General features: G+C 71.1%; 54 protein-coding genes, 1 pseudogene and 1 riboswitch. Of the genes and pseudogenes, 25 read left to right on the top strand and 30 right to left on the bottom strand.

Translation table 11 applies throughout. The features are described 5' to 3' along the window. Positions 1-13: 13 nt before the first annotated feature. Both ACWDEW_RS43095 and ACWDEW_RS43090 read right to left on the bottom strand, forming a co-directional pair. A complete protein-coding gene (locus tag ACWDEW_RS43095) occupies positions 14-130 on the bottom strand; it encodes an SGM_5486 family transporter-associated protein (protein ID WP_086021959.1) in 117 nt (38 codons plus the stop codon). 48 nt (positions 131-178) lie between these two features. Beyond that, positions 179-1,504: a CynX/NimT family MFS transporter gene (locus tag ACWDEW_RS43090; RefSeq protein WP_450520946.1), complete on the bottom strand. Its 1,326-nt coding sequence runs from the start codon at positions 1,502-1,504 to the stop codon at positions 179-181. A 70-nt stretch (positions 1,505-1,574) separates the two neighbouring features. On the opposite strand from ACWDEW_RS43090, the gene ACWDEW_RS43085 reads away from it, so the two are divergent. Beyond that, the gene (locus ACWDEW_RS43085; protein WP_450520944.1) at positions 1,575-2,270 is read left to right on the top strand and encodes a FadR/GntR family transcriptional regulator; all 696 of its coding nucleotides are present in this window, start codon (positions 1,575-1,577) and stop codon (positions 2,268-2,270) included. On the opposite strand, the gene ACWDEW_RS43080 is transcribed toward ACWDEW_RS43085, so the two are convergent. The 3 genes from ACWDEW_RS43080 to fabG form a co-directional block, all read right to left on the bottom strand. Further along, positions 2,245-2,601 carry a hypothetical protein gene (locus tag ACWDEW_RS43080; RefSeq protein WP_450520943.1) on the bottom strand — a complete coding sequence of 119 codons (357 nt, stop codon included), beginning with the start codon at positions 2,599-2,601 and terminating at the stop codon, positions 2,245-2,247. The two genes, ACWDEW_RS43085 and ACWDEW_RS43080, sit on opposite strands and share 26 nt — an antisense overlap. 175 nt (positions 2,602-2,776) lie before the next feature. Beyond that, positions 2,777-3,544 (bottom strand): enoyl-ACP reductase FabI, encoded by a 768-nt coding sequence (fabI, locus tag ACWDEW_RS43075; protein WP_450520941.1) that lies wholly within the window; start codon positions 3,542-3,544, stop codon positions 2,777-2,779. A 5-nt stretch (positions 3,545-3,549) separates the two neighbouring features. Further along, positions 3,550-4,254, bottom strand: a complete 705-nt coding sequence (fabG, locus tag ACWDEW_RS43070; protein WP_450520939.1) for a 3-oxoacyl-[acyl-carrier-protein] reductase — start codon at positions 4,252-4,254, stop codon at positions 3,550-3,552. A gap of 241 nt (positions 4,255-4,495) precedes the next feature. Here fabG and ACWDEW_RS43065 point away from each other — a divergent pair, with 241 nt between their 5' ends. From ACWDEW_RS43065 to tyrS, 3 genes are read left to right on the top strand one after another with little or no spacing between them, the layout of a single operon-like run. Then, positions 4,496-6,019 (top strand): TldD/PmbA family protein, encoded by a 1,524-nt coding sequence (locus ACWDEW_RS43065; RefSeq protein ID WP_450520937.1) that lies wholly within the window; start codon positions 4,496-4,498, stop codon positions 6,017-6,019. Further along, positions 6,016-7,410: a metallopeptidase TldD-related protein gene (locus tag ACWDEW_RS43060; protein ID WP_450520935.1), complete on the top strand. Its 1,395-nt coding sequence runs from the start codon at positions 6,016-6,018 to the stop codon at positions 7,408-7,410. The genes ACWDEW_RS43065 and ACWDEW_RS43060 overlap by 4 nt, the downstream gene beginning before the upstream one ends. Positions 7,411-7,455: 45 nt before the next feature. Then, entirely contained in the window at positions 7,456-8,724 is a 1,269-nt protein-coding gene (tyrS, locus tag ACWDEW_RS43055) for a tyrosine--tRNA ligase (RefSeq protein WP_450520933.1), read from the top strand. A gap of 62 nt (positions 8,725-8,786) precedes the next feature. Here tyrS and ACWDEW_RS43050 read toward each other — a convergent pair whose 3' ends face one another. After that, positions 8,787-9,065 (bottom strand): GlsB/YeaQ/YmgE family stress response membrane protein, encoded by a 279-nt coding sequence (locus ACWDEW_RS43050; RefSeq protein ID WP_362978980.1) that lies wholly within the window; start codon positions 9,063-9,065, stop codon positions 8,787-8,789. Positions 9,066-9,311: 246 nt separating this feature from the next. Here ACWDEW_RS43050 and ACWDEW_RS43045 point away from each other — a divergent pair, with 246 nt between their 5' ends. Together ACWDEW_RS43045 and ACWDEW_RS43040 are read left to right on the top strand one after the other, a co-directional pair. Then, on the top strand, positions 9,312-9,698 hold the full coding sequence (locus ACWDEW_RS43045; RefSeq protein WP_450520931.1) for a DUF3099 domain-containing protein: 387 nt from the start codon (positions 9,312-9,314) through the stop codon (positions 9,696-9,698). Positions 9,699-9,933: 235 nt separating this feature from the next. Further along, complete coding sequence (locus tag ACWDEW_RS43040) at positions 9,934-10,152, top strand: hypothetical protein (protein WP_450520929.1); 219 nt, start codon at positions 9,934-9,936, stop codon at positions 10,150-10,152. A 61-nt stretch (positions 10,153-10,213) separates the two neighbouring features. Here ACWDEW_RS43040 and moaA read toward each other — a convergent pair whose 3' ends face one another. The 3 genes from moaA to ACWDEW_RS43025 form a co-directional block, all read right to left on the bottom strand. Continuing rightward, entirely contained in the window at positions 10,214-11,203 is a 990-nt protein-coding gene (gene moaA, locus ACWDEW_RS43035) for a GTP 3',8-cyclase MoaA (protein WP_450520980.1), read from the bottom strand. 157 nt (positions 11,204-11,360) lie between these two features. Then, the gene (locus tag ACWDEW_RS43030) at positions 11,361-12,980 is read right to left on the bottom strand and encodes a solute symporter family protein (RefSeq protein WP_450520927.1); all 1,620 of its coding nucleotides are present in this window, start codon (positions 12,978-12,980) and stop codon (positions 11,361-11,363) included. Continuing rightward, complete coding sequence (locus tag ACWDEW_RS43025) at positions 12,977-13,333, bottom strand: DUF485 domain-containing protein (protein WP_450520925.1); 357 nt, start codon at positions 13,331-13,333, stop codon at positions 12,977-12,979. The genes ACWDEW_RS43030 and ACWDEW_RS43025 overlap by 4 nt, the downstream gene beginning before the upstream one ends. 311 nt (positions 13,334-13,644) lie before the next feature. Here ACWDEW_RS43025 and ACWDEW_RS43020 point away from each other — a divergent pair, with 311 nt between their 5' ends. The 3 genes from ACWDEW_RS43020 (at position 13,645) to ACWDEW_RS43010 (ending at position 17,838) form a co-directional block, all read left to right on the top strand. Further along, the gene (locus tag ACWDEW_RS43020) at positions 13,645-15,177 is read left to right on the top strand and encodes a S8 family serine peptidase (RefSeq protein ID WP_450520923.1); all 1,533 of its coding nucleotides are present in this window, start codon (positions 13,645-13,647) and stop codon (positions 15,175-15,177) included. A 143-nt stretch (positions 15,178-15,320) separates the two neighbouring features. After that, entirely contained in the window at positions 15,321-16,727 is a 1,407-nt protein-coding gene (locus tag ACWDEW_RS43015) for a CoA transferase (RefSeq protein WP_450520921.1), read from the top strand. Positions 16,728-16,827: 100 nt separating this feature from the next. Beyond that, a complete protein-coding gene (locus ACWDEW_RS43010) occupies positions 16,828-17,838 on the top strand; it encodes a CopD family protein (protein ID WP_450520920.1) in 1,011 nt (336 codons plus the stop codon). Between the two features lie 47 nt (positions 17,839-17,885). Here ACWDEW_RS43010 and ACWDEW_RS43005 read toward each other — a convergent pair whose 3' ends face one another. From ACWDEW_RS43005 to ACWDEW_RS42970, 8 genes are all read right to left on the bottom strand, one after another. Then, positions 17,886-18,932, bottom strand: coding sequence for a zinc-dependent alcohol dehydrogenase family protein (locus ACWDEW_RS43005; protein WP_450520918.1), 1,047 nt, complete (start codon positions 18,930-18,932; stop codon positions 17,886-17,888). Between the two features lie 42 nt (positions 18,933-18,974). Continuing rightward, on the bottom strand, positions 18,975-19,640 hold the full coding sequence (locus tag ACWDEW_RS43000) for a lysoplasmalogenase (protein WP_450520916.1): 666 nt from the start codon (positions 19,638-19,640) through the stop codon (positions 18,975-18,977). Next, positions 19,637-20,503 (bottom strand): sterol desaturase family protein, encoded by an 867-nt coding sequence (locus ACWDEW_RS42995; RefSeq protein WP_450520914.1) that lies wholly within the window; start codon positions 20,501-20,503, stop codon positions 19,637-19,639. Before ACWDEW_RS42995 ends, ACWDEW_RS43000 begins: the two co-directional genes overlap by 4 nt. Before the next feature lie 126 nt (positions 20,504-20,629). Then, positions 20,630-21,352 (bottom strand): VIT1/CCC1 transporter family protein, encoded by a 723-nt coding sequence (locus ACWDEW_RS42990; RefSeq protein WP_450520912.1) that lies wholly within the window; start codon positions 21,350-21,352, stop codon positions 20,630-20,632. Positions 21,353-21,377: 25 nt separating this feature from the next. Beyond that, positions 21,378-22,634: an amidohydrolase family protein gene (locus ACWDEW_RS42985; RefSeq protein ID WP_450520910.1), complete on the bottom strand. Its 1,257-nt coding sequence runs from the start codon at positions 22,632-22,634 to the stop codon at positions 21,378-21,380. Beyond that, a complete protein-coding gene (locus ACWDEW_RS42980; protein ID WP_450520908.1) occupies positions 22,631-23,914 on the bottom strand; it encodes an amidohydrolase family protein in 1,284 nt (427 codons plus the stop codon). The genes ACWDEW_RS42985 and ACWDEW_RS42980 overlap by 4 nt, the downstream gene beginning before the upstream one ends. A 10-nt stretch (positions 23,915-23,924) precedes the next feature. Continuing rightward, entirely contained in the window at positions 23,925-24,809 is an 885-nt protein-coding gene (locus ACWDEW_RS42975) for an SDR family NAD(P)-dependent oxidoreductase (RefSeq protein WP_450520906.1), read from the bottom strand. Next, entirely contained in the window at positions 24,809-25,606 is a 798-nt protein-coding gene (locus ACWDEW_RS42970) for an acetoacetate decarboxylase family protein (protein WP_450520904.1), read from the bottom strand. Before ACWDEW_RS42970 ends, ACWDEW_RS42975 begins: the two co-directional genes overlap by 1 nt. Positions 25,607-25,778: 172 nt before the next feature. Between ACWDEW_RS42970 and ACWDEW_RS42965 the strand changes: the two genes are divergently transcribed. Then, positions 25,779-26,768, top strand: a complete 990-nt coding sequence (locus ACWDEW_RS42965) for a DEDDh family exonuclease (RefSeq protein ID WP_093631787.1) — start codon at positions 25,779-25,781, stop codon at positions 26,766-26,768. Between the two features lie 201 nt (positions 26,769-26,969). Here the strand turns inward: ACWDEW_RS42965 and ACWDEW_RS42960 are convergent, their stop codons facing one another. Both ACWDEW_RS42960 and ACWDEW_RS42955 read right to left on the bottom strand, forming a co-directional pair. Continuing rightward, the gene (locus tag ACWDEW_RS42960; protein ID WP_450520978.1) at positions 26,970-27,218 is read right to left on the bottom strand and encodes a hypothetical protein; all 249 of its coding nucleotides are present in this window, start codon (positions 27,216-27,218) and stop codon (positions 26,970-26,972) included. A 369-nt stretch (positions 27,219-27,587) separates the two neighbouring features. Then, positions 27,588-27,869 (bottom strand): annotated as a pseudogene (locus ACWDEW_RS42955) (histidine kinase); the annotation flags it as partial. A gap of 139 nt (positions 27,870-28,008) precedes the next feature. Here ACWDEW_RS42955 and ACWDEW_RS42950 point away from each other — a divergent pair. The 3 genes from ACWDEW_RS42950 (at position 28,009) to ACWDEW_RS42940 (ending at position 31,421) form a co-directional block, all read left to right on the top strand. Continuing rightward, positions 28,009-28,803: an SURF1 family cytochrome oxidase biogenesis protein gene (locus ACWDEW_RS42950; protein ID WP_450520902.1), complete on the top strand. Its 795-nt coding sequence runs from the start codon at positions 28,009-28,011 to the stop codon at positions 28,801-28,803. Between the two features lie 69 nt (positions 28,804-28,872). Then, positions 28,873-30,660 carry a glycoside hydrolase family 15 protein gene (locus tag ACWDEW_RS42945; RefSeq protein ID WP_450520900.1) on the top strand — a complete coding sequence of 596 codons (1,788 nt, stop codon included), beginning with the start codon at positions 28,873-28,875 and terminating at the stop codon, positions 30,658-30,660. Positions 30,661-30,665: 5 nt separating this feature from the next. Next, positions 30,666-31,421, top strand: a complete 756-nt coding sequence (locus ACWDEW_RS42940; protein ID WP_450520898.1) for an SDR family oxidoreductase — start codon at positions 30,666-30,668, stop codon at positions 31,419-31,421. A 62-nt stretch (positions 31,422-31,483) separates the two neighbouring features. Here the strand turns inward: ACWDEW_RS42940 and amaP are convergent, their stop codons facing one another. From amaP to ACWDEW_RS42915, 5 genes are read right to left on the bottom strand one after another with little or no spacing between them, the layout of a single operon-like run. After that, positions 31,484-32,062 (bottom strand): alkaline shock response membrane anchor protein AmaP, encoded by a 579-nt coding sequence (gene amaP / locus ACWDEW_RS42935; protein ID WP_450520977.1) that lies wholly within the window; start codon positions 32,060-32,062, stop codon positions 31,484-31,486. Between the two features lie 5 nt (positions 32,063-32,067). Next, positions 32,068-32,742, bottom strand: a complete 675-nt coding sequence (locus ACWDEW_RS42930; RefSeq protein ID WP_450520897.1) for a DUF6286 domain-containing protein — start codon at positions 32,740-32,742, stop codon at positions 32,068-32,070. Continuing rightward, a complete protein-coding gene (locus ACWDEW_RS42925; protein WP_450520895.1) occupies positions 32,739-33,131 on the bottom strand; it encodes a hypothetical protein in 393 nt (130 codons plus the stop codon). Before ACWDEW_RS42925 ends, ACWDEW_RS42930 begins: the two co-directional genes overlap by 4 nt. Beyond that, positions 33,128-33,313 (bottom strand): hypothetical protein, encoded by a 186-nt coding sequence (locus ACWDEW_RS42920; RefSeq protein WP_019060657.1) that lies wholly within the window; start codon positions 33,311-33,313, stop codon positions 33,128-33,130. Before ACWDEW_RS42920 ends, ACWDEW_RS42925 begins: the two co-directional genes overlap by 4 nt. Before the next feature lie 58 nt (positions 33,314-33,371). Beyond that, entirely contained in the window at positions 33,372-33,857 is a 486-nt protein-coding gene (locus ACWDEW_RS42915; protein WP_450520894.1) for an Asp23/Gls24 family envelope stress response protein, read from the bottom strand. Positions 33,858-33,944: 87 nt separating this feature from the next. On the opposite strand from ACWDEW_RS42915, the gene ACWDEW_RS42910 reads away from it, so the two are divergent. Beyond that, positions 33,945-34,697, top strand: a complete 753-nt coding sequence (locus tag ACWDEW_RS42910; RefSeq protein WP_450520892.1) for a nucleopolyhedrovirus P10 family protein — start codon at positions 33,945-33,947, stop codon at positions 34,695-34,697. A 48-nt stretch (positions 34,698-34,745) separates the two neighbouring features. Here the strand turns inward: ACWDEW_RS42910 and ACWDEW_RS42905 are convergent, their stop codons facing one another. The 3 genes from ACWDEW_RS42905 to ACWDEW_RS42895 form a co-directional block, all read right to left on the bottom strand. Beyond that, positions 34,746-35,558: an enoyl-CoA hydratase/isomerase family protein gene (locus ACWDEW_RS42905; RefSeq protein WP_450520890.1), complete on the bottom strand. Its 813-nt coding sequence runs from the start codon at positions 35,556-35,558 to the stop codon at positions 34,746-34,748. Between the two features lie 117 nt (positions 35,559-35,675). Continuing rightward, a complete protein-coding gene (locus ACWDEW_RS42900; RefSeq protein ID WP_019060653.1) occupies positions 35,676-35,894 on the bottom strand; it encodes a helix-turn-helix domain-containing protein in 219 nt (72 codons plus the stop codon). Positions 35,895-36,244: 350 nt separating this feature from the next. After that, on the bottom strand, positions 36,245-37,843 hold the full coding sequence (locus ACWDEW_RS42895; protein WP_450520888.1) for an ABC-F family ATP-binding cassette domain-containing protein: 1,599 nt from the start codon (positions 37,841-37,843) through the stop codon (positions 36,245-36,247). A gap of 364 nt (positions 37,844-38,207) precedes the next feature. Here ACWDEW_RS42895 and ypfJ point away from each other — a divergent pair, with 364 nt between their 5' ends. Both ypfJ and ACWDEW_RS42885 read left to right on the top strand, forming a co-directional pair. After that, positions 38,208-39,098 (top strand): KPN_02809 family neutral zinc metallopeptidase, encoded by an 891-nt coding sequence (ypfJ, locus tag ACWDEW_RS42890; RefSeq protein WP_450520886.1) that lies wholly within the window; start codon positions 38,208-38,210, stop codon positions 39,096-39,098. A 132-nt stretch (positions 39,099-39,230) separates the two neighbouring features. Continuing rightward, a complete protein-coding gene (locus ACWDEW_RS42885) occupies positions 39,231-39,656 on the top strand; it encodes a VOC family protein (protein ID WP_450520884.1) in 426 nt (141 codons plus the stop codon). A gap of 6 nt (positions 39,657-39,662) precedes the next feature. Here the strand turns inward: ACWDEW_RS42885 and ACWDEW_RS42880 are convergent, their stop codons facing one another. From ACWDEW_RS42880 to ACWDEW_RS42870, 3 genes are all read right to left on the bottom strand, one after another. Further along, a complete protein-coding gene (locus ACWDEW_RS42880; RefSeq protein ID WP_450520882.1) occupies positions 39,663-41,066 on the bottom strand; it encodes a hypothetical protein in 1,404 nt (467 codons plus the stop codon). A gap of 156 nt (positions 41,067-41,222) precedes the next feature. Then, positions 41,223-42,350, bottom strand: a complete 1,128-nt coding sequence (locus tag ACWDEW_RS42875) for an alpha/beta hydrolase family protein (protein WP_450520881.1) — start codon at positions 42,348-42,350, stop codon at positions 41,223-41,225. A 200-nt stretch (positions 42,351-42,550) separates the two neighbouring features. Beyond that, a complete protein-coding gene (locus ACWDEW_RS42870) occupies positions 42,551-43,282 on the bottom strand; it encodes a class II aldolase/adducin family protein (RefSeq protein ID WP_450520879.1) in 732 nt (243 codons plus the stop codon). 196 nt (positions 43,283-43,478) lie between these two features. On the opposite strand from ACWDEW_RS42870, the gene ACWDEW_RS42865 reads away from it, so the two are divergent. The 9 genes from ACWDEW_RS42865 to ACWDEW_RS42825 form a co-directional block, all read left to right on the top strand. After that, complete coding sequence (locus ACWDEW_RS42865) at positions 43,479-44,234, top strand: lysozyme (RefSeq protein ID WP_450520878.1); 756 nt, start codon at positions 43,479-43,481, stop codon at positions 44,232-44,234. 98 nt (positions 44,235-44,332) lie between these two features. Beyond that, on the top strand, positions 44,333-45,592 hold the full coding sequence (locus ACWDEW_RS42860) for an anion permease (RefSeq protein WP_450520876.1): 1,260 nt from the start codon (positions 44,333-44,335) through the stop codon (positions 45,590-45,592). Between the two features lie 33 nt (positions 45,593-45,625). Continuing rightward, complete coding sequence (locus tag ACWDEW_RS42855) at positions 45,626-45,847, top strand: hypothetical protein (RefSeq protein ID WP_450520874.1); 222 nt, start codon at positions 45,626-45,628, stop codon at positions 45,845-45,847. A 135-nt stretch (positions 45,848-45,982) separates the two neighbouring features. Further along, positions 45,983-46,122, top strand: a riboswitch (cobalamin riboswitch). Between the two features lie 101 nt (positions 46,123-46,223). Beyond that, complete coding sequence (locus tag ACWDEW_RS42850; RefSeq protein WP_450520872.1) at positions 46,224-47,165, top strand: cobalamin biosynthesis protein; 942 nt, start codon at positions 46,224-46,226, stop codon at positions 47,163-47,165. Then, positions 47,162-48,673, top strand: a complete 1,512-nt coding sequence (locus tag ACWDEW_RS42845) for a cobyric acid synthase (protein WP_450520870.1) — start codon at positions 47,162-47,164, stop codon at positions 48,671-48,673. Before ACWDEW_RS42850 ends, ACWDEW_RS42845 begins: the two co-directional genes overlap by 4 nt. After that, complete coding sequence (cobN, locus tag ACWDEW_RS42840) at positions 48,670-52,323, top strand: cobaltochelatase subunit CobN (RefSeq protein WP_450520868.1); 3,654 nt, start codon at positions 48,670-48,672, stop codon at positions 52,321-52,323. Before ACWDEW_RS42845 ends, cobN begins: the two co-directional genes overlap by 4 nt. Next, positions 52,320-54,329 carry a putative cobaltochelatase gene (locus ACWDEW_RS42835; protein ID WP_450520866.1) on the top strand — a complete coding sequence of 670 codons (2,010 nt, stop codon included), beginning with the start codon at positions 52,320-52,322 and terminating at the stop codon, positions 54,327-54,329. The genes cobN and ACWDEW_RS42835 overlap by 4 nt, the downstream gene beginning before the upstream one ends. Beyond that, on the top strand, positions 54,329-54,928 hold the full coding sequence (gene cobO, locus ACWDEW_RS42830) for a cob(I)yrinic acid a,c-diamide adenosyltransferase (protein WP_450520864.1): 600 nt from the start codon (positions 54,329-54,331) through the stop codon (positions 54,926-54,928). The genes ACWDEW_RS42835 and cobO overlap by 1 nt, the downstream gene beginning before the upstream one ends. Further along, on the top strand, positions 54,928-55,723 hold a 796-nt coding region (locus tag ACWDEW_RS42825; RefSeq protein ID WP_450520863.1), incomplete at its 3' end, for a cobyrinate a,c-diamide synthase. The genes cobO and ACWDEW_RS42825, both read left to right, overlap by 1 nt.

Below are 55,723 nucleotides of genomic sequence, written 5' to 3'. Positions count from 1 at the left end.
CGGGCGCGTGGGGTCACGGGGACGCGATCGTCGCGATGATGGCGATGACGATGAAGATGGCGAAGAACGAGCCGAAGACGAGCAGCATCTTCCGCTGGCCGTTCTGGGGGTTCGGGTCGAGCACTGGCATGTGCCCAGTCTCGCACCCCCCGTCCGCGCGGCGTCCGCCGGGGCGGGTTCAGCGGGCCGCCTCGTCCTCCACCGTGCGGTCGCGTCCCGCGAGGACGCCCATGGCCATCTGCGGGACCATCAGGCCGGCCATGAGGGCGATCGGCAGTCCCCAGCCGCCGCTGTGCTGGTAGAGCACGCCGACCAGGAGCGGCCCCGGGACGGAGATGAGATACCCGGCGCTCTGCGCGAAGGCGGACAGCTGGGCGACGCCCGCGCCGGTCCTGGCCCGCATGCCGACCATCGTCAGGGCCAGCGGGAAGGCGCAGTTGGCGACACCGAGCAGCAGGGCCCAGGCCCAGGCACCGGCGGCCGGCGCGAGGTACAGGCCCGCGTAGCCCGCCAGACCGCAGAGGCCGAGCACGACGACGATCGGCCCCTGGTGGGGCAGCCGAGTGGCCACGCGCGGGATGACGAAGGCCAGCGGCACGCCCATCGCCATCGTGACGGCCAGCAGCAGTCCGGCCGTGCCCGCGGAGACCCCGGCGTCCCGGAAGATCTGCGCCATCCAACCCATGGTGATGTAGGCGGCGGTGGCCTGGAGCCCGAAGAACACGGCGAGCGCCCAGGCGGTACGGCTGCGGGTGATCCGCAGTTCGGGCCGTGCCCGCCCGGTCTCCCGCTGTTCGGTCTCCCGCGCGCGGGAGGGCGGATCCGCGGGCGCCTCCCGGTGCCGTACGAGAGCGGTCCACGGGAGTACGGCGGCTGCGGCCAGCCCCGCCCATACGGCGAGGCCGGAGCGCCAACTACCGCCCAGGGACTCGGTCATGGGCACGGTGACCGCGGCCGCGGCGGCGGTGCCCAGGGCGAGGGCCATCGAGTACAGGCCGGTCATGGAGCCGACCCGGTCGGGGAACCAGCGCTTGACGATCACCGGCATCAGGACGTTGCTGACCGCGATGCCCATGAGCGCGAGCGCGCTGCCGGCCAGGAAGCCCGCCGTACCGCCGACGTAGGGCCGTATGAGCAGGCCCGCGGTGATGGCGAGCATGCCGGCGCAGACCACCGTGCCGGGGCCGAAGCGGCGGGCGAGGCGCGGGGCCATGACGCCGAAGGCGGCGAAGCACAGCGGGGGCACGGACGTGAGCAGTCCGGCCACGCTGCCGCTCATGCCGAGGCCGTCGCGGACGTCTTCGAGGAGGGCGCCCAGGCTGGTGATGGCGGGGCGGAGGTTCAGCGCGGCGAGCACGATGCCGACGACGACCAGACGCGTCGTCCACGCGCGCGTGGACGGTCCTGTGCTCGGTACCGCGGAGTCGCTCGCGGCCGGGCCGCCGATGTTCGTCGTCGTGGACTTCAGTGTCCGGGTTTCCTCGCTCGCCATGCCGACCATCATAGAATCATGGGATGATTGGTTGTCCATCCCCGGGTGGCCCTCTCCCGCCCCGCACATGCGAAGGTGTGCCATGCCTCTGAGCCACCCCCGTCGGTCGGCGCTGTCCGAGCAGGTCATCGCCGCGCTGCGGAACGAGATCACCTCGGGCGAGTGGCCGGTCGGCTCCCGGATCCCGACCGAGCCGGAGCTGGTCGAACAGCTCGGGGTCGCCCGCAACACGGTCCGCGAGGCCGTCCGCGCGCTCGCGCACAACGGTCTGCTGAACATCCGCCAGGGCTCCGGCACCTACGTCGTCGCGACCAGCGAGCTGGCCGGCGTGATGCACCGCCGCTTCGCGGACGCCGACCCCCGGCACATCGCCGAACTGCGTTCCACCCTGGAGTCGGCGGCGGCACAGCTGGCGGCCGAGCGGCGCACCGAGAAGGACCTCAAGCAGCTGGACGCCCTGCTCGTACGGCGTGAGGAGGCGTGGGCGTCGGGGGACGCGGAGGCCTTCGTGACGGCCGACGCGACCCTGCACATGGCCGTGGTGGCCGCCTCGCACAACGACGTCATGACGGCGATGTACGCCGACCTGGGCGAGGTGCTGCGGGACTGGCTGCGCGCGGACGTCGGCGAGGAGCTGACTCCGGAGTCGTACATGGACCACACGCGGCTCGTGGACGCGATCCGCGCGGGTGACGCGCAGGGGGCCGCGGCGGAGGCCGCGGGCTATCCGTTCCTGTGCCGCCCGGGGCGTCTCAGCGGGCCCGCTTCTGGTGGCTGACCCACACCGCGCGGACGTCCTCCCAGCAGCGGCCGGCCAGCCGTACGGTCTGCGCCGGACCCGCGTCGATCCCGGTGCCGTCGCTGTCGATGTCCCACCAGCGGTCGCACTCGATGTGCAGGGCGACGCGGTCGGTCTGGGGGTACGGATTGTGGCAGTACGCGATCACGTGCGAGCCGTGGACGGCGGTACGGCACGCGGCGCCGAACAGCTGGGGGGCGGCGGCCGGTTTCCGGGCCTCCACGCGCGCGTGGGGCATCGCCTCGTACGCCAGGGAGATGACGAGCGCGACGGCGGCGGTCACTGAGGCCAGGCTGCGGGACAGGCGCACAAGGGGAACCTCCTCGGTGGTGCTGGGGAGGAAATCGCGTGGTGAACGCGTAATCCAGAGTGCGCAGTTGTGGCCCTTCCCCGCCCGGTCTACAGGGCCGAACGGGTGACGCCCCGCTGCCCGCGCGGTGCGGAAAACGGGGCGTCGACGCCGTAGGAGAAGTCAGGCCGGGAGGTCAGGCGCCGATGGCGTGCAGGCCGCCGTCGACGTGGACGATCTCGCCGGTGGTCTTCGGGAACCAGTCGCTCAGCAGGGCGACGATGGCCTTGCCGGCCGGCTCCGGGTCGTTGAGGTCCCACTCCAGGGGGGAGCGGTTGTCCCACACGGAGGCCAGCTCGTCGAAGCCCGGGATGGACTTGGCGGCCATCGAGCCGAGCGGACCCGCGGAGACGAGGTTGCAGCGGATGTTCTGCTTGCCCAGGTCGCGGGCGAGGTAGCGGCTCGTGGCCTCCAGGGCGGCCTTGGCCGGGCCCATCCAGTCGTACTGCGGCCACGCGAAGGACGCGTCGAAGGTGAGGCCTACGACCGAGCCGCCGTTCTGCATCAGCGGCAGGCAGGCCATGGTCAGCGACTTCAGGGAGAACGCCGAGACGTGCATCGCCGTGGCGACCGACTCGAACGGCGTGTTCAGGAAGTTGCCGCCGAGCGCGTCCGCGGGCGCGAACCCGATGGAGTGCACGACACCGTCCAGGCCGCCCAGTTCCTCGCCCACGACGTCGGCGAGGCGCGCCAGGTGCTCGTCGTTGGTGACGTCCAGCTCGATGACCTTGGTGGGCTTGGGGAGCTTCTTGGCGATGCGCTCGGTCAGCGTGGGCCGCGGGAACGCGGTCAGGATGATCTCCGCGCCCTGCTCCTGGGCCTGCTTGGCGGCGTGGAAGGCGATGGAGGACTCCAGCAGCACACCGGAGATCAGGACACGCTTGCCCTCAAGAATTCCGCTCATGGTGATCAGTGACCCATTCCCAGTCCGCCGTCAACAGGGATGACGGCTCCAGTGATGTACGAGGCGTCGTCCGAGGCGAGGAACCGCACCGTCGCGGCGACCTCCTCGGGCTGCGCGTAACGGCCGAGCGGCACCTGCTTGACGATGTTCTCGCGCTGCTCGTCGCTGAGCGCCTTGGTCATGTCGGTGTCGACGAAACCGGGCGCGACGACGTTGAAGGTGATGTTGCGCGAACCCAGCTCACGGGCGAGGGAGCGCGCGAAGCCGACCAGGGCGGCCTTGGAGGCGGCGTAGTTGGCCTGGCCGGGTCCGCCCATGAGGCCGACGACCGACGAGATCAGGATGACGCGGCCCTTCTTGGCGCGCAGCATGGCGCGGTTGGCGCGCTTGACGACGCGGAAGGTGCCGGTGAGGTTGGTGTCGATGACCGAGGTGAAGTCCTCCTCGGACATGCGCATCAGGAGCTGGTCCTTGGTGACGCCCGCGTTGGCGATCAGGACCTCGACGGGGCCGTGCTCGGCCTCGATCTCCTTGTAGGCCTGCTCCACCTGCTCGGTGTCGGTGATGTCGCACTTCACCGCGAGGAAGCCGGCCGGCGGCTCTCCCGAGCGGTAGGTGATGGCGACCTTGTCGCCGGCGTCGGCGAACGCACGGGCGATGGCGAGGCCGATGCCCCGGTTGCCTCCGGTGACGAGAACCGAGCGGCTCAACGGATCACCCTTTCGATAGCGGTCCTGCGCGCCTGCCCGGTACACCCTGGTTGACAGACGGCCTTGCCGAAAACCTATCGGTCGGCCCGCGCCACGGGACAATCGGGCACCGACAGTGGCTTGGGGGACTCGCTGTCGGGTCTCTACAGAAAGAGCCGACTCCAAGCGGAAACGTGTGGTCCCCGCACCTGTCCGCGCGACATGATCGGACTCCACAGGCCACGACAGCAGGGAGACCTCCGTGCCTCATTCCATCGACGAAGCCTTCACGGCGCTTCCGCTACGCGCCCTGGCCGACGCCGCGCTGGCACGCGCGCGTGCGCTGGGGGCCGAGCACGCGGACTTCCGGTTCGAGCGGGTGCGCAGCGCGTCCTGGCGGCTGCGGGACGCGCGCCCGGCCGGTACGTCGGACACCACCGACCTCGGGTACGCGGTACGGGTCGTGCACGGCGGCACCTGGGGCTTCGCTTCGGGCGTGGACCTGAGCCTGGACGCCGCCGCCAAGGTCGCCTCCCAGGCGGTGGCGATGGCGAAGCTCTCCGCCCAGGTGATCAAGGCGGCCGGGTCGGACGAGCGCGTCGAGCTGGCCGCCGAGCCCGTGCACGAGGAGCGGACGTGGATCTCGTCGTACGAGATCGATCCGTTCACCGTGCCCGACGAGGAGAAGGCGGGACTGCTGGCGGACTGGAGCGCCCGGCTGCTCGCGGCGGACGGCGTCAACCACGTGGACGCGTCGCTGCTCACCGTGCACGAGAACAAGTTCTACGCCGACACCGCCGGGACCGTGACCACCCAGCAGCGCGTCCGGCTGCACCCGCAGCTGAACGCGGTGTCGGTCGACGAGTCGAGCGGCGAGTTCGACTCGATGCGCACGATCGCGCCGCCCGTGGGCCGTGGTTGGGAGTACTTGACGGGTACCGGCTGGGACTGGGACGAGGAGCTGGCGCGGATCCCCGAGCTGCTCGCGGAGAAGATGCGGGCGCCGAGCGTCGAGGCGGGCCTCTACGACCTCGTCGTAGACCCTTCGAACCTCTGGCTGACGATCCACGAGTCCATCGGCCACGCCACCGAACTGGACCGCGCGCTCGGCTACGAGGCCGCCTACGCCGGCACCTCCTTCGCCACCTTCGACAAGCTCGGCAAGCTCAAGTACGGCTCCGAGCGAATGAACGTCACCGGCGACCGCACCGCCGAACACGGCCTCGCGACCATCGGCTACGACGACGAGGGCGTCGAGGGCCAGTCCTGGGACCTCGTCAAGGACGGCACCCTGGTCGGCTACCAACTCGACCGCCGCATCGCCAAGTTGACCGGCTTCGACCGCTCCAACGGCTGCGCCTACGCCGACTCCCCCGGCCACGTCCCGGTGCAGCGCATGGCCAACGTGTCGTTGCAGCCGGACCCCGCCGGGCTGTCCACGGAGGACCTGATCGGCGGGGTCGACCGGGGGATCTACGTGGTCGGGGACCGGTCGTGGTCGATCGACATGCAGAGGTACAACTTCCAGTTCACCGGGCAGCGCTTCTTCAGGATCGAGAACGGGCGGATCACCGGGCAGCTGCGGGACGTCGCGTACCAGGCGACGACCACCGACTTCTGGGGGTCCATGGCGGCCGTCGGCGGTCCGCAGACGTACGTCCTGGGCGGCGCCTTCAACTGCGGCAAGGCCCAGCCGGGTCAGGTCGCGGCGGTCTCGCACGGCTGCCCGTCGGCCCTCTTCACGGGCGTCAACATCCTCAACACCACTCAGGAGGCCGGTCGATGAGTCCTCGTACGAACAAGCCGCACGAGATCGTCGAGCGCGCCCTCGAACTGTCCCGGGCCGACGGCTGTGTCGTCATCGCCGACGAGCAGTCGACGGCGAACCTCCGCTGGGCGGGCAACGCGCTGACCACGAACGGTGTCACGCGCGGACGCACACTCACAGTCATCGCGACCGTCGACGGCAAGGAGGGCACCGCCTCGGGGGTCGTGTCCCGGTCCGCCGTCACCCCGGAGGAGCTGGAGCCGCTCGTACGCGCCGCCGAGGCCGCCGCGCGCGGGGCCGAGCCCGCCGAGGACGCACAGCCGCTGGTCACGGGCGTGGCCGCCTCGCCCGACTTCACGGATGCGCCCGCGGAGACCTCGTCCTCCGTGTTCACCGACTTCGCCCCGGCGCTCGGCGAATCGTTCGCACGCGCGCGTGCGGGCGGTCGCGAGCTGTACGGCTTCGCCAACCACGAGCTGGTGACCAGCTACCTCGGTACGTCGACGGGCCTGCGCCTGCGCCACGACCAGCCCAACGGGACGCTGGAGCTGAACGCCAAGTCCCCGGACCGTACGCGCTCGGCCTGGGCCGGCCGCTCGACCCGGGACTTCAAGGACGTGGACCCGGCGGCGATGGACGCCGAGTTGGCCGTACGACTGGGCTGGGCGGAGCGGAAGATCGGGCTGCCCGCGGGCCGGTACGAGACGCTGCTGCCGCCGACCGCGGTCGCGGACCTGTTGATCTACCAGATGTGGTCGGCGTCGGGGCGGGACGCGGTCGAGGGCCGCACGGTGTTCTCCAAGCCGGGCGGCGGCACCCGCGTCGGCGAGAAGCTCACCGAGCTGCCGCTGACGCTGCGCAGCGACCCGAACGAACCGGGTCTGGAATCCGCCCCGTTCGTGCTCGCCCACACCTCCGGGGGCGACCAGTCGGTGTTCGACAACGGGCTGCCGCTGACGGCCACCGACTGGGTGCGCGAGGGCGAACTGCGGCACCTGCTGACCAGCCGGCACAGCGCGGGACTGACCGGGCTGCCGGTGGCACCGTCGATCGACAACCTCATCCTCAGCGGGGGCGAGGACCGGTCCCTGGAGGAGATGGTCGCGAGCACCGAGCGCGGGCTGCTGCTGACCTGCCTCTGGTACATCCGCGAGGTCGACCCGGCGACGCTGCTGCTCACCGGGCTCACCCGGGACGGCGTCTACCTCGTCGAGAACGGCGAGGTGGCGGGCGAGGTGAACAACTTCCGGTTCAACGAGTCGCCGGTGGACCTGCTGGGGCGGGCGACCGAGGCGGGGCGGACGGAAAAGACGCTGCCGAGGGAATGGAGCGACTGGTTCACTAGGGCTGCGATGCCCGCGCTGCGGGTGCCGGACTTCAATATGAGCTCTGTCAGTCAGGGCGTATAACCTCGTACCTGATTCACGAGACCATCCCAAGGAGATACGAGAACCGTGACGGACATCGTCGACGAACTGCAGTGGCGGGGGCTCATCGCCCTCTCCACTGACGAGGACGCATTGCGCAAGGCGTTCGCGGACGGTCCCGTCACGTTCTATTGCGGTTTCGACCCGACCGCGCCCAGCCTGCACCTCGGCAACCTCGTGCAGATCCTGACGATGCGCCGGATCCAGCAGGCGGGCAACCGTCCGCTGGGCCTGGTCGGCGGTGCCACGGGGCTGATCGGCGACCCCAAGCCGAACGCGGAGCGGACGCTCAACTCGCCGGACGTCGTGGCCCAGTGGGTCGAGCGGCTGCGCGCGCAGATCGCCCCGCTGCTGGACTTCGAGGGCCCGCATGCCGCGATCATGGTCAACAACCTGGACTGGACCCAGGGCCTGTCGGCCATCGAGTTCCTGCGGGACATCGGCAAGCACTTCCGGGTCAACAAGATGATCGCGAAGGAGGCCGTCTCCCGGCGGCTCAACTCCGACGCGGGCATCAGCTACACCGAGTTCAGCTACCAGATCCTCCAGGGCATGGACTTCCTGGAGCTGTACCGCAGGCACGGCTGCACGCTCCAGACCGGCGGCAGCGACCAGTGGGGCAACCTCACCTCGGGCACCGACCTGATCCACCGGGTCGACCCGGAGGCCGAGGTGCACGCGCTGGGCACCCCGCTGATCACCAAGGCCGACGGCACCAAGTTCGGCAAGACGGAGTCCGGCACGGTCTGGCTCGACCCCGAGATGACCACGCCGTACGCCTTCTACCAGTTCTGGCTGAACGCGGACGACCGGGACGTCTCCAAGTTCCTGCGCATCTTCAGCTTCAGGTCCCACGAGGAGATCGAGGAGCTGGAGCGGCAGACCGAGGAGCGCCCGCAGGCCCGTGCCGCGCAGCGCGCGCTGGCCGAGGAGCTGACGACGCTGGTGCACGGCGCCGAGCAGACGGCCGCGGTGACCGCCGCGTCCAAGGCCCTCTTCGGGCAGGGTGAGCTGGCGGAGCTCGACGAGAAGACGCTGGCCGCGTCCCTCTCCGAGCTGCCGCACGTCCAGGTCGCCGAACTCCGTCTCGTCGTCGACCTGTTCACCGAGGTCGGCCTGGTGGCGAGCAAGTCCGCCGCACGGCGGACCGTGAAGGAGGGCGGGGCCTACGTGAACAACGTGAAGGTCACCGCGGAGGATGCCGTGCCGGGCACGGAGGATCTCCTTCATGGGCGGTGGCTGGTGCTGCGGCGGGGGAAGAAGAATCTTGCCGCCGTTGAAGTGACCGGAGCGTAAGCGCCTGAGGGGCGCGGGGCTGTATCGGTAGTGCACCCGCGCCCCTTCGGGGCACGCTGCAGTCAGGCTCGTTGTTTGTTCTTGCCGATGGTCGCCATGTAGGCCATGTCGACCACAAAGACGATGATGATCGCGGCGATGAGCTGGAACGCGTGGCGGCTCCAGTCGATGCCCCTGGTCGCTTCGACGCCGAACGCCCGGGCGACGGCGTTGCCGACGATGGCGCCGAGAATGCCGCAGATGGTGGTCAGCCAGAGCGGACTGTGCTGCTTGCCCGGGATGATCGCCTTCGCGATCAGGCCCAGCACGAATCCCACGATGATCGCCCACAACCAGCCCATGGCTGCCTCCTTGTACGGCTCGACGTGAGCATTACGCCAAGTGTGGGCCCGGTCGCCGTACGCCGCATGTCGGGTACGGCCGTACGTGGTACGGCGCAGGTTCCCCGCCCGGGCCCGGGGTGCCCCGGTCTCGAAGGCTGCGCAGGCGCGGCGTAACGTGGGACGTATCGGGGCCCGGTTCCCGGATCGGGTGCGAACCGGGGTGCGGGCCGGGGAGAGTCCGATGCGGGCGGATGGTGGAATGTGATGCGGAAGCTGCACGGCGAAGGCAACGCCCAGGTGTTCCGGATCACCGGAGCCCGGACGGGACTCGCGGAGGATGTCCGCGGTCGGCAGCGCCGGTACGTCATCTCGATGTCGATCCGTACGGCGTCGGTGATCCTCGCCGTCTCGCTGTGGAACGTCGAACGGCACGTCGCGATCGTCGCGTTGGTGCTCGGTGTGCTCCTCCCCTATGTCGCCGTGGTGATCGCGAACGCCGGGCGGGAGAACGCGCCCGGCCTGCCGTCGACGTTCGTCACCGCGCCGCTGCGGCCGATGATCATGCCGCCGCGGTCGGACGAGGGGGTCGCGGAACCCGTCCCGGAAGAGGTCGTACCCGAGCCTGCGCCCGGCGTGCGGGGCGAACCGTAGGGCCGGTCGTGGCCATGGCGAACGTGTCATAAACGGAAGTCGGCTCCGCACCAAGCTCAAGAAAAGCTCAGATCAATCATGTTGTTCCGGTGCCGAGCGACCGGTTACCCGTGACATACTTCGTACGCGCTCCGCATCCCCCGTCGGAGCGACAGACCGACGCCGGGCAGCTCCCCCCGTGGCTGCTCGGCGTCGCCTTTTCAGCGCATCTGTGAGACGAATTCCGTGAGTTCCCGTGAGTGACGAGACACCCATCTGCTCCGCGAAGGGCTGCCGCGCCGACGCCGTGTGGGTCCTTGTGTGGAACAACCCGAAGGTCCACACGCCTGAGCGGCGCAAGACATGGCTCGCGTGCGAGGAGCATCGCGAGCATCTGTCCCAGTTCCTCGGTGTGCGGGGCTTCCTGAAGGACGTCGTCAAGTTCGAGGACTGGGAAGCGCCCGAGATCCCGTAGCGCCGTAGGACCGTGAGGCCCACCCGGGATTCCCTGGCGCGCATTCGCCTACGACCGCTGCTCAGCCGCCGATCGCCGACATCGGTCGGTCCGGCTGGAGGAACGACGGGTCGTCCAGGCCCGAGCCCGCCTTCTTGCCCCACATCGCCAGGCGCCAGATGCGGGCTATCTCCTCGTCCGGGGCGCCGGTGCGCAGGGCGGTGCGGAGGCTGGTCTCCTCGCGGGCGAACAGGCAGTTGCGTATCTGGCCGTCGGCGGTGAGGCGGGTGCGGTCGCAGGCTCCGCAGAACGGACGCGTGACCGAGGCGATGACGCCCACGCGGTGCGGGCCGCCGTCCACGATCCAGCGCTCGGCCGGGGCCGAGCCGCGCTCGTCCGTGCCTTCGGGGGTCAGCTCGAAGCGGGTGCGGAGGGAGGCGAGGATGTCGCCGGCGGTGACCATGCCCTCGCGCTTCCAGCCGTGCTGGGCGTCCAGGGGCATCTGCTCGATGAAGCGCAGTTCGTAGTCGTGTGCCACGGCCCAGGACAGCAGGTCCGGGGCCTCGTCGGCGTTGAGGCCCGGCATCAGCACCGAGTTGATCTTCACCGGGGTCAGGCCCGCGTCGTGGGCGGCTTCCAGGCCCGCGAGGACGTCCTTGAGTCGGTCGCGGCGGGTGAGGGCCTTGAAGACGTCTTGGCGCAGCGTGTCCAGGGAGACGTTGACCCGGTCCAGGCCCGCCTTCTTCAGGGCGGTCGCGGTGCGCTTGAGACCGATGCCATTGGTGGTGAGGGACATCTGGGGGCGGGACTCCAGGGCCGCGACCCGCTCGACGATGCCGACCAGACCGGGGCGCAGCAGGGGCTCGCCACCGGTGAAACGGACCTCCTCGATACCGAGGGAGGTGACCGCGATGTCTATCAGGCGGACGATCTCGTCGTCCGTGAGGAGGTCGGGCTTCGCCAGCCACTGCAGGCCCTCCTCCGGCATGCAGTACGTACACCGGAGGTTGCACCGGTCGGTCAGCGAAACCCTCAGGTCGGTGGCCACTCGGCCATAGGTGTCGATGAGCACGTGGGCCTCCTCCCTTGATGCGGATCGCATGTTGCCGACACCTGCGAGCCTACGCGACACCTCTGACAACGAGAGCGGCCCGATCCCACGAGGTACGACGAGGCCGCGTCGTAGGGATCTACGACGCGGCCGTCGGCGTAGGGCAACTCGGAGGGACTCAGTGGGCTCCGGTGCCGGTCAGGGACCGTACCTCCAGCTCCGCGTACTTGGCCGTGTCGGGCTCCTCCTTGGAGAGGATCGTGCCGAGCCAGCCCAGCAGGAAGCCGACCGGGATGGAGATGATGCCGGGGTTCTCCAGGGGGAACCAGTGGAAGTCGACGTCCGGGAACATCGAGGCGGGCTTCCCGGAGACGACCGGCGAGAACAGGACCAGGCCGACCGCGGTGACCAGGCCGCCGTAGATCGACCAGAGGGCTCCTGAGGTGGTGAAGCGCTTCCAGAAGAGGCTGTAGAGGATCGTCGGGAGGTTGGCGGAGGCGGCGACCGCGAAGGCGAGGGCGACCAGGCCGGCGACGTTCAGGTCGCGGGCGAGGGCGCCGAGGAGGATGGAGACGGCGCCGATGCCGACCGTGGCGTACCGGGCGGCGGCCATCTCCTGTTTCTCCGTCGCCTGTCCCCGCTTGATGACGTTGGCGTAGATGTCGTGGGCGAAGGAGGAGGACGAGGCCAGGGTGAGGCCGGCGACGACCGCGAGGATCGTGGCGAAGGCGACGGCCGAGATGCTGGCCAGGAGGATGGCGCCCCAGTTGGAGTCGACCCCGCCCAGATGGAGGGCCAGGAGGGGCGCCGCCGTGTTGCCCGCCTTGTTGGAGGCGATGATCTCGTCCGGTTTGATCAGTGCCGCGGCGCCGAAGCCGAGGGCCAGCGTCATCAGGTAGAAGGCGCCGATGAGGCCGATGGCCCAGTTGACCGACTTACGGGCGGCCTTGGCGGTGGGCACCGTGTAGAAGCGGATCAGGATGTGCGGCAGACCGGCGGTGCCGAGGACCAGGGCGATACCCAGGGAGATGAAGTCCAGCTTGGTGGTGCCGGTGGCGCCGTACTTGAGGCCGGGGTCCAGGAAGGCTGAGCCCTTGCCGCTGTTGTCGGCGGCCTTGCCGAGCAGGTCGGAGACGTTGAAGTTGAACTTCAGCAGCACCAGGAAGGTCAGCAGCAGGGCGCCGGCGATGAGCAGGCAGGCCTTGACCATCTGGACCCAGGTGGTGCCCTTCATTCCGCCGATGGTGACGTACACGATCATCAGGACGCCGACCAGGGCGACGATGCCGATCTTGCCCGCGTCGCTGGTGATGCCCAGAAGCAGGGAGACCAGGACGCCCGCGCCGGCCATCTGGGCCAGCAGGTAGAAGATCGACACCACGATGGTGGAGGTGCCGGCCGCCGTACGGACCGGGCGCTGGCGCATGCGGTAGGCGAGGACGTCGCCCATGGTGTAGCGGCCGGAGTTGCGCAGCGGTTCGGCCACCAGGAGCAGGGCGACCAGCCATGCGACCAAAAAGCCGATCGAGTACAGGAAACCGTCGTACCCGAAGAGGGCGATGGCGCCCGCGATGCCGAGGAAGGACGCGGCGGACATGTAGTCGCCGGAGACGGCCAGGCCGTTCTGGAAGGCGGTGAACTGCCGGCCGCCCGCGTAGAAGTCGGCGGCGTTCTTGGTCTGGCGGCCCGCCCATACAGTGATGACGAGTGTCGCGGCGACGAAGACCGCGAACAGGGTGATGATCAGCGGCCGGTGCTGGCTCGCCTCACCGGCGGCCAGGGTGATCGCGGGGCTCATGCGCCGCCCTCCATCCGGGACTTGATGGCCTCGCCCTTGGGGTCGAGCTTCGCGGCGGAGTACCGCGAGTACCACCAGGCGATGAGGAACGTGGTGACGAACTGGCCGATGCCCAGGACGAGGGCGACGTTGATGTTGCCGACGACCTTGGTGTCCATGAAGTCGTCCGCGTAGTTGCACAGCAGGACGTACAGGAGATACCAGGCGATGAAGGCGACGGTCAGCGGGAAGGCGAAGGAGCGGTGGGCGCGGCGCAGTTCGGCGAACTCCGCGCTCTCCTGGACCTGTTCGAACTCCTCAGTACTGGGGAGTTTGTGTTCGGCTTTCGAGGGCGGTGGTGTCTCGGTGGCCACGGTGTCTCCTCGCGTTGCGGACATGCTGGTTGCGACCTCACAGACCTACGGATCACGCCACCAGGAGTGATCGGGCGACTTCCCTGCGCGATATCGAGGGGTCCCCGATCCTGCTGGCGCTTCCTGCCCAAGGTCACGGCGCCACGCGTGGACCGGTTCAACTCCTTTGACTTCTTTCAGGACTCGCCTTTGGGAAGTCATTGCTGGCCAGCCCTCGCGGGAGATAACTTCAGCTGGCACCACTCGTCATGTACCTGCCCGAACGCCATCACGTCTCGGGCCATTTCGTTTCCGGATGATGTGGAGATCCCATGGCTCATCTGCGCCCCAGACACCGGCTCGCCCTCGCCGTGCCGGTCGTGCTGTCGCTGACCGCCTCGCTCGGTTTCCTCCCGTCGGCGGCTTCGGCGGTCCCGATCACGGAGACCACCGCGCAGACCGCCGACGCGCCCAACCTCTCGTACGTGGTCAACACTCGACTGGACCACCGGACGATCAACACGGTCAAGAAGGCGATCAATGCGGCCGGCGGCAGCATCGTGGAGACGTACGAGCAGATCGGCGTGATCGTCGTGCACTCGGCGAACCCCGACTTCGGGCTGATCATCCGCAAGGTGCCCGGGGTGCAGTCGGCCGGTGCCACGCGGACCGCGCCGCTGAGCCTCGCCTCGACGACGGACGAGGGCGCGGTGCAGTACCTGTCCAAGGAGCAGGCCGCGAAGACGGCGAAGGCCTCCGCCGTGGCCGGTGACAGCGAGCCCCTTGAGGCCGACCAGTGGGACCTGCCCGCGATCGGTGCCGACAAGGCCGCGAAGATCAACCCGGGCAGCAAGAGCGTGACGGTCGCCGTCATCGACGTCGGCGTCGACGACACCCACCCGGACATCGCCCCGAACTTCTCCCCCTCGCAGTCCGCGAACTGCGTGGGCGGCAAGGCGGACACGACGTACGGCTCCTGGCGTCCCGTGGACTCCGGCCATTACCACGGCACGCATGTCGCGGGCGAGATCGCCGCCGCCCGCAACGGCATCGGTGTGGCGGGGGTCGCGCCGGGCGTGAAGGTCGCCGGTATCACGGTCGCCGAGCCGGACTCCAGCCAGCTGTTCTACCCGGAGAGCGTGGTCTGCGCGTTCGTGTTCGCCGCGGACCACGGCGTGGAGATCACCAACAACAGCTACTACGTTGACCCTTGGCTGTACAACTGCATGGACGACCCCGATCAACGTGCCATCGTCGACGCGGTCAACAGGGCCCAGCTGTACGCCCAGAGCAAGGGCACGCTCAATGTCGCCGCGGCCGGCAACTCCAACGACGACCTCGACTCCCACGCCCTGGTCGACGACTCCAGCCCCGACGACTCCACCGCGACGACCCGTACGGTCGACCCGCACGAGTGCTTCGACGTGCCGACCCAGCTGCCGGGTGTCGTAACGGTGAGTTCGGTCGGCGTCACGAAGGCCAAGTCGTACTTCTCCAGCTACGGCAAGGGCGTGATCGACGTGGCGGCGCCGGGCGGGGACGCCCGACAGATCCCGGACACCCCGTCGAAGAACGGCCGCATCCTGTCCACGCTGCCGAACAACACGTACGGCTACCTCCAGGGCACGTCGATGGCGACCCCGCACGTCGCCGCCGTGGCCGCGCTGCTGAAGTCCACGCACCCGCACGCCTCTCCGGCCCAGCTGCAGGCGCTGCTGAAGGCCGAGGCGGACAACCCGGGCTGCCCGACCGACGTGTACGACACCAACGGCGACGGCATCGCGGACGCGACCTGCGTCGGCGGCAAGCGCGTCAACGGCTTCTACGGGTTCGGCATCGTCAACGCGCTGCGGGCGGTCAAGTAGCTCGTACATGTCCTCTCTGTTGATGTAGTTCATGCGGGCCGGGCGGGATCTCGATGATCTCCGCCCGGCCCGTTCATGTCTGTATCGCCATCTGCATCACCACCCCAGATATATTGATTGAATCAATACTGCATAGTGCAGTCATGACTGACATCAAGGTGCCATGGGCCGCGCTGGGTGGCGATCCCGCCCTGGTCCCGCGTATCTCGACCGTCGAGCGCCGAGGAGCACTCGAAGCGCGGCTTCCCGTACGGGAGTTGGCCCGGGCCTGCGTGGGGGCGTGCGCGCTGGCCGCCGCGGAGCTGGGGGCGCGGCGGGCCGGGCGCACGGAGGTGCCCGGGGTGCGGGTGGACGACGGGGCCGTCGCCACGGCGTTCGTCAGTGAGCGGCATCTGCTGATCGACGGGCGGGCGCCGGTCTCCTTCGCGCCGCTGTCGCGGTTCTGGCGGACGGCCGACGGCTGGGTCCGCACCCATGCGAACTATCCGCACCACCGGGCGCGACTGCTGGGCGCGTTGCGGCTGCCGGGTGACGCCTCCGCAAAGGACGTGGCCGACATGCTCGCCGAACGGTCCGCGTCGGAGGTGGAGGAGACCGTGTACGGCGCCGGAGGCCTCGCGGTCGCGCTGCGGACGGCGGCGGAGTGGGCCGTGCACCCGCAGGGAGTCGCGGTGGCCGGGCGGCCCCTCGTCGAGCGTGAGCGGCTCGACACGGCACGCGCGCGTGCGCTGCCGCCGCTCGACGGCGATCCGTTGCCGCCTGCGGCCGGGGTGCGTGTGCTCGATCTGACCCGGGTGATCGCGGGCCCGGTCGCCACCCGCACGCTCGCGCTGCTGGGCGCGGACGTACTGCGCGTGGACGCCCCGCAGTTGCCCGAGGATCCCGACGCGCACGCGGACACCGGTTTCGGGAAGCGGTCGACGCGGCTGGATCTCGGTCGGGCGGCCGACCGGCGGGCCTTCGACGAACTGCTCGAACGAGCCGACGTGGTCGTCACCGGGTACCGGTCGGGCGCACTGGACCGGTTCGGACTCTCCCCCGAGGCGCTGGCCGTCCGCCGGCCCGGGCTGATCGTGGCCCAGTTGTCGGCGTGGGGCGCGTACGGGCCCTGGGGCGACCGGCGCGGGTTCGACAGCCTGGTGCAGGTCGCCACCGGCATCGCGGCCATCGAGGCGTCACCCGAGCGGCCCGGCACGCTGCCCGCGCAAGCCCTCGACCACGGGACCGGGTATCTGCTGGCGGCCTCGGTGCTGCGGGCGCTGACGGACCAGTCGGAGCAGGGCTGCGGGCTCGTACTGCGGCTGGCGCTGGCACGGACCGCGGCCTGGCTGACGGGCGGCGGAGCGGGCGCATCGGTGAGCGGGAGCGAGCAGAGCAGGAGCGAGCAGAGCGGGACGGCGTACAACCAGCCGGATGCCTGGCTGGTCGAGACTGACAGCGGTATCGGGCGGCTGCGGCACGCGCTGTCACCGGTCTCGTTCGTCGGCGGGCCCGTGAACTGGGCGCGCCCGCCGGGCCGTTGGGGCACGGACCCGGCTCGTTGGGCTTGATCCGGGGGCGGGGCGGAAACGTACCTATGAGCGGAATCCGGTTCCGCCAGTTGTTTTGTTGCACTTGCCCGGTTCTGTGACGGCTGGTGAAGATCTTGGGGTGACCTTGATACGACCGACTGTCGAAGCGGCCGACACCAGTGGCCCCGGGCGGCGCCCCGGTACGCGCCGGGCCGTCGCCGTACTGGCCCTGGTGCTGCTCGCCGCGCTGATCCCGCTGCTCGGCCCGTCCGCCGCGCTGCACGACACCGGGGAGGCCGCCGCGCCCGGTGTCGGCGGCATCGCGCTGCTGCGGGCGGTGCTGTTCGGCGCGCTGTGCGTGCCGCTCGGCGAGTTGTTCGTGAACCGGCTGGCGCGCACCGTGCCCGGCGCTCCCCCGAACGGCCCCGGGAGTTGGGCCCTGTACGCGGCCGGTGCCGGTTTCGTCGCCGCGCTGGGACTCGCGTCGGTCGTGGCGACGGGCAATCTGGTGCCGCACAGCCTCGCCGAGATCGACGTCGGCGGCCTCTACCAGTCGCGCGACGGCAAGCTGGCGCTGCTTGAGGTCAACGCGTTCGCCGTGGCGGCCCTGTGCGCGCGGTCGCGCCGGCCCGTCGTGCAGGTGTGGCCCCTTGCCGCCGTGATCCTCGCGGAGGCGTTGCGCGCGCACCCGGTGGGCGAGCACAGCCCGTTGGTGGGCTCGGAGCTGACCCTGGTGCATCTGACGTGCGCGGCGCTGTGGGTCGGCGGGCTGCTGCACGCGCTGCGGACGCTGCGGCAGTGGCGGGATTCCGAGGCGGGCGCCGCGCTGTTGGGTCTCTACGCGCGCGTGGCCGCCGTGCTGCTCGCCGCGATCACCGCCACGGGGGTGTGGAGTTCGCTGCGCAGGATGCCGGCCGGCACGATCCTGGACCAGCTGACGACGACGGCGTACGGGCGCACCCTGCTCGCGAAGGTGCTGCTCGTCGCCACTGTCGCCGTACTCGCGCTGTGGGCGCGCCACCGGCTGCGGCGGGCCACCGATCCGCTGGCTGCCTACTCACCCGCGCGGGCCGAGGTCGTCGTCCTGGGGGTGGTGGTCGTGGTCTCCGGACTGTTGACCGCATTGCCGGTGCCGATCCGCTGGCATTGACCGACTCCAGTGTTGACCGGCTCCGCCATTGATCAACTCGACATCGATCAACTGTTGACGACCAGGACCTTCAGGGCCGTGCGCTCGTCCATCGCCTTGTAGCCGTCGGGTACGCCCTCCAGGCCGACCGTCAGGTCGAAGACGGGCGAGGGGTCGATGGTGCCGTCGAGGATGTCGGGCAGCAGTTCCGGGATGTACGCGCGGACCGGCGCGACTCCGCCGCGCAGCGCGATGTTCCGGTCGAACATGACGCCGAGGTCGAGGCCGGTGCCGCTGCCGTGCGGCACGCCGACGAAGCCGATGGCGCCGCCGTCGCGCGTGATGTTGACGGCCGTACGCATGGACTGCTCGGTGCCGACGGCCTCGACGACGGAGTGCGCGCCCTGGCCGCGGGTGAGTTCGCGGACGGCCTCGACGGCGGCCTCGCCGCGTTCGGCGACGACATCGGTGGCGCCGAAGTCGCGCGCGATGTCCGTGCGGGTCTCGTGGCGGCCGAGGGCGATGATCCGCTCGGCGCCGAGGCGCTTGGCGGCGAGCACGGCGCACAGGCCGACCGCTCCGTCGCCCACGACGGCGACGGTGGACCCCTTGCGGGCGCCCGCGCCGAGGGCCGCGTGGTGGCCGGTGCCCATGACGTCCGACAGGGTCAGCAGGGCGGACAGCAGATGGTCGTCGGAGGCCGCCTCCTTGGGGAGGCCTACGAGCGTGCCGTCGGCGAAGGGCACGCGTACCGCCTCCCCCTGGCCGCCGTCATAGCCCACGGCGCCCCAGAAGCCACCGTGCACGCAGGAGGTGGTGAGGCCCTCACGGCAGTACGCACAGACGCCGTCGGACCACATGAAGGGCGCGACCACGAGGTCGCCGGTCCTGACGCCGTTCACCTCGGAGCCGGTCTCCTCCACGATCCCGAGGAACTCGTGTCCGATCCGCTGCCCCGGCTGCCGGGCCGCCTCGCCGCGATACGCCCACAGGTCGCTGCCGCAGATGCAGGCGCGCAGCACCCGGACCACGGCGTCGGTGGGCAGCTGCACCATCGGCTCGGGCACGTCCTCCACGCGCATGTCGAACGGGGCGTGGATGGTGGTGGCGCGCATGGCGAGGGTCCTTCTCGTCGCTGGTCTGCTGGTGCGGTGCGCTCAGGGGGTGGTCGAGCGCACTTCACGGTACGCCGCCGCCGGTGCGGGCCGCGCATCGAGGGCGCCCCGGACCAGCAGGAACTGTGCCGCCGCATAGGTGAGCATGATCCAGAAGTCGGGCCCGGGCAGTTGCGGCCAGTCGGCGACACCGGTCGCGATGAGGGTGTCGGAGAGCATGAAGAGCGCCCCGCCGAGCCCGGCGACCGGGCCGAGCCGGGTGGCCGCGGTGTACGCCATGGCGGTCAGGAGAGTGCTGTAGCCGGCGACGGGGACACGGAGGCCGGCCGGCAGGTCGGGCCACAGCAGGACGACCAGGGCGCCGAGGACGACGGCGTAGCCGACGGCGAGCAGACCCGCACGCGCGCGTGGCGGACCCTGGCGCCGGAACAGGACGAGGTAGCAGACGTGACCGGCGGCGAAGGAGGCCATCCCGGCCATGAAGGCGGGGTCGGTGTCGGAGAGCAGCAGGACGTCGCCGCCCCAGCCGCACAGCAGGGCGGCGACCAGGAGCCGGGGGCCTCCCGCGCGGGCGGCGAACGCGGCGAGCAGCGGCACGATCAGCGGCTTGGTGATCAGATGGCCGGCGCGGAAGCCCACGACGAGGGAGACGAGGTCGAGGACCGTGACGAGGACGAAGGCAGCCGGCAGCGCCCGGGACGCTCTCACGCGGCCACGGACTCCCCGGTCTGCTCCACCGCGGCCACCGGCGTCCAGCCCGGTCCCCGGAACACCCGCCCCGCGCGCTCGCGCCAACTGGTCGCCGCCTTCAGGTCCTTGGCGATGGCGACGTACTCGTGGGTGGCGACCTTGATCGGGTTGAACGTGTTGATGTTCTTCGTCAACCCGTAGACGGGCCGCTCAACCTCCGGGACGAACGACCCGAAGAGCCGGTCCCAGACGATGAGGATGCCGCCGAAGTTGCGGTCCAGATAGCCGCCCTGGGAGGCGTGGTGCACCCGGTGGTGGGACGGCGTGTTGAAGACGAACTCGAACCATCGGGGCATCCTGTCGATCCGCTCGGTGTGGATCCAGAACTGGTAGACGAGGTTCACCGAGGAGCAGAACGCCAGCGCGGCGGGATGCACGCCCAGGGCGACGAGCGGGACGTAGAAAGGCCAGACCGTGAGGGTCGTCCAGGGCTGGCGCAGGGCCGTGGTGAGGTTGAACCGGCGGCTGGAATGGTGGACGACGTGACAGGCCCAGAGGATGCGGATCACGTGGTGGCCCCTGTGGGACCAGTAGTAGAAGAAGTCCTGCCCGAGCAGCATCAGCGGGATCGTCCACCACAGCACGGGCACGCGCAGCGGGGTGAGTTCGTAGATCGCGGTGTAGATCGCGACGATCGGGATCTTCCAGAGGAAGTCGAAGACGAGGCTCCCGAGCCCCATGCCGACGCTCGTCGCGGCATCCTTCGCCTCGTAGCCCGCCGCGTCCTCGTCGGGGTGGACGCGCACACTGATCATCTCGATCACGGTGAGCAGCACGAAGGCGGGTATCGACCAGAGCACGGCATCGGGCAGGTTCGGCATGAGTGAACCGTAGGACCGCGAATCGGTCACGACCAGACGTTGTTACCCACAAGTATTTCCTGGGGTACGCGCTTGCTTGTTGGCGATCTCCACCAACGGGCCCGCGGCGCCCGGGCTGTGGGTCCGCTACACCCCCACCGCCCCCAGCAGCGCCCCCGCCGCATAGGTGACCCCCATCGCGAGTGCCCCGCCCATCACGTTCCGCAGCATCGCCGGTCTCGTGGCCGCCGCGCCGAGCCGTGCGCTGCTCCAGCCCGTCAGGAGCAGTGCGGCCAGCGAGGACACCACGGTGACGCCGAGGCGCCAGTCCGCCGGCGGCAGGACGATCGCCAGCAGCGGCAGCAGCGCGCCGACCGTGAAGGACAGGAAGCTCGCCCAGGCCGCGTGCCAGGGGTTGGTGAGGTCGTCGGGGTCGATGTTGAGCTCCACGCGCGCGTGGGCGCGCAGCGCGTCGCGTTCCGTGAGCTGGGTCGCCGCCTCCCTGGCCACGTCACGGGACAGACCTCGGTCCTGGAGAAGTTCGGTCAACTCCTCCAGTTCGGCCTCCGGTTGCTCCTTCAGCTCGCGCTTCTCCATGGCCAGGGCGGCCTTCTCCGAGTCGCGCTGGGTGGAGACGGACACGTACTCCCCCGCCGCCATCGACATGGACCCGGCGAGAAGACCGGCGAGGCCTGCCGTCAGCAGCGCCGAGCGGTCGTCCGTGGCGCCGGCCACGCCGACGACGAGCCCCGCCGTGGACACGATGCCGTCGTTGGCTCCCAGTACCGCCGCCCGCAGCCAGTTCAGCCGCGAGCCCAGTGTGCCGCTGTGGGCCTCGTCGTGGGCCTCGTCCTTGGTCGGTTCCGTCATACCCCGGAGGATCCCACCCCCGGCCTCACCACACCCGTACCGACGCCCCTCGCGCGAACACCGGGCTCGTGGCATCCGCCGGCGGTTCGGCGAGCGGCTCGGCGATCTCGGTCACCGTGGGTCCCACCTTCGCCGCGATCGGGTCCAGGAGGTCCAGGTCGAAGCCGTACACGCGGGCCGCGTTGCCGCCGAGCATCGCGGCGACCTCGTCGCTCGGCACGCGCGCGTAGGCGAAGCGCAGGCCCTCCCTAGAGTACGGGTAGGTGCCCTCGTCGTGCGGGTAGTCGCTGCCCCACATGATCTTCTCGATGCCGATGCGGTCACGCAGGGGCACCTCGTGGGGGCGCATGAAACTGGCTCCTACGAAGCAGTTGTCGCGCCAGACCTCCGACGGACCCTTGCCCATCGAGGCGGTGAGTCCGGCGCCGAACCTGGACTCCGCGGTGGTCGCCTTCGACGCCGCCGCGACCAGGCGCCCGTGGTAGTAGTCCAGCATGTCGAGCACCCCGGGTATCCAGCCGGAACCCTGCTCGGTCAGCACCAGCCTCAGGTCCGGGTGGCGGCGGAAGGCACCGCCGAAGATCAGGTGCCACAGGGCGCGGTGCGAGAACCAGGTCGTCTCGACCATGAACACCGCGCGGGCGGCCGGTTCGTCACCGAGCGGCGGGGCGGCCGAGCCCGCGTGGTGGTTGACGGGCACGCCGAGCTCCGCGCACACGGCCCAGATCGGGTCGTACGTCGACGAGTACAGCTCCGGCAGCCCCGAGCCCGGAGGTGTACCGGGCAGCAACAGGCCGCCCCTGAGGCCCGCTTCGACGGCCCACCGGATCTCCTGGACGGCCTCCTGGACGTCGTTCAGGAGGATCTGGAAGACACCCGCCCGCCGGCCCGGCGCGGCCGCGCAGAAGTCCGCCAGCCAGCGGTTGTGGGCGCGCAGGCCGGCCCAGCGGAGCTCGAACTCCTCGGCCGTCGGCGCGGGCGCCATGAGGGAGCCGGACGGGAAGAACGGCGGGACGGTGTTCGGGAAGACGACCTCGGCGACGATCCCGTCCTGTTCCAGCTCCGCGATCCGCCGCGCGGAGTTCCAGTTCTTGTCGGCCGTGTCGGCCACCAGGTCCTCGTACGGGTTGACGTAGGTGGCCGCCCACGCGTCGAACTCGTCGTGGTACCGCTTCTCCAAGTAGGGCCGGTAGTCGAGGAGATCGGCGCCCGCGTGGCAGTCCGCCGAGATGACCGTGTACCGGTCCTCGCTCGCGGACCTCCTGGGGTCTGTGGCGTTCATGCTGTCACCCCCAGGACCGGGAAGTCGTGGTCGGTCAGCCAGTGCCGCCCGACCTCGCGGGAGCGCGCCCAGGACGCCCGCACGGCCTCCTGGTCGTCCTGCTGGCCGAGTTCGGCGGGGGTGGGACCGATCCGGCGGGCCAGCGGCTCCAGGGCCGCCACGTCGAAGCCGAAGGCGTCGGCCGCCGCCAGGCCCAGCATGCGGCGGGTCTCGTCGACCGGGATGTCGTGGAAGGTGCGCTTCAGCCACGCGCGTGTGTCGGGCCAGGTGCCCTCGGGGTGCGGGAAGTCGCTGCCCCAGAGGATGTTGTCGACGCCGATCTCGTAGCGCTGGGCCAGTTCGCGGCGTTTGGTGTTGGTGGCGCAGATGAAGACCTGCCGGTCGAGGTACTCGCTCGGCGGCCGTTTCAGCTCCGCGAAGGGGGAGAGCTTCTTGCCGCCGTGGGCGCCCAGGTAGAGGCGGTCCATGAACCACAGCTGGTTCGGCAGCCACCAGCAACCCGACTCCGCGACACCGAACTTGAGGCCCGGGTGGCGTTCGAAGACCCCGGACCAGAGCAGGAACCACAGCGGCCGGGCGGGCCACCAGGTCACCTCGCTGACGTAGATGCCCAGGTGGTCGCCGTACTCGTGGCGGGGCGCGGCCCCGGAGTGGGTCAGTACGGGCATCGCGCACTCGGCGGCGGCCGCCCACACGGGGTCGTAACGGCGGTCGTGGTAGGGCTCCTTGTCGACCCACATGGAGGGGATCATCAGGGCGCCGAGCCCGGACTCCTTGGCGCGGTGTATCTCCGCGACGACCTTCTCCGTGGGGGCCGTCACCGGCAGCAGGGCGACTCCGCAGTGCCGTTCGGGGTGCTCGGAGACGAAGTCGGCGAGCCACCGGTTGTGGGCCTGTGCGCCCGCCATACCCAACTCGGGGTCCTGGTCCCCGGAGAGGCCGAGTCCGACTCCGAAGGGCGCGGCCGTCTGGCTGTCCACGGCGTCGGCGTCCGGGAAGACCACCTCGGCGGCGACCCCGTCGCCGTCCAGCTCCTTGAGGCGCTGCGCGGTGTCCCAACCCCCGCGCAGGCCCTCCTCGTTGTCCTGGAACCACTTGGTGGCGAAGGCCTCGTTGCGGATGCCGAGCCGGGTCATCTCCTCGCGGCGCCGGTCGCGTCCGGCGAGGAACTCGTCGAAGTCCCGGTGGAACCGGGCGTCCAGGTAGGGCCGGTACTCCTCGGTGGGCAGTCCGGCGTGGCAGTCGGAGGAGATGATCAGGTACGGCTCCTGGTCGGTCACAACAGCCCTCTCAGTCCAGGATGAAGCTTTCGAGGTACGACGGGTTCGCCCGGTCGAGCATCGAGGCCGCCCGGGCCCTGATCTGGGCGTCGCTGTGCTCGCTCTCGGGCAGCAGCCAGAAGCGGTCCGCGCGGATGCCGTCCACGACGAGGTCGGCGACCTCCTCGACGGGCGTGAAGGCGACCTCCTTGCCCGCCGCCTTCATCGCGGTCTCCCACTGGTCGAGGCTGCGGTAAGGGGTTCTACGGGGGCGCTCTTTCGCGTACCGGGCGGGCCGGTTGCGGTGCGACTCCCAAAGGCCCGTGCGCAGCATGTGCGGCCCCGGGAAGAGCACCGAGGCACCCACGCGTGCGTGCTCCGCTCTCAAGTGGGCGTACAGGGACTCGGTCATCGTCACGACGGCCGCCTTGGTGACGGCGTACACGGAGGCGGTGGGCAGCGGGGCGATACCGCCGTCCCCGGAGGACGTGTTGACGACATGACCAGGTTGATTCGACTTGATCATCCTCGGCACGAACGCCTGGATGCCGTGGAAGACACCCCACACGTTGACGGCGAACGCCCACTGCCAGTCGTTCGGTTCGTGCTCCCACATGCGGCCCTCGGCGCCCGAGCCGACGCCCGCGTTGTTGCACAGGACGTGGACGGCGCCGTACGTGTCGTACGCCGACTCGGCCAGATCCAGGACCTGTTGGCGTACACCCACGTCGACCACACGCGCGTGCACGTCGGCACCGTCGGCACGCAGATCGGCCGCGACCTTGTCGAGAGCTCCCTCCTCGACGTCGGCGAGGACCACTTTGAGCCCGTCGGCGGCGAACCGCCGTGCCATCGCGAGCCCGATCCCGCTCGCGGCCCCGGTGACGACGGCGACCTGCCCCTCCCTCAGCTCCATCACACACTCCCTTCGGGAGGCCCGTCATGCACCTGTTGCGGATCGTCGTAGCGCTGGTGGATGTACGGCAACAGGGCCCGCGCGTCGACCCGTTCGACGACCTTGCCGCGCTGGTCGCTGGTCTTCTCGCCGATGGTGATGTCGACGAGGGTGCGTACGGGGAGGTCGGCGACCGGGTCGTGCATGGACTCGCGCAGGACGACGTCCCCGGTGACGCGTTCCAGGCGGCGCACCTTCTCGTTGCGCAGGCAGTGCACGAGCACCGGGTCTGCGTCGAAGCCCGAACCGTCCACCGCGGGAAGGAACTTGAAGTAGAAGTCGGTCTTCTGCGTCGGCCCGGGGAGCGGCAGCTCCTCGCTGACCGCGCCGCGCACCTCGACGAAGGCGATGCCGTGCCGGGTCAGGGAGGCGTGCACGACGAGGCCCACGCGCTCGACGGTCACCTCGCCGAGTTTCTTGGGCTCCCCGAAGACCTCACGGCCGCCGGTGAGGGCCCGTTCGTGGGTCATCGGCATCACCAGCGGGTACCAGCCCTCGACGCCGTCGTGCGCGGCAGCGACCGCGAACGAGCCCGCGCCCAGGGGGTATCCGGGCAGCTCGACCTTGCTGATGTTCACCCGGACCAGAGGCCGCCCGGTGGGCTTGAGGGGCGGCGGCAGGACCGCCGCGACCGCGTCCGGGTCGCTCTCCCAGACGGCCACCACACCGGTGGACCAGATGTCCGGGAGCTTCGTGCTCGCCGTGCGTGCGGCGGCGATCTCCGCCTCGGTCCGTGCGCCGTACCGTACGCGTGCCATACGCCGTACCGCCCTTCGTAGGCCGTCATCCGTCAGGCGGGCAGCACGCTTGCACCGGGCGGGCAAAAGGTCCATAGCCACGCGCGCGTGCGTTCGGCGGACCCGAACGGGCGGACGGGACAAGGCACCTGAGGGACAGGGCTGTCAGTGACGGCCCGTATCCTCAATGACCATGCTCGAAGACCACTCGCCCGCAGTGTCCGCGGCCACTCCGTGGCCGGCCGCGTATCCCCAGGGGTATGCGGTAGTTGACGTGGAGACCACCGGTCTGGCCCGGGACGACCGGATAATCTCCGCGGCTGTCTACCGGCTGGACGCGCTCGGCGAGGTCGAGGACCACTGGTACACGATGGTCAACCCGGAGCGCGATCCGGGCCCCGTGTGGATCCACGGTCTGACGAGTGACGTACTAGAGGGCGCGCCCCTCTTCAAGGACATCGCCGAGGAGTTCGCGACCCGCCTGGAGGGCCGGGTGCTGGTCGCGCACAACGCGGTCTTCGACTGGCAGATGATCGCGCGGGAGTACGCGCGCGTGCAGATCGATCCCCCGGTCCGTCAGCGGCTGTGCACCATCGCGCTCTCCAAGGAGCTGGCCCTCCCGCTGCCCAACCACAAGCTGGAGTCCCTGGCGGCGCACTTCGGTGTCGTGCAGCAGCGCGCGCACCACGCGCTGGACGACGCGCGCGTGCTCGCCGAGGCGTTCCGGCCGAGCCTCCGGGCGGCGGCGAGCAGCGGCGTACGGCTGCCGCTGCACGAGTGCCGGCCACTGACCGAGTGGACCGCCGACCGGCCGACGCCCCGGATCGGACACCAGGGGGGCGGCTACAGCGGCTACGGGGCGGGCAGTTGGCGTCCCGCGCGCAAGCGGCCCGCGTGCCCGTACCCGAACCCGGGCCGGTTCGAGGACGGCAAGCCGCTCAAGCAGGGGATGCGGATCGCGTTCTCCGGGGACACGTCCATCGAGCGCGAGCTCCTGGAGGACCGGGCCGTGGAGGCCGGGCTGCATGTCGCGACGAGCCTGTCCCGGCTGACCAGCCTGCTCGTCACCAACGACCCGGACTCGGGCACCTCGAAGGTGGTCAAGGCCCGCCAGTTCGGCACACCCGTGGTCGACGAGGCGGCGTTCGGACAGTTGCTCCGGGATGTCGAGCAGGCGGACTAGCAGTACTGCCGACCTTCGGCACCCCGGTGGGGTGTTCGGCGGTCGGCGCCGCAGGATCGCCCGCGCCCGGGCCGTGACGGCACCCGAACCCGTCGGAAACGAGACGGCCCGGGCGCCACCCCGGCCCGGTGCACGTTCACCATGCTCCGGGCGACGCCCACGGCATTGCCCTCCGTACTCCGCCGCCGTACAGGTCGTCGGCTATGCGGCGGAACCGACCTTGTCCACGATGCCGACCCTGCCCTCCGCGCGGGCGCAGTGGGCGCCGCAGTACCAGTGGCCCTCGGCCTCGACGCCCTGGCCGATGATCTGCACGCGGCAGTGCTCGCAGATGGGAGCCATGCGATGGATCGCACAGGCGAACGAGTCGAAGACGTGGCGTGCTCCGTCCCTGGTCTCGACGGTGAACGCCAGCTCGTAGTCGTTCCCACACACTTCGCAACGGGTCATACGCCACATCGTCAGGGGCGTGGCGGGCCCTCGCAAGCCGACGGCGTCGCACCGACCGGGGCAGGACCGCACGGAGCGGGCGGGACGGCTCATGGAGCGGCTGCGGGCCCGGGACGCGGCTCCCGTCGTAGGAGCAGCGTCTCCTGCCCGGACGTGGTCCGTCAGCGCCTCCTGGACGATACGGAAGACCGTGTGCTCCACCGCCTGCGGCAACGGCCTTGCCCCGCCGCCGACTTCGGCCACCGTCGCGGACCACGGCGCCCAGTCCACGGGCACTCCCGCCGCCTCCGAGTCGGCCAGCAACCGGGGCAGGTCCCGCAGTGCGGGGCCGGGCCGGAAGGAGCTCGCGACGGTCTCCGGGTCACGCAGCACATCGAGGATCTGGCGCAGCTGAGCCGGCGCGCGCCTGCCGGTGACCCTGATCAGTTCGCCCGTCTCGCGGGCTCGTTCCGACTCCTGCGGGTCCACGCTCAGCGCGCCCGCGTGCAGCGTGATCGGGCTGACCTCGTGGGCCACCACGTCGTGCATCTCGCGCGCCAGCGCGGCCCGTTCCTCCGCCCGGACCCGGCGGGCGATCAGCAGCGTCTCCCGCTCGGCCTGCTCGGCACGCTCGGCCAGCTCCTCCAGCCTGGTGTGCCGGTAACGGATCACCGTGCCGCGCCAGGCGGGCGCGCCCCCCTGACGGCCATGTGATCAGCTCCGTCCGGGCAGAAGGATTCGCCCTGTACCGAAGTGCGCCCTTCCGGCACCCCGCTGAATGCGCCCCACGACCGAGTTGTACGGTCGTGGGGTGTACCGCTTCCTGATGTCCCGGCAGTGGGTGATCCTCGCGTTGATCACCCTTCTCCTGATCCCCACGATGATCAGGCTGGGCATCTGGCAGATGCACCGCTACGAGATGCGCAGCGCCCGCAACCAGCTGGTCGCCGACGCGCTGCACGCCAAGCCGGTCCCCGTGGAGACGATCAGCACCCCCGGGCACGCGGTCACCCGTACCGAGAAGTACCGCACCGTCACCGCGACGGGCACCTTCGAGACCTCCAAGGAAGTCGTCGTCCGGCGCCGCACCAACGACGACGACGAGGTCGGCTTCCATGTACTCACCCCGTTCGTGTTGACGGACGGCAAAGTGGTGTTGATCAACCGTGGATGGATCCCGGCGAACGGCGCGCAGACCGCCTTCCCGAAGATCCCCGCGCCGCCGAGCGGCAGGACCACGATCACCGGGCGCCTGATGGCCGACGAGACGACCGCGGCGAGCGGCATCAAGGACATCAAGGGCCTGCCCGACCGCCAGATCATGTTGATCAACAGTGAGGAACAGGCGAAGCGGTTGCACGCCCAGGTGCTCGGCGGCTATGTCGAGCAGACGGCGCCCGAGGCGAAGGGCGGCACCCCGGAGCAGATCTCCGACCCGGGCAAGGAAGACGCCCCGCTGAACTACGCGTACATGATCCAGTGGTGGCTGTTCGCCGCGGCCGTACCCGTCGGCTATGTCGTCCTGGCCCGCCGCGAGGCCCGCGACCGCCGGGAGGCGGCGGCCAAGGAGCAGGAGACCGAGCCGGCGGAACCGGCGACGGTCTGACCGGCAGCGCTTCACCCGCCCGGCCGCGACCTGGGATTGCGTGGTCGATACTCCGGGAACCCGCACCCCGTGCACCCACGTATCGAGGACTACGCCCTCATCGGCGACGAACAGACCGCGGCTCTGGTCGGCATGGACGGCTCGGTCGACTGGCTGTGTCTGCCACGCTTCGACTCGGCGGCCTGCTTCGCGAGACTGCTCGGTGACGAGGACAACGGCCACTGGCGCATCGCCCCCAAGGGCGCCGACCGCTGCACCCGCCGCGCCTACCGCCCCGACACCCTGGTCCTGGACACGGAGTGGGAGACCGACGAGGGCACGGTACGCGTCACCGACCTGATGCCCCAGCGCCACCGCGCCCCCGATGTCGTACGCATCGTGGAGGGCCTGAGCGGCAAGGTCACCGTCCGCAGCACGCTCCGGCTGCGCTTCGACTACGGCGCCGTCGTGCCGTGGGTGCGCAGGTCCGACGGGCACCGGGTGGCCGTCGCGGGCCCCGACTCGGTGTGGCTGCGCAGCGAGCCGGAAGTGCGCACCTGGGGCGAGGACTTCAGCACGCTCTCGGAGTTCACCGTCGAGGCCGGCGAGAAGGTCGCCTTCGTCCTCACCTGGCATCCCTCGCACGAGCCGCGTCCGGTGCGCGTCGACCCGTACAAGTCACTGCGGACCAGCGTCGCGGACTGGGAACGCTGGGCGGCCCGCTGCCGCTACGACGGCCCGTACAGGGACGCGGTCGTGCGTTCCCTGATCACCCTCAAGGCCCTCACCTACCGCCCGACCGGCGGGATCGTCGCCGCGGCCACCACCTCGCTGCCCGAGGAGATGGGCGGCGTACGCAACTGGGACTACCGCTACTGCTGGCTGCGCGACTCCAGCCTCACCCTGGGCGCCCTCGTCACCGCGGGCTACCACAAGGAGGCCGAGGCCTGGCGCGACTGGCTGCTGCGCGCGGTCGCGGGCGATCCGGCGGACCTGCAGATCATGTACGGCGTGGCGGGCGAGCGGCGGCTGCCAGAGTTCGAACTCCCGCACCTCTCCGGCTTCGGCGGCTCGGCGCCCGTGAGAATCGGCAACGGCGCCGTCAACCAACTCCAACTCGACGTCTACGGGGAGGTCATGGACTCCCTGTGGCTGGCCCGGCGCGCGGGTCTGTCGCCCAAGCCGCACATGTGGTCGCTGCAGAGCATCCTCCTGGAGTGGCTGCGCGCCCAGTGGCAGCAGCCCGACGAGGGCCTGTGGGAGGTGCGCGGCGGGCGGCGGCACTTCGTGCACTCCAAGGTCATGGTGTGGGTGGCCGCCGACCGGGCCGTACGCACTCTGGAGGAGTACGCCGACCTCCCCGGGGACCTGTCGGGCTGGCGCGAGCTGCGGGACGCGGTGCACAAGGACGTGTGCGAGAAGGGCTACGACCCGGTACGCAACACGTTCACGCAGTACTACGGCTCGCAGGAACTCGACGCGGCCCTGCTGCTGATCCCCCGCTTCGGTTTCCTGCCGCCCGACGATCCCCGGGTCGTCGGCACGGTCGACGCGGTACAGGCGGCGCTCGGCCACGACGGCTTCGTACGCCGCTACGACACCGCCGCCGACATCCCCGTGGACGGGCTGCCGGGCGACGAGGGCACCTTCCTGGCGTGCTCGTTCTGGCTCGTGGACGCGCTGCACATGACGGGCCGTACGAAGGAGGCCCGAGTGCTGTTCGAGCGTCTGGTGGGACTCGCCAACGACGTGGGGCTGCTCGCGGAGGAGTACGACCCGGTGGCCGGGCGTCAGCTGGGCAACTTCCCGCAGGCGTTCAGCCACATCGGCCTGGTGAACACCGCCCTCACCTTGTTCGGGGACGAGAAGGCAGGATAGGGGCCATGGATCTTGGACTGAAGGACCGGGTGTACGTCGTCACCGGGGCCACCCGTGGACTGGGCAACGCCGCCGCGCGCGAGCTGGTGGCCGACGGTGCGAAGGTCGTCGTCACCGGGCGCGACGAGCAGCGGGCCGCCGACGCGGCGGCCGAACTGGGGCCGAACGCGCTGGGCGTGGCCGTCCACAACGCCGACGCGGAGGCGCCGGCCCGGCTGATCACCGCCGCGCGCGACCGCTTCGGGCGCTTCGACGGCATCCTCGTGAGCGTCGGCGGGCCGCCGCCCGGGTTCGTCGCGGACACCACCGACGAACAGTGGCAGGCCTCGTTCGACTCGGTGTTCCTGGGCGCGGTACGGCTCGCCCGCGCGGCGGCCGGGGAACTGGAGGCCGGCGGGGTCATCGGCTTCGTGCTGTCCGGTTCGGTGCACGAGCCGATCCCCGGGCTGACGATCTCGAACGCGCTGCGGCCCGGCCTGGCCGGTTTCGGCAAGTCCCTCGCGGACGAGCTGGGGCCGCGCGGCATCCGCGTCGTGGGACTGCTGCCCGCCCGCATCGACACGGACCGCGTGCGCGAGCTGGACGGCCTCTCCGCGGACCCGGAGGCCACCCGCGCGGCCAACGAGTCGCGGATTCCGCTGCGGCGGTACGGAACGCCGGACGAGTTCGGGCGCGCGGCTGCGTTCCTGTTGTCGCCGGCGGCGTCCTATCTGACGGGGATCATGTTGCCTGTGGACGGCGGGATGCGGCACGGGTTCTGAAGTCGTCCGGCTGCGGGCCGCGTGGGGCTGGTCGCGCAGTTCCCCGCGCCCCTATGAGGCGCTCAACTCACCCGCTCCGCGCGGTGCTTGACGCCCGTCAGCTGTACCTCCGTCGGGAGTGCGTCCAGGCCCGCCGAGTCGCGGGCGTGGACCAGGGCGTTGGCCGTCAGGTGATCGAGGGCGACTCCGGGGTCCACGTGGGGTTCCAGGCTGAGCCGGACGCGGGCCTTGGGCGCCGTTCGGGTGCCGGCGAGCCGCACGTGCGCGTGGGCCACGCCGTCCAGGTCGCCCGCGTCGGTGGCGAGGACGCCCTCCAGGGCCCGGCCCCTCAGCAGTGCGCCCTCGCCGTCGCCGGTGCGGACGGCGACCTCGGCGAGCCGGCGCCGCCGCAGCACCGCGACGAGCCACCACAGGGCCAGCAGGACGAGGACGGCGAGCACGGCGAGGACCGTGGGCCACCACCAGCCGTCGGACTGCCACCGGGTCCGCCGGGCGTCGCTCAGCAGGACGTCGTGCCGCCCGTCGTAGATCCACCACGACGGTGGCTTCACACCGAGCCCCACGGCCAGCACGGAGCCGCCCAGCACGACCAGCACCAGGCCCACGACACCGATCACCACACGGTTGACGATCCTCAGCACCGCGTTCACCCCTTCCGTCCGGAACGACCGACGTGCAGCGACAGCGCGGGCGGCCTCGCCAGCCCGAGACCGGTGATCGCGTCGGTGAGCACGGCGTCCAAGTCGGCCCGTACGTCGTCGAGTTCACGGAAATGGGACACCGCGCGGATATCGGCCTTCGTCCGGCTCGTGCGGACCCGCACCGACTGCACGCCCGAGACCTCCATCGCCCGGTCGCGCAGCACCATCGCGGCGGCGGCGCGTTGCAGGCCCGCCCGGACGTCGGCGTGGGTGCGGCGCATCGGCAGCACCTGGCGCAGACCGGGCGTGAGCGCGAGCACGATCAGCCAGAGACCGAGGGCGGCGGCGATGCCGGCGCCGACGAGGACCCAGGTGTCGTCCAGGGGCCGCTGTGCGAGTTGCCGGGTCAGTTCGCGGCGCCAGTGCGCCGAGGGCCGTTCGGCACGCACGGCGGTGATGTCGTAGAGCAGGGCGCCCGCGCCGACGAGCAGCAGGACGGCGACGATCCCTGCGGGGACGCGGCGCACCGACCAGAAGCGGCCGTCCTTGCCGCCGCCGTCGACCAGGGGGGCGGGACCGCGGTCCGCCGCCGGGTCGTACCCCCCGTGTCCGGGGTCGGTCTCCTTCTCGATGACCGGTAGTCGTTGGGTCGTGCCTTCGGAGCCCTGGGGCTCGCTCATCGCGTCCTCCCCTGTGCCGCGCGGTTTGCCGGTGCCGGATGCAGCCGTTCCACCTGGACGGCGACCTCGGGCACCTCCATGCCCACCAACGCGCGTACCCGCAGAACCACCTGTCGACGCACCCGAAGACAGCGGTCGCCGATGTCGCAGGGATAGTCGAGTTCGAGGTGCACGCGCACGCGTGCCGAGTCGTGGTGTACGACCACGGTGGCATGCGGCGGTGCGGCGTCCGGGTGAGGCGGTCCGAGCGCCTCACGCGCGGCCTGCACGGCGATCTTCGCCACGACCCGGTCGGCGATCCGAGTGGCGCCCCGCTCGCCTGGCGGGACGGTCACCAGGGGTCTGCCGCGTTCGTCGACCGCGCCGGCCCCGCCGCTCACGGACGTCACCGCCGCCGGTCGTCGCGCGAGCGGAAGAAGTCGCCGAGTTCCAGGTCCCCTTCGAGGAACCGGCCGACGACGAACCCGATGGCGCCCAGGGCGGCCACCAGCAGGAACGCGCCGAACCCGCCGAAGTATCCGGCGAAGCCCAGCGCCATTCCGGCGATCATGCCGACCACGGCCCTGCTCATCCTGCGCTCCTCAGTTCGTTCGTCGGCCCGCTGTCCTTGGGTTCATCCGTCGGCCCGGTCACTGGAGCCGGGGCTCCGGTTCCTCGTCCTCCTCGTCGGGCAGCTTCACGTCGCTGACCGCGATGTTGACCTCGACGACTTCGAGTCCGGTCATCCGCTCCACGGCCGCGATGACGTTCTCCCGTACGGCCCGGGCGACATCGGCGATCGACACGCCGTAGTCGACGACGATCTCCAGGTCGAGAGCGGTCTGCAGCTCGCCGACCTCGGCCTTCACGCCCCGGGACACCGATTTCGAACCGCCGGGCACCCGGTCGCGCACGGCCCCGAAGGTGCGGGACAGCCCGCTGCCCATGGCATGCACGCCCAGGACGTCCCGGGCGGCCAGCCCGGCGATCTTCTCCACGACCCCGTCGGCGATGGTCGTACGCCCTCGGGAGGCCGGGTCGCCGCCGCCGCGCTTGGTGGGGGTCTTACGGGTCTGCAGCGGCTCCCTCTCGCCGTCGGGGTCCTGCGTCCGGTTCCGCTCCGTCATGTCGGTCATCGCCGTACGTCCTTTTCGGTCGTCGTCCTTCGACCACGGTAAGTGCGGTTCCATTCTCCCGCGCCGGGGATGCGGCAGGCTGGAGCAATGACGGCGGATTCATGGACGCGAGCAGTACGGCAGCAACTGGGGCTCGGCAGGCTGCTGCCCCTGGGTGACAGGCGGGACGGCGCGTGGATCGCGGAGCGGGCGGCCGAGGCCGTACTGCGGGGCGTGGCGCGGCACGTCCAGGGCGTGGGGCTGGGCGCGCTGCGTATCGCGCTCGCCGATCCGGAGGACGCTCAGGAGCCCGCCGTACCGCCACCGCCGGGAGCCCTGCCGCCGGGTCCGCTGCGAATCACGGCCGACTTCGCGGCCGTGGCGACCGAGCCCCTTCCGGCGACCGCGTCCCGGCTGCGCACGGCCCTGGCGACGGCCGCTGTGGAGCGGCTCGGGCTGGTGGTGACGGAGGTTGATCTACAGGTGACAGCCCTGCTGGACCATATGGACGACGTTGATCGTGTGGACGATATGGATCACCCCGCCGCCGACGTTGACCATGTTGATGACCTTGGCCAGATGGTCAATGTTGACGACGGCGGCGAGTCCCTGATCATCGCGGCCGCGCTGGGCGTCCCGGGCGTGGCCCGGCTGACGGGTGCGCTGGGCGGGCTGGGGCGGGCGGTGCACATCGAGGAACGGCGGGACGAAGGTGCGCTGCCGCGGCTGCACGCGCGCGTGGAGGTCGCCGTGCGCGCGGACCACCGGGCCGTGCAGGTGGCCCGGGAGGTCCGCGCGAGGGTCGGCGAGGTACTGCCCGGTCACCCGACCGTGGCGGTGCTCGTCACCAGGATCGAATGAACGACCACCGGCCGAACCACGATCGGTCCAACCACGATCTGCCGCCGCCTATTCGCCGACGCCTGCGAGGTCCCGCAGCCGTCGGGCCTGGGCGGCGCGCTCGGCGGCGCGCTGGTCGTCGTACGTACGCCCCTGGACGCCCTGGAGCAGCGCCTTGGTCTCGATGACGGCGTCGCGCGGCGCGGCCAGCAGGGCCGTCGCCAGGTCGCGTACGGCGTCCTCGACCTGGTCGGCGGGAACGGCGATGTTGGCCAGGCCGGTGCTCACCGCTTCCTCGGCCGCGACGAAGCGCCCGGTCGCGCAGATCTCCAGCGCGCGGGCGTAGCCGACGAGTCCCACCAGGGGGTGAGTGCCGGTCAGGTCGGGCACCAGTCCGAGGCTGGTCTCGCGCATGGCGAACTGCACGTCGTCGGAGACGACGCGCAGGTCACAGGCGAGGGCGAGTTGGAAGCCGGCCCCGATGGCATGCCCCTGTACGGCGGCGATGGACACGATGTCGCTCCGTCGCCACCAGGTGAATCCCGCCTGGTACCCGGCGATGGCCTCGTCCAGCACGGCGTCGCTGCTGTGCGCGAGGTCGATGAACGACGGTTCGCCGTCGAAGCCCTCGGGCGTGAACGCCTGCCGGTCGAGTCCGGCCGAGAAGGACTTGCCCTCGGCACGCAGCACCACGACACGGACGGAGCCCGGCAGCAACCGCCCGGCCTCCGCCAACGCCCGCCACAGAGCGGGACTTTGGGCGTTGCGCTTGGCCGGGTTGGTCAGCGTCACCGTGGCGATCGCGTCGTCGACGGTGAGCCGTACGCCGTCCTTGTCGAGTACGGGACCGAGGTCCTTGTCGTCCTTTTCGGGCGAAGCCATGGGGCGCCTCCGATGTGTGCGGTCAACAGAGCAGAGCTAAGTGACTGCACAGTAACCACCCGGCCGGTCAGTCGTCCGACCGGGTGGCCACCGTCGAAGCCGTTGAGCCGCTCGGGGTCAGGCCGAAGCCTTCTTGCCCCGGGTCGCCCCGCCACGCCCACGGAGCGTGACGCCCGACTCACTGAGCATCCGGTGGACGAAGCCATACGAGCGGCCGGTCTCCTCGGCCAGCGCCCGGATGCTCGCACCGGAGTCGTACTTCTTCTTCAGGTCTGCCGCGAGCTTGTCGCGCGCGGCGCCGGTCACCCGGCTGCCCTTCTTCAGAGTCTCGGCCACCCGTGCCTCCTCATGGGAAGTGCGCTCTTGGTCTCCTCATGATCACCCCTCCAAGCGTTCATGGCCACCCATTCGGCAAGGTCCGTAAGACAAGGTTTTGACGACAGGAGCGCGTCCCCACAAGTGGAATGTGGAATTCCTATCGGCCCCGTCCGTACGGCCGAACGAGTTGCTGCGCGAAATACCTGGTCAGAGACGCGGAACGGCCGAGCCCTTGTCGATAAAGGACTCGGCCGGGAAATTGATGTAGGACACACCTCGGTACGAGGAGATCTCACACAGATGGTGGATCACCGGTAGGCCGAATGATCCATACGCCGTTGATCAAGCATTCGATCAAGCCGGTTCGATCAGGCCAGGGCGACGAGATCCGCGTAGTCCGCGCCCCACAGGTCCTCGACTCCGTCCGGCAGCAGGATGATCCGCTCCGGCTGTAGAGCCTCCACGGCTCCCTCGTCGTGGGTGACGAGGACGACGGCGCCCTTGTAGGTGCTCAGTGCCCCGAGGATCTCCGCGCGGCTGGCCAGGTCGAGGTTGTTCGTCGGCTCGTCCAGGAGCAGCACGTTCGCCGCGGACACGACCAGGGTGGCGAGGGCGAGACGGGTCTTCTCGCCGCCGGAGAGGACCCCGGCGGGCTTGTCGACGTCGTCTCCGGAGAACAGGAACGAGCCGAGCGTCTTTCGGACCTCGACCAGGTCCAGGTCGGGAGCGGCGGAGCGCATGTTCTCCAGGACCGTGCGCTCCGGGTCGAGGGTCTCGTGCTCCTGCGCGTAGTAGCCGAGCTTGAGGCCGTGCCCCTTGATGACCTCGCCGGTGTCCGGCTCCTCGACACCGCCGAGGAGCTTCAGGAGGGTCGTCTTGCCGGCGCCGTTCAGGCCGAGGATGACGACGCGCGAGCCCTTGTCGATGGCCAGGTCGACGTCGGTGAAGATCTCCAGGGAGCCGTACGACTTCGACAGGCCCTCCGCCATGAGCGGGGTCTTGCCGCAGGGCGCGGGCTCCGGGAAGCGCAGCTTGGCGACCTTGTCGGAGACACGCACCGCTTCCAGCCCGGCGAGCAGCCGGTCGGCGCGCTTGGCCATGTTCTGCGCGGCGACCGTCTTGGTGGCCTTGGCGCGCATCTTGTCGGCCTGCGAGTGCAGGGCGGCGGCCTTCTTCTCCGCGTTCTGCCGCTCGCGCTTGCGGCGCTTCTCGTCGGCCTCGCGCTGCTGCTGGTAGAGCTTCCAGCCCATGTTGTAGACGTCGATCTGGGCACGGTTGGCGTCCAGGTAGAACACCTTGTTGACGACGGTCTCGACGAGGTCGGCGTCGTGGGAGATCACGATGAAGCCGCCGCGGTACGTCTTCAGGTAGTCGCGCAGCCAGACGATCGAGTCGGCGTCGAGGTGGTTCGTGGGCTCGTCGAGGAGCAGCGTGTCCGCGTCGGAGAACAGGATGCGGGCCAGCTCGATACGGCGGCGCTGACCACCGGAGAGCGTGTGCAGGGGCTGGCCGAGCACGCGGTCGGGCAGGTTCAGCGCGGCGGCGATGGTGGCGGCCTCGGCCTCGGCGGAGTAGCCGCCCTTGGTGAGGAACTCGGTCTCCTGGCGCTCGTACTGGCGCATGGCCTTGTCGCGGGTGGCGCCGCTGCCGTTGGCGATGCGCTGTTCGTTCTCCCGCATCTTGCGGATCAGGGTGTCCAGGCCGCGCGCGGAGAGGATGCGGTCGCTGGCGAGCACGTCGAGGTCGCCGGTGCGGGGGTCCTGCGGGAGGTAGCCGACCTCGCCGGAGCGGGTGACGGTGCCGCCGGCGGGCTGGCCCTCGCCGGCCAGGACCTTGGTCAGGGTGGTCTTGCCGGCGCCGTTGCGGCCGACGAGACCGATGCGGTCGCCCTTGGCGATGCGGAAGGTCGCGGACTCGATGAGGACGCGGGCGCCGGCGCGCAGCTCGATACCGGAGGCGGAGATCACGGTCAGACTCCAGAGCGGGGTCGTAGGCGGAAGGGGCGGCTGAGGACGTTCCCGCCGTCTAATGCGCGAGGAGAATGGCCATAGGCCAAGTCTAACGGGCGGGTGCAAGCGTTTTTTCGGTCTACGGCCGGTCGTTGCCCGGGGGCGCGCGGCCCCGGGTGATCCGGCCCACATGGTCCACGGCGATGAGCTGGGCGGTCCGGCCCGGTGCCCGGACACGGCCGGGCGGCGAGCGGCGCCGCGCCGTGACGAACGGCACGCGCGCGTGGCGGGCGTCGCCCGTTCGGACGCTTGCCCGGCGCCGCATCGGGGGCTGCGGGCGAGGATGGCGCCAGGGGGTCCACACGCGCGGAGAGCGGGGCCCATGCAGTTCGACGACGACGCCGATCTGGACACCTCCGAGGTGCAGGACGTGCGCGGCAGCCGGATTCCCGGTGGGCGCGCGACCGTGGGCGGTGGCCTCGCGGGGCTGATCGCACTGCTCCTGGGGCTGTTCTTCGGCGTCGGTCCCGACAACCTGGGGTTGTCGTCGGGCAGCGACTCACCTGCGGCGACCGCGTCCTCACTGGCCCAGGTGCAGTTGTCCTGCCGTACCGGACAGGACGCGAACACCAAGGAGGACTGCCGCATCGTGGCCGTGGTCAACAGCGTGCAGGACTTCTGGGCGCAGGAGTTCCGGCGGCGCGGCGGGACGTACACCCGCTCCCCCACGGTCTTCTTCGGCGGGCAGGTCGCCACCGCGTGCGGCACGGCGACCTCGGCGGTGGGGCCGTTCTACTGTCCCGGCGACCGGAAGGTCTATCTGGACCTGGGGTTCTTCGACGAGCTGCGGACGAAGTTCGGCTCCAGCGGCGGACCGTTCGCGCAGGCGTACGTCGTGGCCCACGAGTACGGGCACCACGTGCAGGACCTGATGGGCACGCTCGGCCGGGCGCAGGACGGGCGGACCGGTGCGAACAGCAACGCGGTGCGGGTGGAGCTGCAGGCGGACTGCTACGCGGGGGTGTGGGCGCATCACGCGACGACCACGAAGGACGAGTCGACCGGGCGGCCGCTGATCACCAGCCTCACGGAGGCCGACATCCGGGACGGGCTGGACGCGGCGGCGGCCGTGGGCGACGACCGGATCCAGGAGCGGTTCCAGGGCCGGGTCACGCCGGAGACCTGGACGCACGGGTCGGCGGCGCAGCGGCAGCAGTGGTTTCGCCAGGGCTACCGGACCGGGGACATGGCGCAGTGCGACACCTTCCGCTGACGGCCGGGACGCCGGTTCGCGGGGGCGTTGTCAGTGGCGGGTGCAAGACTCGTCGAAAGCGATCGAAGCGGCGGAAAGACAGCGAAAGCGCACGGCACCGGACAACACCCGATGCACAAGGGAGTGATCGGCATGGCAGGCAAGGACAGCGGGCGTCCCAGCATCTACCCGTCCCTGCTCTACACGGACGCGAAGGCCGCGATCCGGCAGCTCACGGAGGCCTTCGGCTTCACCGGACTCGCGGTGTACGAGGGCGAGGACGGCTCGGTGATGCACGCCGAGCTGGTGCAGGGAAACGGCGCGGTGATGCTCGGCTCCAAGGGCCGGGGCGGGCGTTTCGACGAGGCGATGAAGAGCGCGGGACCCGTCGGGGTGTACGTCGTCGTGGACGACGTCGACGCCCACCACCGACGGGCCGTGGAGCACGGCGCGGAGATCCTGATGCCCCCGACGGACCAGGAGTACGGATCGCGGGACTACATGGCCCGGGACATCGAGGGCAACATCTGGAGCTTCGGTACCTACGCCCCGGAGATACCGGGGACGGCAGGTGCCTGACCTCGTCTAGCTGCCCCCTGTGTGCACCTGGAAGGCGGCCCGGCGCACGGCCTTGGCGAGCGCCGGGTCGGGGTGGGCGGCGGCGAGCGCGACCAGGACCTGCACGGTGCGCGGGTGTCCTACGGCGCGGACCTCGTCGAGAAGCATGGGGACGGTCGGCTGGATTGCGGACTCCAGGTGGCGCACGAGCAGCGGGGCCTCCCCGTGGTCGGCGACCGCGGCGGCGGTGTCGACCCACATCCAGGTGGCCTCCTCGCGGGTGAGGACCTCATGGGCGTCCTCCGGGTCGATCCCGTCGTGCTCCGCGAGCCACAGCAGGGCGTACGGCCGCAGCGTCGCCTCCTCCACCGCCGCGCGGACGTCGGGCTCGGCGGGGGCGCCGACTACACGGAGCGCCTCGAAGGCGAGGCCTCGGAGGAGGGCGTCCTCGCCGCGGGCGGCGTCGATGAGCTGGCCGACCGCGCTGCCCACGGTGCGGGCGGCGAGCCAGGCGCGGTATTCGGCGCGGGCGGCGTTCGGGCGGAGTTGGGAGCAGCCGCGGAGCATGTCCTCGGCGGACTGCTCGATGTTCCCGGCGGGGCTCTGCGCGGCGACGCAGATCTGCTCCAGCTTGACCCAGACCGCCCAGCTGCCGAGCGGGGTGAGGGTGGCCTGGCCGTCGCCGTAGGTCAGAGCGCCGACGGAGGCGAGGGCGTGCAGGGCCCAGTCGAGGAGGGCGTCGAGAGGGGTGTCGCCGTCGGCCGGGGGCTGCTGGACCGGGTCGGGCTGCGGGCCGTAGGGGATCTCGCAGCGTTCGGTGCGCAGTTCGGTGACGCGCTGGCCGAGGAGGTCGAGGAGCTGGGCGACGGGGACGGGCCCGGCGGACAGCTGGAGGAAGGAGAGCACCTGAGGCATGGCCGAGACGACCTCGGCGATGGCGGAGGGCTCGTACTCCCGGGGTTCCGGGTGGGCGAGCGACCAGGCGTCGAAGAGCGCGACCCAGCCGCGCAGTACGGCGCTGTCGTCACGGTCCCAGGCGCGCAGCCGCCAGCCGGGGCGGGCGCTGTCACCGTGCACTTCGACCAGGCCGGCGAGGCGGGCGGTGTCCCAGTCGGCGCGGACCTGAGCCGGGGTCAGGCCAAGCTCCTCGGCCGCGAGTTCGGCGGTCGCCTCGGAGAGGGTGCCTTTGCCGTCGGGGCTCGCGCCGTCACGGCCGGGGCGTAGTGCGGCGTCGGCCCAGTGGGCGACGCGGGCCGCGCCGGCCAGGCCGGAGCGTGCCATTCTGGCCAGTTCCGCGGGGGCCGGTGTGCCCTCCGGAGGACGGGGTGCGGGGCGGCGCGAGCGCCGCTGGTTCATCGCTCGGGGGGCGGCGGCCAGGGGTCGCGGGCGGACGAGTCGAAGCCTGGAGTCGCGCGGGATACGGGACGTCACGGGTGCAGTCTTCCGGTTGACGGTCCGAAAACCCAAACGGAATGTCACCGCGGGCGACGGGGAGGGCCACGGCAGGGGGTGCCGCTGGCTGCTGGGGACCAGGTTCAGGCCAGTGGTACAGGGCTAAACGGAAGGTCGGAGGGGGGTGGGCCGGGACTACATGAGCGGAGTCAGGAAGCGGCGCAGGATCTCCTCGTAGGCGGCCGGGTCGGCGTTCCACATGGCGCCGTGCGGGGCCCGGGCGACCGGCTGGAGGGTGATCAGGTCGGGGCGCCGGGCGGCGAAGCGGCGGGAGAAGGACCAGGGGGCGACGGTGTCGTCGGGGCCGTGGAAGATCAGGGTCGGGACCTTGAGCCGGGCGGGGTCGGCGGCCTCGGCGATGCGGTCGCCGTGCAGACCGGTGCGGCCCTGGGCGGCGCGGACCGCGAGCGGCAGCAGCGCGCCCGGGGTGTGCCGGGCGGTGGCGAGGGCGCGCAGCGTCGTCTCCCAGTCCAGCACCGGGGAGTCAAGCACCAGGCCGGAGACGCGGTCGCGCATCCCGGAGTGGGCGGCGGCGCGCAGCGCCATGGTGGCGCCGGTGGACCAGCCGTAGAGGACGACGTGCTCGGCGCCGTAGCGCACGGCGTAGCGGATCGCGGCGTCCAGGTCGCGCCACTCGGTCTCGCCGAGGTGGCCGAGGCCGTCGGGGTTGCGGGGTGCGCCGAGGTCGCCGCGGTAGGAGGGGGCGAGGACCGGGAAGCGGTTGCGGTGCAGGAACTCCATGACGTTCAGGGCGAGTTCGCGAGTGGTGGCCAGGCCGTGCACCGCGATCACCCAGGTGCTGCGCGCTCCGGGGACGAACCACGCGGGCAGGGAGCCGAGTTCGCCGGGGATGTCGATGTCGGCGTGGTCGAGGCCGAGGGCGGCGCTCGGGTTGCCGATGTGGACGTTGGGGGTGAGCCACACCTTGTCGCGGGGGTGCAGGGTGCCGTGGGTGACGCGTTCGAGGCGGCGTACGACGGTGTCGGCGGAGTTGGCTGCGGTGTCGATCACGGGGCCGACGACCGCGTGGGAGCCGTCACCGGCGAGGCCGTAGGTGCCGGGGCGCAGGGAGGCCAGGTCCCGGGTGAGGGTGATCTGGCCGGCTGCGGTGGCGTGCACCGTGAGCCGGGGTTCGGTCGGCAGGGGGCGGCCGGGCGGTGCCTTCAGCGCGGCGTCGCTGGCGTACCGGCCGGCGGCGACGCCCACCGCACCGGCCGCGAGGGCCACGGAGACGGCCGCGGCCGTCGCTTTGACTGTGCGCACGGCTCCAGTGTCCCGGCGGACCGGGCCGGCGGCCAGCCGGAGGAGGCGCCGGACGGACACCAGCCCGGGAAGAACCGGGGCGGGGAGGGAGCAGCCCCGCCGGCCGTCCCGGTTCCGTCGGCCTCGCCGACCCCGACGACCCGTCGGCCGACCTCAGCCCCGCCATCCCCGGTCAGCGCAGCCCGCGCACCCCGCTCCCGTCACCCCCGCTGCCCGTACCCCCGCAACCGCTCCCCCGCCTCCGCCACCTGCTCCCCCGACAGCAGCGTCGGCGACAGCCCGGGCACCGACGACGCCGTCAGCCACAACCGGCACATCCACTCCAGCTGAGCCGTACGGTCGAACGCCTGGTCCAGGGAGGCGCCGTAGGCGATCGTGCCGTGGTTCTGGAGGAGGCAGGCGGAGCGGTCGGCGAGGGCTTGGAGCATGTTCTCGGCCAACTCCTCGGTGCCATATGTCGCATACGGGGCAACCCTGACCGGGCCGCCGAGGGCGCCGGACATGTAGTGGATCGACGGGAGTTCGGGGACGAGGGTCGAGACGGCCGTCGCGTGGACGGCGTGGGTGTGGACGACGGCCTGGGCGTCGGTGTTGCGGTAGACGGCGAGATGCATGGGCAGTTCGCTCGTCGGGAGCAGGGTGCCGAGGACCTGTCGGCTGTCGAGGTCGACGCCGACCGTGTCGTCGGGTGTCAGCCGGTCGTAGCGGACACCCGACGGTGTGACCAGGACGATGTCGCCGACGCGCACCGAGACGTTCCCGGAGGTGCCGACGACCAGGCCGTCGGACACCGTCCGGCGGGCCGTCACGACGAGTTCGTCCCAGGCGTCCGCCTCCTCGGGGCGCACACGTCTGCGCCACGGCTCCCCCACAGCCTGTGCGCCCTCCCCGACATCCCGTCCGCCCCGCTCGTCCCGCCGCCGCTCAGCCATGCCGCGATCCTGCCAGCCGGTTCCCCAACACGCGCTCGGGCGCGGGCACTTTAAGCCGGAAGCCACGCCTCCGAAAGAGTACATATAGCCATGTAACGCCCACTCAGGCCGCTTGGCCGGAGCCCGATCGGCGTCGACAGATCTTCCAACAGCCTCTGGGGGATTTGTCGCACACGCCGCCATTCCCGGGGGAAACATGGCCCGTGATCGCAAACCGTCCCGTCACCGCGCCCGCCTCGTAGCGGCCGCCGTCGCCGCACTCACCACAGGCGCAACCACACCCGCACTCGCCGAGATTCCGGCCGCCGCCGCGAGCCCCGCCAAGGGCCACGACGTCTCCTCGCACCAGAAGAACGTCGACTGGCCGAGCGCGAAGGCGAAAGGCGCCACCTTCGCCTACGTCAAGGCGACCGAGTCCACCACCTACGTCAGCCCCTACTTCGACCGGCAGTACAACGGCGCCCGCGCCGCCGGCATCATCCGGGGCGCGTACCACTTCGCGCTGCCGGACAAGTCGTCGGGCGGGGCCCAGGCCGCCTACTTCGTGGCGCACGGCGGCGGCTGGAAGGCGGACGGCTGGACACTGCCGCCGGCGCTCGACATCGAATACAACCCGTACGACAGGAAGCGCGGCTGCTACGGCCTGAGCAAGGCGAAGACAGTGAGCTGGATCAAAGCCTTCAGTGCCGAGGTGAAGCGGGAGACCGGCCGCCGCCCGGTGATCTACACGACCGCCCACTGGTGGAACACCTGCACGGGCGGCAGCACCGCGCTGACCTCGACACACGCGCTGTGGATCGCCCGCCACGAGTCGGCGGACGCGGGCGCGCTGCCCGCCGGCTGGTCGTACTGGACCTTCTGGCAGTACGACAACAGCGGCGGCCTGCCGGGTGATCAGAATCTCTTCAACGAGTCCTTGAGCCAACTGAAGAAGTTCGCCCGGGGTTACTAGGCCGTACAGACACTCCAGAGACCCCCTCAGTTCATCTTCCGTTCACCCAGGTTTCCTACGGTCAACGCACCAATGACTTCGAACGATTGCCTGGGTAAATGGAAAGCTTCTCGCTGATTCTCGCGATTGTGGTAGTCACCGCACTCGCGTTCGATTTCACGAACGGTTTCCACGACACCGCCAACGCGATGGCCACCACCATCTCGACCGGTGCACTCAAGCCCAAGGTCGCGGTGGCCATGTCGGCCACTCTCAACCTGGTGGGCGCTTTTCTCTCCGTGGAGGTCGCCAACACGATCTCCAAGGGGCTTGTCGACGAGAGCGGCATCCGTCCCGAGGTCATCTTCGCCGCCCTGGTCGGCGCGATCCTCTGGAACCTGGTGACCTGGCTCGTCGGCCTGCCGTCCAGTTCCTCGCACGCCCTGATGGGCGGTCTGATCGGCGCCACCATCGCCTCGGCCGGCACCGGCGCGGTCCACGGCGACGTCCTGGTCACCAAGGTGCTGCTGCCCGCGGTCGCGGCCCCGATCGTCGCGGGTGTCGCGGCGATGCTGGCCACCCGGTTCTCGTACACGCTGAGCCGGAACTCGGACGGCAAGGCCGCCGACAAGGGCTTCCGCGTCGGGCAGATCGCCTCCGCCGGGCTGGTCTCGCTGGCCCACGGCACGAACGACGCGCAGAAGACGATGGGCATCATCACCCTCGCGCTGATCGCCGGCGGTTCCATCGCCCCCGACTCGGACCCGCCCACCTGGGTCATCCTCTCCGCGGGCCTCGCCATCGCGATGGGCACCTACATCGGCGGCTGGCGCATCATCCGCACCATGGGCAAGGGCCTGACCGACCTCCGGCCGCAGCAGGGCTTCGCCGCCCAGACCAGCGCCGCCGCGGTCATCCTGGCCTCCTCGCACATCGGCTTCTCGCTCTCCACCACGCACGCCGTCTCCGGCTCCGTGATGGGTGCGGGCCTGGGCCGCAAGGGCGGGGTCGTCCGCTGGTCGACCGCCACCCGGATGTTCGTCGCCTGGGGTCTGACGCTGCCGGCCGCCGCGCTGGTCGGCGCGCTCGCCGAGTCGGTGACCGACCTCGGCGACTGGGGCACCGCGCTGGTGGCCGTCTTCCTGATCGCCTCCAGCACCGCGATCTGGCTGTTCTCCCGCCGCCAGGTGGTCGACGCCTCGAACGTCAACGAGTTCGAGGAGCCGGCCGGTGTGGTCACCGCGGCGATCGCCGCCGTCACCCCGCCCCCGTCGGTCGCCCTCTCCGAGGGCCTCACGGCGACGATCCCCTCGCCGCCCGTGACCCCGGCCCCCGTCGTGAAGTCGGACCCGGCGACCCCGCCGGCCGCCGCCGTCTGAGCCCGCGCCCCCGGTTAGAAGGAACGAATCAGCATGGACATCGACTGGGCAGCCCTCGGCTCCGTCTTCGGCGTCAGCCTCGTGGTCACCGTGGCCCTGGTGGCCGTTTTCACCCTCGGCATCACCGCCCTCTCGCGCCGCGAACGGGCCACCGCCCAGGGCGACTCCGCGGCCCTCGCCCTGACCGGCGCGTACGCCTGCTTCGCGGCCTGCGCGGCGGCGGTGGCTTACGGGATCTACATCATCGTGGCCTGACCGGCCGCCAGTTGGACCCACCGTGGGGTGCGGGACGGATCACCGTCCCGCACCCCACGTCTGTGTGCCCCTTCCGACGACCCGCGTGTGGGCATCAGCACACTCCTCCCCCGCAGGTCAACAGCAAGTTGACGCCCCTTCCAACCCCGTGGTGGACTGCCGGAGCCATGTACGGCGGCAGGAGAGGAAGCCGGTGCGAATCCGGCGCGGTCCCGCCACTGTCACCGGGGTAGACAACCCCGGGAGCCAGGAACTCTCACCGCCGGTCTCGTCGAACCAGGGCGTGGACACCCTGAGTGAGGACATATCGCCATGCTCGGCTGCCGTTCGAGGTCCCGTACCAGCGCAGTGTCCGACTCAGCGACCGGCTGAGCCGATGCGTGCCGATCGCGTCTTCGCGTACGGCGCCGCCGCCGGCCTTCTCGGCGACCACCTGCTCGGCGATCCCCGCCGCGGGCATCCGGTCGCCGCGTTCGGCCGCACCGCAGGTGCCGTGGAACAGCTGCTGTGGCGCGACCACCGAGGCTGGGGCGCCCTGCACACCGCCGTGTGCGTGGGCGGCACCGTCTCCCTGGCCGCCGTGGCGACTTCGGTCCTACGACCGTCCCGTACGGCCTCTGCCGCTCTCACCGCCGCCGCCACCTGGGCGGTCGTCGGCGGGACCTCCCTCGCGCGCGAGGCCGGGGTCGTCGCGCGGGCGCTGGAGGCCGGTGACATCGAGGCCGCGCGGGCACGGCTCCCGCACCTCTGCGGCCGGGACCCGCAGGCTCTCGACGCGGACGGTATCGCCCGGGCCGTCGTCGAGTCCGTCGCCGAGAACACCTCCGACGCGGTGGTGGGCGCCCTGGTGTGGGGCGGCATCGCGGGTGTCCCGGGCCTGCTCGGCTTCCGCGCGGTGAACACCCTGGACGCCATGGTCGGCCACAAGTCGGCCAAGTACCGCCGCTACGGCTGGGCTTCGGCCCGCCTCGACGACGTCGCCGGCTGGCCGGGCGCCCGCCTCACCGCCGCCCTCGCGACCGTAGCGGGCGGCGACCCGCGCGGAGCGGTGCGCGCCTGGCGCACCGACGCCCGCAAGCACCCGAGCCCCAACGCCGGTCCCGTGGAGGCCTCTTTCGCAGGCGCCCTCGGCGTGCGACTGGGCGGGACGCTCTCCTACGGCGGCCGGGTCGAGCACCGGCCCGTGCTGAACGGCGCCGGACGCGCCGTCGCCGTACCGGACATCGACCGTGCCGTACGGCTGTCCCGGCGCGTCGGCTGGCTCGCGCTCGGGGTCAGTGTCGCCGGGCGGCTCCTTGTGAAGGGACGGACGTCATGAGCGGCGGCGGGCTGTTGGTCGCGGGCACCACCTCGGACGCCGGCAAGAGTGTCGTCACCGCGGGGATCTGCCGGTGGCTCGTGCGGCAGGGCGTGAAGGTCGCGCCGTTCAAGGCGCAGAACATGTCCCTCAATTCGTTCGTGACGCGCGAGGGCGCCGAGATCGGCCGGGCACAGGCCATGCAGGCGCAGGCCTGCCGGATCGAGCCGACCGCGTTGATGAATCCTGTGCTGCTGAAACCAGGCGGCGACCGGACCAGCCAGGTCGTCCTCATGGGCAGGCCCGTGGGCGAGATGAGCGCGCGCGGCTATCACGGAGGACGGCAGGAGCAGTTGCTCGGCACCGTGCTGGACTGTCTCGCCGAGTTGCGGGGCACGTATGACGCGGTGATCTGCGAGGGCGCCGGGAGTCCGGCCGAGATCAATCTGCGGCGGACCGACATCGTGAACATGGGCATCGCGCGCAACGCACAGCTGCCCGTGCTCGTGGTCGGCGACATCGACCGCGGGGGCGTCTTCGCCTCCTTCTTCGGGACGGTGGCGCTGCTCAGCCCGGAGGACCAGGCCTTGGTCGCCGGGTTCCTCGTCAACAAGTTCCGGGGCGATGTGTCGCTCCTGGAGCCGGGGTTGGAGATGCTGCACGGCCTGACCGGGCGGCGGACGTACGGCGTGCTGCCGTTCCAGCACGGGCTCGGCATCGACGAGGAGGACGGGCTGCGCATCTCGCTGCGCGGGACCGTCCGCGAGTCGAACACCGCGCCGCCGGTCGGCGAGGACGTGCTGCGGGTCGCCGTCTGCGCGATCCCCCTCATGTCCAACTTCACGGACGTGGACGCGCTGGCCGCCGAACCGGGCGTCGTGGTGCGGTTCGTGGACCGGCCGGAGGAGCTGGCCGACGCCGATCTCGTCGTCATCCCCGGGACCCGGGGGACGGTGCAGGCACTGGAGTGGCTGCGGGAGCGGGGACTCGCGGACGCCCTCGTCCGCAGGGCAGCGGAGGAACGGCCGATCCTCGGCGTCTGCGGCGGCTTCCAGATCCTCGGCGAGCACATCGACGACGAGGTCGAGAGTCGGCGGGGCTCGGTCGACGGACTCGGAGTGCTCCCCCTGCGCGTGCGCTTCGCACGCGAGAAGACCCTCACCCGGCCGGTGGGCGAAGCCCTCGGCGAGCGGGTCGAGGGGTACGAGATCCATCACGGGGTCGCCCAACTCACGGGCGGAGAAGCCTTCTTGGACGGCTGCCGGGTCGGCCAGACCTGGGGCACGCACTGGCACGGCTCGCTGGAGTCGGACGGGTTCCGGCGGGCGTTCCTGCGCGAGGTGGCCGCCGCCGCGGGGCGCCGCTTCGTGCCGGCCGCCGACACCTCGTTCGCCGCGCTGCGCGAGGAACAGCTCGACCGGCTCGGCGACCTGATCGAACAGCACGCGGACACGGACGCGCTGTGGCGGCTCATCGAGTCCGGCGCGCCGCAAGGACTGCCTTTCATTCCACCGGGAGCGCCCGCATGAGCACAGTGTTGTTGTTGTCGACCGCCGACACGGATCTGCTGGCGGCGCGTGCCTCCGGCGCCGGGTACCGGATCGGCAACCCGTCCCGCGTGGACGCCACCGAGGAGCTGCCCGCGCTCCTCACGGGCGCGGACATCGCCGTCGTGCGACTGCTCGGCGGCAAGCGCGCCTGGGAGGACGGGCTCGCCGCGCTCAAGGCCTCGGGCATCCCGACCGTGCTGCTGGGCGGAGAGGCAGTCCCGGACGCGGAGTTGATGGCCGAGTCGTCGGTGCCGGCCGGTGTCGTTGCCGAGGCACTGCGCTATCTCGTCGAGGGCGGTCCCGACAACCTCACCGAACTCGCCCGCTTCCTCTCGGACACCGTGCTGCTCACGGGCGAGGGCTTCGAAGCACCGCAGAAGATGCCCGAGTTCGGCGTCCACGGCGAGCGCGCCTTCGTCGAAGGCCGGCCGACCGTCGGCGTGCTCTTCTACCGGGCCCATCACCTCTCCGGCAACACCGCGTTCGTGGACACCCTGTGCGACCAGATCGAGGCCAAGGGCTCCAACGCCCTTGCCGTGTACTGCGGTTCGCTGCGCGGTGCCGACTCCGGGCTGTACGACATCCTCGGCAGGGCGGACGCGCTGATCGCCACCGTCCTCGCCGCGGGCGGTACGCACGCCTCGCAGGCCTCGGCCGGCGGTGACGAGGAGGCCTGGGACATCGGCGCCCTCGCCGACCTCAACGTGCCTGTGCTGCAAGGACTTTGCCTTACGTCGTCCAGGGCGGCCTGGGACGAGTCCGACGCCGCCCTCTCCCCCATGGACGCGGCGATGCAGGTCGCGATCCCGGAGTTCGACGGCCGGCTGATCACCGTCCCCTTCTCGTTCAAGGAGCAGGGCCCGGACGACGTCCCGGTCTACGTCGCCGACCCCGAGCGGGCCGCGCGGGTCGCCGGAATCGCCGTACGGCACGCGAAGTTGAAGCACAAGCCGAATGCCGAGAAGCGGCTTGCGCTCGTCTTCACCGCCTACCCGACCAAGCACTCCAGGGTCGGCAACGCGGTCGGGCTGGACACTCCTGCCTCGGCGATCCGGGTGCTGGACGCGCTGCGGGACGCCGGGTACGGGGTCGACGAACACCCCGACAACGGGGACGAGTTGATCCACCGGCTCATCAACGCCGGTGGACACGACGTCGAATGGCTCACCGAGGAGCAGTTGGCCGCCGCGCCCGCGCGAGTGCCGCTCGCCGACTACCAGGCGTGGTTCGACAAGCTCGAACCGGACCTCAGGCAGGGCATGCTGGATGCGTGGGGCGAGCCGCCGGGCAGCCTCTACGTCGACGGCGACGACATCGTGCTGGCGTCCCTGCAGTTCGGGAACGTCGTCGTGATGATCCAGCCGCCGCGCGGCTTCGGCGAGAACCCGATCGCCATCTACCACGACCCGGACATGCCGCCGTCGCACCACTACATGGCCGCCTACCGCTGGCTGGACAACAGCTTCGGCGCGGACGCCATCGTGCACATGGGCAAGCACGGCACCATGGAATGGCTGCCCGGCAAGGGACTTGGGCTGAGCAGCGGCTGCGCGCCGGACGCCGTACTCGGCGAACTCCCCCTGATCTACCCGTTCATCGTCAACGACCCGGGCGAGGGCACCCAGGCCAAGCGGCGCGGGCACGCCACGGTCGTCGACCACCTCGTGCCGCCGATGGCGCGTGCCGACACGTACGGCGACCTGGCGAAGCTGGAGCAACTCCTCGACGAGTACGCCCTGGTGTCCGACCTGGACCCGACGAAGGCGCCGGCCGTGCGCGCGCAGATCTGGACGCTGGTGAAGGCGGCCGAGCTGCACCACGACCTGCATGTGGACGACCAGCCGGACGACGCGGCGTTCGACGAGTTCGTGATGCACATCGACGGCTATCTGTGCGAGATCAAGGACGTGCAGATCCGCGACGGCCTGCACATCCTCGGCGGCGGCCCGGTCGGCGAGGCGCGCGTGAACCTCGTGCTGGCCGTGCTGCGCGCCTCGCAGGTGTGGGGCGGGCAGGCCAACGCGCTGCCGGGACTGCGGGCCTCGCTGGCGGAGCATTTCGGGCTGGTGGAGAAGGAGTTGCTGGCCGAGCCGGGCGCGCCGGTGAAGGTGCCGGTGGAGCTGACGGAACTCGTCGAGGGACCGGCCCGTTCGGCGGCCGACGCGATCGACCTGCTGGAGCAGCTGTGCCGCCGGTTCGCGGAGGGCATGGAGGCCCAGGAGTGGGACGTCACCGCCGTCCCGGCGCTCGTACGTGCCGTCATCGGCGCCGAACTCCCGGGCGCCGTCGGGGTGTTGGAGTTCGCCTGCGACGAGGTGGTCCCCCGCCTCGCCCGCACCACCGACGAGATCGACCACATCCTGCTCGCGCTCGACGGCGGTTACGTCCCGGCGGGCCCCTCGGGCTCCCCGACCCGCGGTCTGGTCAACGTCCTGCCGACCGGCCGGAACTTCTACTCGGTCGACCCCAAGGCCATTCCGTCCAGGCTGAGTTGGGAGGTCGGGCAGGCGCTGGCGGACTCGCTCGTGCAGCGGTACCTCCAGGACAACGGCGAGTTCCCGAAGTCCGTCGGCCTCACGGTGTGGGGTACGTCGGCGATGCGCACCCAGGGCGACGACATCGCCGAGATCCTCGCGCTGCTGGGCTGCCGTCCGGTCTGGGACGACGCCTCGCGCCGGGTGACCGGCTTCGAGATCGTGCCCGTCACGGAGCTGGGCCGGCCGCGCATCGATGTGACGGTACGGATCTCCGGCTTCTTCCGGGACGCGTTCCCGCACGTCGTCGGGCTGATCGACGACGCGGTACGGGCCGTGGCCGACCTGCCGGAACCCCCCGAGTCCAACTACGTCCGCGCACACGCCGACGAGGACACGGCCGAGCACGGCGACCGGCGCCGCGCCACGGCCCGTATCTTCGGCTCCAAGCCGGGCGCGTACGGCGCCGGTCTGCTGCCGCTGATCGACGCGCGCAACTGGCGCAGCGACGCCGACCTCGCCGAGGTGTACGCGGTGTGGGGCGGCTACGCCTACGGGCGCGGCCTCGACGGACGGGCGGCGCGCGGGGACATGGAGACGGCGTTCAAGCGCATCGCCGTAGCCGCCAAGAACGTCGACACCCGCGAGCACGATCTCGTCGACGCCGACGACTACTTCCAGTACCACGGCGGCATGGTCGCCATGGTCCGCCACCTGACCGGCGCCTCCCCCGAGGCGTACGTCGGCGACTCCGCGACCCCGGACCAGGTGAAGACGCGCACGCTCGGCGAGGAGACGCACCGCGTCTTCCGCGCCCGCGTGGTCAACCCCCGCTGGATGGCGGCGATGCGGCGACACGGCTACAAGGGCGCCTTCGAGATGGCGGCGACCGTCGACTACCTCTTCGGCTACGACGCGACGGCCGGGGTCGTGGACGACTGGATGTACGAGAAGCTCAGCGCGGAGTACGTCTTCGACCCGGAGAACCGCGACTTCATGAAGAAGTCCAACCCCTGGGCGCTGCGCGGCATCACGGAACGGCTCCTCGAAGCCGCCGAGCGCGGCCTGTGGGCCGAGCCGGACGCGGACACGCTGGAGAGACTGCGGGCCACCTATCTGGAGCTCGAAGGCGACCTGGAGGGCGACGACCAGTGACAACTCCCTTTCCGTTCACGGCCGTTGTCGGCCAGGACGACCTGCGGCTCGCGCTGCTGCTGAACGCCGTGTCGCCGGCGGTCGGCGGTGTGCTGGTGCGCGGCGAGAAGGGCACCGCCAAGTCGACGGCCGTGCGCGCGCTCTCGGCGCTGCTGCCGGAGGTCGCCGTCGTCCCCGGCTGCCGTTTCTCCTGCGACCCCGCCGCCCCCGACCCGGCCTGCCCGGACGGACCGCACGAGACCGGACCCGGCGCCCAACGCCCGGCCCGCATGGTCGAGTTGCCGGTCGGCGCCTCCGAGGACCGGCTCGTCGGCGCGCTCGACATCGAGCGGGCACTCGCCGAGGGCGTCAAGGCCTTCGAGCCGGGCCTGCTCGCCGACGCGCACCGGGGGATCTTGTACGTCGACGAGGTCAATCTCCTTCACGACCACCTCGTGGACCTCTTGCTGGACGCCGCCGCGATGGGCGCGTCGTACGTCGAACGCGAAGGCGTCTCCGTCCGGCACGCCGCCCGCTTCCTGCTCGTCGGCACCATGAACCCCGAAGAGGGCGAACTGCGGCCCCAGTTGCTCGACCGCTTCGGCCTCACCGTGGAGGTCGCGGCCTCCCGGGAGCCCGACCAGCGGGTGGAGGTCGTCCGGCGCAGGCTCGCCTACGACGACGATCCGGCCGGTTTCACCGAGCGCTGGGCGGACGAGGAGTCCGCCGTACGGGCCCAAATCATCGCCGCGCGTGCCCTGTTGCCGTCCGTGCGGCTCGGCGACGGGGCGCTGCGGCAGATCGCGGCGACCTGTGCCGCCTTCGAGGTGGACGGGATGCGCGCCGACATCGTGATGGCACGGACCGCGACGGCGCTGGCCGCGTGGGCCGGGCGGACCGACGTGCTCGCCGAGGACGTACGGCAGGCCGCGCTGCTCGCGCTGCCGCACCGCAGGCGGCGAAATCCCTTCGACGCGCCGGGACTTGACGAGAACAAGCTCGACGACACGTTGGAGGAGTTCGCCGAGCAGGAGCAGGAGCAGACGCCCGAAGACGATGATCCGGGGCCGGACGGTCCCGACGGCCCGGGTGGCGGCGGTGGGCAGTCGCCCGAGGACGACTCGGACGGTCCTCAGGGCGGTGACACCGGTGCGCAGCCGGAGGCCGGCGAGGGCGGTCAGCCGCAGAACTCGGGCGAGCAGCAGCCCGTACGCGCCTCCGAGCCCTTCCGCACCAAGGCGTTGAGCGTGCCCGGCATCGGTGAGGGAGCCGCCGGGCGGCGTTCGCGGGCGCGGACCGAGCACGGGCGGACCACCGGGGCCCGGCGGCCCCAAGGGGCGCTCACCAAGCTGCACTTGGCGGCGACCGTGCAGGCGGCGGCACCGCATCAGCTGGCGCGGGGACGGGCCGGGCGCGGGCTCGTCGTGCGCCGGGACGATCTGCGGCAGGCGACGCGGGAGGGGCGTGAGGGCAACCTCGTGCTGTTCGTCGTGGACGCCTCCGGGTCGATGGCGGCCCGGCAGCGGATGAGCGCGGTGAAGGGAGCCGTACTGTCGCTGCTGCTCGACGCGTATCAACGGCGGGACAAGGTGGGGCTGGTGACCTTCCGGGGTTCGGCGGCCGATGTGGCGCTGCCCCCGACCTCCTCCGTGGACGCCGCCGCCGTACGGCTGGAGTCGCTGCCGACCGGTGGGCGGACGCCGCTCGCGGCCGGGCTGCTCAAGGCGCGTGACGTGCTGCGGGTGGAGCGGCTGCGGGATCCGGCGCGGCGGGCGCTGGTGGTCGTGGTGACCGACGGGCGGGCCACCGGTGGTCCCGAGCCGGTCGAGCTGGCCGGGCGGGCGGCGCGGTTGTTCGCCGCCGACGGGGTCGCCTCCGTGGTCGTGGACTGCGAGTCGGGGCCCGTACGGCTGGGCCTGGCACGGCAGTTGGCCGGCGAGCTGGACGGCACGGCGGTGACGCTCGACGAGTTGCGGGCCGACTCGATCGCCGGGCTGGTCAAGGACGTACAGAGGAGGGCCGCGTAATGCCGCAGGGGCAGCCGAGTGTCGTACCGGACGACGGGCTGACGACCCGTCAGCGCCGTAACCGGCCGTTGGTGATCGTGCACACGGGCATCGGCAAGGGCAAGTCCACCGCCGCCTTCGGGCTCGCGTTGCGGGCCTGGAACCAGGGGTGGCCGATCGGGGTGTTCCAGTTCGTCAAGTCGGCGAAGTGGAAGGTCGGCGAGGAGAACGCCCTCCGGGTGCTGGGCGCCTCCGGTGAGGGCGGGTCCGTCGACTGGCACAAGATGGGCGAGGGCTGGTCCTGGGTCCAGCGCGACTCCCAGATGGACAACGAGGAGAAGGCCCGCGAGGGCTGGGAGCAGGTCAAGCGGGACCTCGCCGCCGAGACCTACCAGCTCTACGTGCTCGACGAGTTCGCGTACCCGATGCACTGGGGCTGGGTCGACACGGACGAGGTCGTCGACGTGCTGCGGAACCGGCCCGGGACCCAGCATGTCGTGATCACCGGGCGGAACGCGCCCGAGAAGCTCGTCGACTTCGCCGATCTCGTGACCGACATGTCGAAGGTCAAGCACCCGATGGACGCCGGTCAGAAGGGCCAGCGGGGTATCGAGTGGTGATGTCTTCCGTGCCTCGGCTGGTCATTGCCGCGCCCTCCTCGGGCAGCGGCAAGACCACCGTCGCCACGGGGCTGATGGCCGCGTTCGCCGCGCGGGGGCTCGCCGTGTCCCCGCACAAGGTCGGACCGGACTACATCGACCCCGGGTACCACGCGCTCGCCACCGGGCGGGTGGGGCGGAACCTCGACGCGTACCTGTGCGGGCCGGAGTTGATCGGTCCGCTGTTCGCGCACGGGGCGCGCGGGTGTGAACTCGCCGTCGTCGAGGGCGTGATGGGTATGTACGACGGGGCCGCGGGCGAAGGGGAGTTGGCGTCCACGGCCCATGTGGCGAAGCTGCTGCGGGCACCGGTCGTCCTCGTCGTCGACGCGTCCTCGCAGTCCCGGTCCGTCGCCGCGCTGGTGCACGGGTTCGCGTCCTGGGATCCCGAGGTGCGGGTCGGGGGCGTGATCCTCAACAAGGTGGCGTCGGACCGGCACGAGGCGCTGCTGCGGGAGGCGTTGGACTCCGCGGGGGTGCCGGTGCTGGGTGTGCTGCGGCGGGCGCCGCAGGTGGATACGCCGTCGCGGCATCTGGGGTTGGTGCCGGTTGCCGAGCGGCGGGCTGCGGCGGTGGATGCGGTCGCGGCGATGGGGGCGCAGGTGTCCGCGGGGTGTGATCTTGAGGGGTTGATGGCGCTGGCGCGTAGTGCCAGTGCGTTGTCCTGTGCGGCTTGGGATGCGGCTGAGGCTCTGGCTCCTTCGCCCCCGCCGCCCCTACCCGTCCCGTCCCCGGGGGCTGCGCCCCCGGACCCCC

This window comes from Streptomyces sp. NPDC001100, from assembly GCF_053598575.1.
Note: the sequence above shows the minus strand (reverse complement) of the source record. Positions and strands in the feature narration are given on the sequence as shown.

Coding starts and splice junctions, on each gene's coding strand:
- ACWDEW_RS42940 (WP_450520898.1), top strand. CDS start 30,666: ATGGATCTTGGACTGAAGGACCGGGTGTACGTCGTCACCGGGGCCACC.
- ypfJ (WP_450520886.1), top strand. CDS start 38,208: ATGCAGTTCGACGACGACGCCGATCTGGACACCTCCGAGGTGCAGGAC.
- cobO (WP_450520864.1), top strand. CDS start 54,329: ATGCCGCAGGGGCAGCCGAGTGTCGTACCGGACGACGGGCTGACGACC.
- ACWDEW_RS42850 (WP_450520872.1), top strand. CDS start 46,224: ATGCGTGCCGATCGCGTCTTCGCGTACGGCGCCGCCGCCGGCCTTCTC.
- ACWDEW_RS43095 (WP_086021959.1), bottom strand. CDS start 130: ATGCCAGTGCTCGACCCGAACCCCCAGAACGGCCAGCGGAAGATGCTG.
- ACWDEW_RS43005 (WP_450520918.1), bottom strand. CDS start 18,932: ATGCGCGCCACCACCATCCACGCCCCGTTCGACATGCGCGTGGAGGAC.
- ACWDEW_RS42930 (WP_450520897.1), bottom strand. CDS start 32,742: ATGAGCGAGCCCCAGGGCTCCGAAGGCACGACCCAACGACTACCGGTC.
- fabI (WP_450520941.1), bottom strand. CDS start 3,544: ATGAGCGGAATTCTTGAGGGCAAGCGTGTCCTGATCTCCGGTGTGCTG.
- ACWDEW_RS42865 (WP_450520878.1), top strand. CDS start 43,479: ATGGCCCGTGATCGCAAACCGTCCCGTCACCGCGCCCGCCTCGTAGCG.
- ACWDEW_RS42860 (WP_450520876.1), top strand. CDS start 44,333: ATGGAAAGCTTCTCGCTGATTCTCGCGATTGTGGTAGTCACCGCACTC.
- ACWDEW_RS42960 (WP_450520978.1), bottom strand. CDS start 27,218: ATGACCCGTTGCGAAGTGTGTGGGAACGACTACGAGCTGGCGTTCACC.
- ACWDEW_RS42985 (WP_450520910.1), bottom strand. CDS start 22,634: ATGAACGCCACAGACCCCAGGAGGTCCGCGAGCGAGGACCGGTACACG.
- cobN (WP_450520868.1), top strand. CDS start 48,670: ATGAGCACAGTGTTGTTGTTGTCGACCGCCGACACGGATCTGCTGGCG.
- ACWDEW_RS42910 (WP_450520892.1), top strand. CDS start 33,945: ATGACGGCGGATTCATGGACGCGAGCAGTACGGCAGCAACTGGGGCTC.
- ACWDEW_RS42995 (WP_450520914.1), bottom strand. CDS start 20,503: ATGCCGAACCTGCCCGATGCCGTGCTCTGGTCGATACCCGCCTTCGTG.
- ACWDEW_RS42885 (WP_450520884.1), top strand. CDS start 39,231: ATGGCAGGCAAGGACAGCGGGCGTCCCAGCATCTACCCGTCCCTGCTC.
- ACWDEW_RS43085 (WP_450520944.1), top strand. CDS start 1,575: ATGCCTCTGAGCCACCCCCGTCGGTCGGCGCTGTCCGAGCAGGTCATC.
- ACWDEW_RS43050 (WP_362978980.1), bottom strand. CDS start 9,065: ATGGGCTGGTTGTGGGCGATCATCGTGGGATTCGTGCTGGGCCTGATC.
- ACWDEW_RS42975 (WP_450520906.1), bottom strand. CDS start 24,809: ATGGAGCTGAGGGAGGGGCAGGTCGCCGTCGTCACCGGGGCCGCGAGC.
- ACWDEW_RS42855 (WP_450520874.1), top strand. CDS start 45,626: ATGGACATCGACTGGGCAGCCCTCGGCTCCGTCTTCGGCGTCAGCCTC.
- ACWDEW_RS42970 (WP_450520904.1), bottom strand. CDS start 25,606: ATGGCACGCGTACGGTACGGCGCACGGACCGAGGCGGAGATCGCCGCC.
- ACWDEW_RS42965 (WP_093631787.1), top strand. CDS start 25,779: ATGCTCGAAGACCACTCGCCCGCAGTGTCCGCGGCCACTCCGTGGCCG.
- ACWDEW_RS43020 (WP_450520923.1), top strand. CDS start 13,645: ATGGCTCATCTGCGCCCCAGACACCGGCTCGCCCTCGCCGTGCCGGTC.
- ACWDEW_RS42905 (WP_450520890.1), bottom strand. CDS start 35,558: ATGGCTTCGCCCGAAAAGGACGACAAGGACCTCGGTCCCGTACTCGAC.
- ACWDEW_RS42990 (WP_450520912.1), bottom strand. CDS start 21,352: ATGACGGAACCGACCAAGGACGAGGCCCACGACGAGGCCCACAGCGGC.
- ACWDEW_RS42920 (WP_019060657.1), bottom strand. CDS start 33,313: ATGAGCAGGGCCGTGGTCGGCATGATCGCCGGAATGGCGCTGGGCTTC.
- ACWDEW_RS43015 (WP_450520921.1), top strand. CDS start 15,321: ATGACTGACATCAAGGTGCCATGGGCCGCGCTGGGTGGCGATCCCGCC.
- ACWDEW_RS43030 (WP_450520927.1), bottom strand. CDS start 12,980: ATGAGCCCCGCGATCACCCTGGCCGCCGGTGAGGCGAGCCAGCACCGG.
- ACWDEW_RS43060 (WP_450520935.1), top strand. CDS start 6,016: ATGAGTCCTCGTACGAACAAGCCGCACGAGATCGTCGAGCGCGCCCTC.
- ACWDEW_RS42845 (WP_450520870.1), top strand. CDS start 47,162: ATGAGCGGCGGCGGGCTGTTGGTCGCGGGCACCACCTCGGACGCCGGC.
- ACWDEW_RS43045 (WP_450520931.1), top strand. CDS start 9,312: ATGCGGAAGCTGCACGGCGAAGGCAACGCCCAGGTGTTCCGGATCACC.
- ACWDEW_RS42870 (WP_450520879.1), bottom strand. CDS start 43,282: ATGGCTGAGCGGCGGCGGGACGAGCGGGGCGGACGGGATGTCGGGGAG.
- ACWDEW_RS42915 (WP_450520894.1), bottom strand. CDS start 33,857: ATGACCGACATGACGGAGCGGAACCGGACGCAGGACCCCGACGGCGAG.
- ACWDEW_RS43090 (WP_450520946.1), bottom strand. CDS start 1,504: ATGATGGTCGGCATGGCGAGCGAGGAAACCCGGACACTGAAGTCCACG.